Origin of the sequence: Aeromonas sp. R5-1 (assembly GCF_040908265.1) — a bacterium.
Taxonomy (GTDB): domain Bacteria; phylum Pseudomonadota; class Gammaproteobacteria; order Enterobacterales; family Aeromonadaceae; genus Aeromonas; species Aeromonas caviae.
The window spans coordinates 1-54,753 of sequence record NZ_JBFODJ010000048.1 but is presented as its reverse complement, the minus strand read 5'-3'; the positions used below and the strand labels follow the sequence as shown (position 1 = coordinate 54,753).

Below are 54,753 nucleotides of genomic sequence, written 5' to 3'. Positions count from 1 at the left end.
CTGCTGCCCCTGCGCCTTGCCGCCATGGGCTATGCCATGCCGGGGACCGTGCTGGCCATCGGCGTGCTGGTGCCGCTCACGGCCCTTGATTTTGGCATCAACGATCTGGCCGAGTGGCTCGGGATGCCGGGCCCCGGTCTGCTCCTGACCGGCACCCTCACCGCCATCGTGTTCGGCTATCTGGTGCGCTTCGTCGCCATCGCCATCGGGTCGGTGGAGAGCAGCATGAGCAAGATCTCCCCCAGCCTCGACATGGCGGCCCGCTCTCTGGGGCAGGGGGCGGGCGGCATGCTGCGTCGCATTCACCTGCCGCTGGTACGCCGCGGCCTCTTTGCCGGCGCCATGCTGGTGTTCATCGAATCCATGAAGGAGCTGCCCGCCGCCCTGCTGCTGCGGCCGTTCAACTTCGAAACCCTGGCGACCCACGTCTATCAGTTCGTCTCGGACGAGATGCTGGAGCGGGGGGCGCTCGGTGCCATCGTCATCGTGCTGGTGGGGCTGATTCCCCTGCTGTGGATAAACCGTACCCTGGATGGTCCAGGCCATTGAGCGGCCCCGTCCGGCATCACTACGCGAGAGGAAAAGAACCTTGTCCTGCCTGAATATCGAGAAGGTCAGCTGTCACTACAATGGCCGCCCCGTGCTGGAGCAGCTCTCCCTGCAGGTGGCCGACAACGAGATCGTCTGTCTGCTGGGGGCCAGCGGCTGTGGCAAGACCACGCTGCTCAAGGCGGTGGCCGGTCTGCTGCCCCTGGCCCAGGGGGAGATCCGGCTGGGAGAGACCCTGCTCGATGCCCCCGGCGTGAGTGTGCCGCCGGAGGCCCGCCATATCGGCATGATCTTCCAGGATTACGCTCTCTTTCCTCACCTGACGGTGGCCGAGAACGTCGGCTTCGGCCTGACCGGGCAGGATCGCGGCAGCCGCCTGCAGCAGGTGGAAGAGGCGCTGGCGCTGGTCAACCTGCAGGGATTGGGGGAGCGCTATCCCCATCAGCTCTCCGGCGGCCAGCAGCAGCGGGTGGCCATCGCCCGCGCCCTGGTGTGCAAGCCGCGCCTGATGCTGCTGGACGAGCCCTTCTCCAACATCGACACCCAGGTGCGGATGAAGCTGATCCTCGAGATCCGCACCCTGCTCAAACAGCAGGGCATTGGCGCCATCTTCGTCAGCCACAGCAAGGAAGAGGCCTTCGCCTTCGCCGATCGGCTGGCCCTGTTTCGCGCCGGTCGCATCGAGCAGGTGGGGGAGCCGGAGCAGCTCTATCGCCGCCCCGGGAACCGCTTCGTGGCGGAGTTTCTCGGCGGGGTCAACTATCTGGCGGCCGAGGTGGTGGACAGCCACTGCGTGCAGACCCTCCTTGGAACCATCTGCGGTCAGGAGCCCCATGGCCGCGCGGTGGGGGAGCGGCTGCAGCTCATGCTCAGACCCCAGCAGTTGGCGCTGACGGCGGCGGATGACGGTGAGCTCCGGGTGCGTGAGCAACAGTTCCTGGGCCATCACTGCCGGGTACTGGTGGAGTGTGGCGGCCAGCAACTGGAAGCCAGCATCGGTGAGCCCCTGGAAGGGGAGCGCGCGCGGCTGACCGTGGCGCCTCATGCCCTGGTGTTGTTTGACCCCTTGCCCTGAGTGCGTGGTATTGTCATGAAATCAATGAACTGGAAGCGCGCTGGTTTATAATCGCGCCACGCCCATAGCCAACGCACTTGGAGAGAGACATGAAAGCCCAAGCCGGGATCTGCGCAGAGCCGAATCTGCACGCCCTCTATCTGATGTTCAATCGCACCGGTGACGCCGCTGCCCTGACCTCCCGCCTTGCCAGCCTGCCAGCACTCTGGGAGGCGGTGAGCGCCGACTTCCCCGATGCTGCCTTCAGCGGTCTGGTCGCCGTCGGGGCCGACGCCTGGGATGATCTCTATCCTGCCGCCCGGCCGCCCCAGTTCCGCGGTTTCATGGCGCAATCCGCCAACGGTCAGGAGGCCCCCAATACCCCGTTCGATCTGTTCGTGCAGTTGCGTGCTGATCGGGTGGACGTGCTGCATCATGCCGGTCATCGCGTCATGGCCCTGCTGGCCGGGCTTGTTGAATTGGCCGAGGAAGTCCGCGGTTTTCGCAACCAGGATTGCCGGGATCTGACCGGTTTCGTCGACGGCACCGAGAACCCGCAGGATGAGCACCGCGCCGTGGTGGCGTTGCTGGACGGCGGCGAGTTCGCCGGTGGCTCCTACATCCACGTGCAGCGCTGGGTCCACGCCATGAGCGACTGGGAGAAGCTGGCCCTGAAGGAGCAGGAAGACATCATAGGCCGCACCAAAGTCGACAACATCGAATACGAGTCCGCCGACAAGCCGCTCACTTCCCACATCAAGCGGGTCAACCTCAAGACCCCGAAGGGGGAGTCCATGGAGATCCTGCGCCAGAGCATGCCCTGGGGCACCATGAGCGAGCAGGGGCTCTACTTCATCTCCTGCTGCCGCACACCGCTGCACTTCAACGCCATGCTGGCCAGCATGTACAAAGGGGAAGGCAGCCACTTCGATCACCTGCTGCGCTTCACCCGGGCGGTGACCGGCGCGGCCTTCTTCGCCCCTTCCGTCGATTTTCTGGTGGCCGAGGGCAAATAAGCCCGGCCTGCCGATCGCTCAAAACAAAAAATCCCGGCCAAGGCCGGGATTTTTGTGCGGATCGCCCAAGGCGACCGGATCAGGGCGTCTGCTCGAACAGCTCGAGGGCGGAGAGGTAGAGCTCCTCGATGTCGGTATCGCTGGTCGGGGTGATGAAGATGGTGTCATCACCGGCGATGGTGCCGAGGATCCCTTCGGCCTTGCCGAGGGAGTCAAGCAGGCGGGCGATCAGCTGGGCTGCGCCGGGGCTGGTGTGGATCACCACCAGAGCGCCGTTGTGGTCGACATCCAGCACTAGGTTCTTGAGGGGGCTGGAGGTGGTGGGCACGCCCAGCTCCACCGGCAGACAGTAGACCATCTCCATCTTGGCATTGCGGGTGCGAACGGCGCCGAAGCGGCTCAGCATGCGCGAGACCTTGGATTGGTTGATGTTCTCGAAGCCCATCTCTTGCAGGGCAGTCACTATCTCTGCCTGGGAGCCGAAACGCTCCTCTTTCAGCAAGGCTTTAAAGGCCTTGGCCAGTTTTTCTTGCTTGTCGTTATGTTTCATCTTGGACTCACGAATGAGGGGAGTGACCGCCTGTCACGCTCAGGCGGCAGATACGAACAGCGCTGCTATTTTGCATTCATATGCCTGTTTTGGCAAGGAAGCGGCGCTTGTTCTGCATATTGATTCAAATATAGCTTGCATCAACTTATGCTGGCGCTAGAATCAGGACGAAATTTTGAAAACTTATTCAATTGGGCTGTATGGGTATCGAATTAATCGGCATCGAAAAATCCTGGCACAAGGTGCCGGTACTGCAGCAGGTGAGCTTTCGGACTGCTCCCGGCGAGACCTTGGTATTGCTGGGCCCGAGCGGGGCAGGCAAGAGCTCTCTGCTGCGCATGATGAACTTGCTGGACACGCCGGATGCCGGTGTGTTGCGCATCGCAGACTGTGAATTTTCTTTCCCGTCCAGCCTCTCTACTGCCGAATTCAACCGTCAGGCACAGGCGCTGCGCCGCAAGGTGGGCATGGTGTTCCAGCAGTACAATCTGTGGCCGCACCTCACCGTGATGGAGAATCTGATTGAAGCGCCCGTCAAGGTGCTCGGCATGAGCCGCGACGCGGCCATCGAGAAAGGGGCCTATTTGCTGGCCCAGCTGCAACTGGCCGACAAACGGGACGCCTGGCCCGCACGGCTTTCCGGTGGCCAGCAGCAGCGGGTCGCCATTGCCCGGACCCTGATGATGGATCCCCAGGTGCTGCTGTTTGACGAACCGACGGCTGCCCTGGATCCCGAAATTACCAAAGAGGTGGCGGAGATCATCCGCACTCTGAGCCAGACCGGCATCACCCAGGTGGTGGTGACCCACGAGGTGGAGTTCGCCCGCAAGGTGGCCAGTCAGGTGATCTATCTGGAGAAGGGGCGGATCATCGAATCCGGCACCGCCGCCATCTTCCAGTCCCCGCAAACCAGCCGGTTTGCCGAATTCTTGATGCATTGATATTGAGTCGATAAGGAAGCTGTCATGAAAAAGAGTCTGTTGCTGATCGCCGCCATGGGTCTGCTGAGCACTTCTGTGCTGGCCAAAGAGATCAAGTTCGCCACCGAGGCAACCTATGCGCCGTTCGAATACCTGGATGACAAGAACGAGTTCCAGGGCTTTGACATCGATCTGGCCCGCGCTGTCTGCGAGCAGGCCAAGCTGGAGTGCAGCTTCCACAACCAGGCCTTCGACAGCCTGATCCCCAGCCTCAAGTTCCGTCGCTATGATGCCGTCATCGCCGCCATGGACGTGACGCCGGAGCGGGCCGCCCAGGTCGACTTCTCCGACATCTATTACGAGAACTCCGCGGTGTTCGTCGCCAAGAAAGAGACCTTCAAGGGGCCGGACGATCTGGTGGACAAGACAGTCGGCGTGCAGAACGGCACTTCTCACCAGTCCTATCTGGTGGACAACTGGGTGAGCAAGGGTCTGCTGACCGTGCCCTACGCCAGCTACCAGAGCGCCTTCCTGGACATGATGAATGGCCGTACTGACGGCGTGTTTGCCGATACGGCGGTGGCCGCCGACTGGCTCAAGCAGCACAAGGAATACGCCGTGGTCGGTACCCCGGTGACCGACGCCAAGTACTTCGGTACCGGTTTTGGCATCGCGGTGGCCAAGGGCAACCAGGAACTGCTGACCCAGCTGAACAAGGGGCTGGCCGAGATCAAGGCCAACGGCACCTATCAGAAGATCTATGACAAGTACTTCGCGCAGTAAGCCATGTTGAGCCTGTTGTTGGATGCAGCCTGGATGACCCTCGGGCTGGCCCTGGCATCCCTGGTCGGTGGCATGGTGCTGGCGCTGGCATTCAGTGCGGCTGAGTTGAGCAAGCAGCGTGCGTTGGTGTGGCCCGTGGCCACCCTGACCACCTTGATTCGTGGTCTGCCCGAGTTGCTGGTGGTGCTCTTCATCTACTTCGGCTCGACCCAGGTGCTGTTCCTCATCACCGGGGAGTATGTGGAGTTCAGCCCGTTCGCCTGCGGTGTGCTGGCGCTCTCCCTGCTGTTTGCGAGCTACGCCACCCAGACCCTGCGTGCCGCCCTCAATGCGGTGCCCCCTGGGCAGCGGCTGGCGGCGCAGGCGCTCGGCCTGGGCAAGGGGCACACCTTCTTTCGCATCGTGCTGCCCCAGGCCTGGCGTCACGCCCTGCCGGGGCTGGGCAACCAGTGGCTGGTGCTGCTCAAAGACACCGCTCTGGTCTCCCTCATCGGGGTAAACGAGATGATGCGTCAGGCACAGATGGCGTCGGCCAGCACCTATCAACCCTTCACCTGGTACGCCGCTGCCGCCCTCATCTATCTGGCCATCAGTCTGGTGAGTGAATTCGGCTTGAAGCAGGCGTCCCGCTATACCCGCCGTTACGGAGGCTGACCATGCAGGATTACCTGATGACCCTGCTGGGAGGGCTGGCGATCACCTTGCAGCTCACCGCGTTCAGCTTGCTCCTGGGCGTGCTGATGGCGGCCGGCATGACCTGGGTGCTGGAGCGTCGCATTCCGGTGGCGACCCAGCTGGTGCAGCTCTGGGTACTGGTCTTTACCGGTACGCCGTTGCTCATCCAGATCTTCCTCATCTACTACGGGCCTGGTCAGTTTGAATGGCTCAAGGCGGGGCCGCTCTGGCCGCTGCTCAAGCAACCCTGGTTCTGCGCCGTGCTGGCGCTCGGTTTCAATACCGCAGCCTACTCCACCCGGCTGTTTAAGGGGGCGCTCGACGCCATCCCCGCCGGTGAAGTGGAGGCCTGCCGTGCGCTCGGCTTCTCCGCCGGACAGACCCTGTGGATGAAGGCCCGCCATGCCGCCCGTCGGCTGGTCCCCGCCTATTCCAACGAGGTGATCCTGGTGCTCAAGGGGAGTTCGCTCGCCAGTACCATCACCATCATGGACATCATGGGGCTGGCCCAGCGTCTCAACGCCCAGACCTATGACACCCTGGCGGTGTTCACCGTGGCCGGAGCGCTCTATCTGACCATGAATGGATTGTTAACAATTGGTTTCCGCTGGTGTGAGCGTCGGGCACTGGCTTTCCAGTCCTGAAGCAGTCACATTTACCTCTTAATGGTGAGGGGGGCACAGGAAATCTGTGTCTTTCCTCCCATTTATCGCATATTCCTCTCCGCTTTCATCGCCGCTTGTTCCCTGGCTCACAGAACCCGTGATTACAACTGTTATCAGATTGTTTTTTAGGAGGGGATCCTTTAAGGTGAGGCGCACAATAAGAATCAGCATTAACCCAACTAGAAACAACCTTAAACCTACGCTTAGACATGGAGTTGATCATGAAAGTTGCCGTTCTGGGTGCCGCCGGTGGCATCGGCCAAGCCCTCGCTCTGCTGTTGAAAAACCGCCTGCCTGCCGGTTCCGAACTGAGCCTGTATGACATTGCCCCGGTCACTCCGGGCGTGGCGGCGGACCTGAGCCACATCCCGACTGACGTGAAAGTAAAAGGTTTCTGCGGTGAAGATCCGAGCCCGGCTCTGGTCGGCGCCGATGTCGTGCTGATCTCTGCCGGCGTGGCGCGCAAGCCCGGCATGGACCGTTCCGACCTGTTCAACATCAACGCCGGGATCGTCAAGAACCTGGTGGAAAAGTGTGCTGCTTCCTGCCCGAAAGCACTGATCGGCATCATCACCAACCCGGTCAACACCACGGTCGCCATCGCCGCCGAAGTGCTAAAGAAAGCCGGTGTCTATGACAAGCGTCGCCTGTTCGGCGTGACCACCCTGGATGTGATCCGTGGCGAGACCTTCGTGGCCGAAGCCAAGGGCCTGAACGTTGACAAGGTACGTGTCAACGTCATCGGCGGTCACAGTGGCGTGACCATTCTGCCGCTGCTCTCCCAGGTTGAAGGCGCCAGCTTCACCGCTGAGGAAGTGGCTGCCATGACCAAGCGCATTCAGAATGCCGGTACCGAGGTGGTGGAAGCCAAGGCCGGTGGCGGTTCCGCCACTCTCTCCATGGGTCAGGCAGCCTGCCGTTTCGGTCTGTCGCTCATCAAGGGTCTGCAAGGGGAAGCCAATGTCATCGAGTGTGCCTATGTGGAAGGCAACGGTGAGCACGCCACCTTCTTCGCGCAGCCGGTGCTGCTCGGCAAGAACGGTGTCGAAACCGTGCTGGGCTACGGCAAGCTGAGCGCCTTCGAGCAGGAAGCGATGGACAGCATGCTGGCCACCCTGAAGGCTGATATCCAGCTGGGCGTCGACTTCGTCAAGTAAGTCTCTACGTCGACCGCAAGGGGAGCCCAGGCTCCCCTTTGTCATTTTCGGGGCTGGGTGTAGCGGGCTAAGGAGATGGCCCTGGCTGCCGATAACAGAAGGCAGCAGGAGATCCCTATGATAAAACCAAGAACCCTCATCGCCATTATCGGTGTGTGCAGCTTCCCCTTGCAGGGGGCGGAGTCCACCTCGGCCGCCGCGCCCACCCAGGCGGTGGCGGTTGCAGCCGCGCCGCCATCCGCGGCGTCTGCACCCTTGTCACCGGCCTCATCATCGGCCCAGCCAGCCCTGACGCCAGCCTCTTCTGTCGCCACGCCATCCCTCCCTGTGTCAGCTGCGCCAGCCCAGGCGCCATCCGCATCCGCATCCGCACCTGTACCGTCCGCACCGGCAGCTGCGCCGCTGCCCAGGGCGACGACGCAGGCATCCGCTGCTGCGGGAGAGTTGCAGGCCGTGCCGCTCTATCGCCAGGACGAACTGCTCAACTGGATAGAGCAGGGGCGCCATCTGGCCCGGGTGAAGCAGGACAGGTGCCAGCTCACCCAGGATATCGAGGCGCGGGCCTCGGTGATGAAGATCCCTGCCTATCAGTTCCTCTGGGGAGACATGCTGGCCTGGGGAGTTTGCACCAAGCCGGACGCCCAGATCGGAGTGCAGTACATGTGGGAGGCCGCCAACCAGGGGCTGGCGCCGGCGCTGGAACAGCTTGGCCGCTATTACTGGAAGGGGATCCTGGTTCAGAAGGATCTGGTGCGGGCCGAGACCCTGATGCGGGAAGCCGCGAGCCTCGGCTTCTTACGGGCACAGATGGAGTGGGTGGAGATGTTGCTGCAGGGCATGGGGAGTCCGCTGGATTACGAGGAGGCGTATCACTGGCTGCACGGCGCCGTCATCGGTGACAAGGCCATGCACCAGAAGGCGGCGAGCCTGCTCAGCCGGCTCGGCAACCGGATGCCCGCCAATGCCATCGCCCGTGCCAAGGCGATGCGCTGAGTCCTGATAGTCCGCTTTGATATTACAAGGCCCACGAAGCTGTGCTTGTGGGCCTTGTGCATTCTCCCGGTCAGGGGAGGGATCAGAGAGCCTGATGGGGGCCGAAGACCTCGTAGTGCATCCGCTCGGCAGGCACGCCCACATTCTCCAACTGAGCTTTGACTGCCTTCATGAACGGGACAGGGCCGCAGAAATAGTAGTGGGCGTCGGCCGGAATGAGGTCGGTGACCTGCTCCAGCGCCAGAGTGCCGCTGAAGTCGTAATCCTCTCCTTTGACATCCTGCTCCCTCGGCTCCCGATACCAGATCCGGCTCTCCAGTTTCCCGTGTTGCCTGCTCTTTGCCCGGATCTCGTCCCTGAACGCGTGGTGGGCGCCGTGTTCGCAGGCGTGAAGCCAGCGAATATCCATATCCGGGCCCTCGGCCAGCAAGTGGTTGAGCATGCTCAGCATGGGGGTGAGGCCGACCCCGGCGGAGATCAGCACCACGGGCGTGTCTGTCACCTCTTGCAGGAAGAAGTCGCCGGCCGGCGGCATGATGTCGACCGTGTCACCGATGTGAAGATGATCATGCAACAGGTTGGAGGCCTGACCCCTGGGTTCGCGCTTGACGCTGATGCGGTAGTCGCGGCCATTGGGGGCGTCCGAGAGGGAGTACTGGCGGATCTCCTGATGCTCGAGGGCGGGATGAACCAGCTTGATACTGAGATATTGCCCCGGTTTGAAACGCAACACGGGGTTGCCATCGAGGGGGGCCAGGACGAAAGAGGTGATGAGTTCACTCTCCTGACGCTTCTCCTTGATGATGAAAGGGCGGGTTCCCTGCCAACCACCGTCCTGGCTTGCCTTTTCCCGATAGAGCTCGCTCTCCCGGCCGATAAAGATGTCGGCCAGCACACCGTACGCCTTGCCCCAGGCGGTAAGGACCTCCTCCGTGACAGCGTTGCCACCCATTTCTTTGAGCGTGGCCAAGAGATGACTACCCACAATGTGATATTGTTCCGGCTGGATCAGGAAACCCGTGTGTTTGTGGGCGATGCGTTCAACGGCTCCGGCCAGGGCCCCCAGATTGTCGATGTTCCTGGCATAGGCCGCCACCGCACTGAACAGTGCCAAGGGTTGTCCCCCGCTACGCTGGTGAGCCAGGTTGAAGAGATCCTTCAACTCGGGATTGTGGCTGAACATGCGCTGATAAAAGTGCCGTGTGAGGTCAGGGCCCGCCGATTCGAGCAAAGGAATGGTGCTCTTGATGACGGCGATGGTGGCTTGGTCTAACATAGGAGGTCCTTTCTAATTGAACATCTGGAATGTCACTTATTAAGTTGCATCCTAAATGTTTAATTGATCTGGATCAATCATCAATTCTTCGCGCTAGGCGCTACAGGCACTATGAGACTAACGAGCTATACCGATTTTGGATTGAGAGCCCTGCTCTATCTGGCCACCCTGCCGGAGGGGGAACTGTCGAGCGTGGCCAAGGTATCCGCCTTGTACGACGTATCCCGCAACCACATGGTGAAGGTGGTGAACCAGTTGGTAAAACTGGGCTATCTGCAGTCCCAGCGTGGCAAGAATGGTGGCATCCGCATGGCGCGCTCCCCCGACGAGATCAATATCGGGCAAGTGATCCGGGCATTGGAAGGCAATCTGGACGGGATCGACTGCAGCTCCCCGGTCTGCCATATCGTCTCCGTCTGTCTGCTCAAGAGTGCCTTGAAGGAGGCGATGAACGCCTTCCTCGCGGTGATGGATGGCTATACGCTGCAGGATTTGCTGGCAAACCGTGACGAGTTGCAGCAGGTGTTCGGTGAGCTCATCCCCACTCTGGTGCTGGAGCCGGATGACGAGAGCGAGTGAAACAAAAAGGCTGCCATCGGCAGCCTTTTTTCAATCCTCGTACCCTGAATCGTCCCGGTACAGGTGCGGCATGATCCTCGCCATCTTCACCATGTTGTTCTCCACTTCGAGAATCTCGATAGGGTAGCCCGCCAGCCTGACACTGATGTTGGGTTGGGGGATCTCCTCAAGGTACTCCAGGATGGCGCCATTGAGGGTCCGTGGGCCGTCCATGGGCAGGTGCCAGTCCATCTCCTTGTTCAGCTCGCGGATGCTGGCGGAGCCTTCGACCAGGAAGGAGCCGTCCGGCTGGGGATGGATCTCGTCACTCGGGGTCGGTGTCATGGAGGTGGTGAAGTCACCGACAATCTCTTCCAGGATGTCGTCCAGGGTGATCAGCCCCTGAATATCGCCATATTCGTCGACGATAAGGCCAATTCGCTCCTTGTTGCGCTGGAACTTGGCCAACTGCACGTTGAGGGGGGTCCCCTGGGGGATGAAATAGATGGGGTCGACTTCCCGCAGCAGGCTGGACTTGCTGAACTGATCCCGGGCGACCAGTCTCAGGGCGTCCCGTGAGTGCAGGAAGCCGACGACGTCATCGATGTTGTCGCGATAGAGCAGGATCTTGGTATGGGCGCAGTGGGCCAGCTGGCGCAGTATGATCTTCCAGTCGTCATTGATGTCGATGGCGGAGATCTCGCTGCGCGGGACCATGATGTTCTCCACCGTCATCTTGTCGAGATCCAGGATGCTTATCAGCATCTCCTGGTGGTGCTTGGGAATGAGATTGCCCGCCTCGTTGACGATGGTGCGCAGCTCTTCGGAATTGAGGGAGTCATCCTTGTTGTGCTCTAGACGCAAGAGTTTCAGCAGCAGGTTCGTGATGCTGTTGATGAGCCAGACAAGGGGAGCGAACGGCACCATCAGCCCCTTGAGGATCCAGGAGGCAGGGTAGGCTATCCGCTCGGGGAACATGGCCGCCAGTGTCTTGGGGGTGACTTCCCCGAATACCAGTACCACCAGGGTCAGCCCGAAGGTGGCAATGGCGACGCCGAGATCCCCGAACAGCCGGATGCAGACGATGGTCGCGATGGCGGAGGCCAGGATGTTGACCAGATTGTTGCCGATGAGAATGAGGCCAAGCAGGCGGTCCGGCCTGGCCAGCAGCTTCTCGACCCGGCGGGCAGCCTTGTGCTTGGTCTGGGCCAGATGCCGCAGCTTGTAGCGGTTGAGCGACATCAGACCTGTTTCGGAACTGGAGAAGAAGGCTGACAAAAGGATCAAGATAACGAGAACAATCAGCAATGTACTCGTTGAGATACTGTCCAAGAAGGGCTCCTGTAAGGATGGTTGGGGAATGTTCGTGTGTCAGCTAAGCAGCACTTCCTTGACGAAACGGCTGCCAAAATAGGCCAGTGTCAGGATGAAGCTGCCGATGAGGCTCAGCATGATGACCTTGCGGCCGCGCCAGCCACGGGTATGGTGACCCCAGAGCAGCAGAGCGTAGACGCACCAGGCCAGGATAGAGAGGATGGCCTTGTGGGACTTGCCCTGGGCAAACATGTCTTCCAGGAAGAACAGGCCGGATGCGATGGAGAGGGTCAGCAGCAGCAGACCTGCGGAAATGAGCTGAAACAGACGCTTCTCCACCGTCATCAGGGGTGGCATGGCTGGCAGGTGGCTGATCTTTCTTGATTTCAGTTGCCTGTCCAGGCAGGCAAGCTGGAGGGCAAACAAGCAGGCGATCATCAGTACCGAATAGGCCATCAGCGCGAGGCCTATGTGCAGCAGTAACTGGGGGTGTGCTTCCAGATGGGTGATGTAGCGCCCGGGAATGAGCGCGCTGGCTGCCAGCAGCAGGGCTGAAAAACTGTAGACGACGGGGAGCAGGATCCAGCCGTTGAAGCGTCGGGTGACGCAGGTCATGAAGCAACTGATGATAAGGCTGACCAGGGACGCCACGTTCAACATGCTGAGATTCTGGCCGGAATGGGTGGCCAGCACTTCGCTGCCCACCGCCATGCCATGGGCGGTCAGGGCCAGGCCGACACAGGCGAACAGCGATACTTGCCCGACGGGCTTGGCGCTGAGCAGCAGGTGCAGTGAGGCGATGATGGCCAGCAGGTAAAACGCCAGGGCCAGAACAGAGATCACGATCATAACCAGGTCGTTGTCAAACAAGCTTTATGGATAAGAGGGGCAGTATACCTTGCACAAGATATGCTCGCCAGTTGTGCCAGAGGCTAACTGCCCACATATAAGTAGGCGTTGATGGTCACCGTGCGGCGAATAATCGTCCTCCGGCGTTGACTGGGGTATACTGCCCTCCATTTGTTGACCTGCCCGTTCGATGGCAGGCCGCCGCGGCAAGCGGCGCGTAATCGTCCCTAGAGTGCTGACCGGGGTATAATGCCCCCATTGTCACGCCAAGAACCGGAAAGCGTCATGTTTGAGAATTTGACTGAACGACTCTCGCGCACCCTGCGCAACGTCAGCGGCCGCGGCCGTCTGACCGAAGAGAATATCAAGGATACCCTGCGCGAAGTCCGCATGGCGTTGCTCGAGGCGGACGTCGCCCTGCCGGTGGTGCGCGATTTTGTGGCGCGCGTCAAGGAACGAGCCGTGGGCCAGGAAGTGGCCAAATCCCTGAGCCCGGGCCAGGCCTTCATCAAGATCGTCCATGGCGAACTGGTCACCGTGATGGGGGAGGCCAACGAACAGCTCAACCTGGCTGCCCAGCCGCCGGCCATCATCCTGATGGCAGGTCTTCAGGGGGCCGGTAAGACCACTACGGTCGGCAAACTGGCCAAACTGCTCAAGGAGCGCAGCAAGAAGAAGGTGCTGGTGGTCAGTGCGGACGTCTACCGTCCGGCGGCGATCAAGCAGCTTGAGACCCTTGCGGGCGACATCGGTGTCGACTTCTTCCCGAGTGATGCCAGCCAGAAACCGATCGCCATTGCCACTGCCGCCATCGATCAGGCGCGCAAGAAGTTCTATGACGTGGTGATCGTCGATACTGCCGGTCGTCTGCACGTCGATGGCGAAATGATGGCGGAGATCCAGGATCTGCACGCCACCATCAAGCCGGTCGAAACCCTGTTCGTGGTGGATGCCATGACAGGCCAGGATGCCGCCAATACCGCCAAGGCCTTCAACGAGGCGCTGCCGCTCACCGGTGTGATCCTTACCAAGGCAGACGGTGATGCCCGCGGTGGTGCCGCACTGTCGGTGCGTCACATCACCGGCAAACCGGTCAAGTTCATCGGTATGGGCGAGAAGACCGACGCGCTGGAGCCGTTCCACCCGGATCGTCTCGCCTCCCGCATCCTCGGCATGGGGGATGTGCTCTCTCTCATCGAAGAGGTGGAGCGCAACGTCGATAAAGAGAAGGCGGCCAAGCTGGCCAGCAAGGTCAAGAGCGGCAAGGGCTTCGATCTGGAAGACTTCCGTGAGCAGCTGGCCCAGATGCGCAACATGGGTGGCATGATGGGGATGCTCGACAAGCTGCCTGGCATGTCTGGCCTGCCGGACAACATCAAGGATCAGATGGATGACAAGCTCACCGTGCGGATGGAGGCCATCATCAGCTCCATGACGCCGAAAGAGCGTGCCCATCCCGATCTCATCAAGGGCTCCCGCAAGCGTCGCATCGCTGCGGGCTCCGGCATGCAGGTCCAGGATGTGAACAAGCTGCTCAAGCAGTTCACCGAGATGCAGCGCATGATGAAGAAGATGTCCGGCAAGGGCGGCATGCGCAAGATGATGGGCCAGATGAAGAACATGCTGCCCCCCGGATTCGGTGGTGGCGGTCGCGGTCCGTTCTGATTTTCCTGCTGGTCAGGCAGAAAGGCTCACCCTGGTGAGCCTTTTTCATGCCAATCCCTGCGCAAAAAATAGCTGGCTTGGTTGCAATTATTACGAATCCAAGTAGAATTATGCGGCTTATTTTAAGCTAGGGTCTGCGTATTTGCAGGCCTTGTTCATTAGATGTTTATGAGGACGATATGGTAACCATTCGTTTACAACGTGGTGGCGCGAAAAAGCGTCCGTTCTACCAGGTAGTAGTTGCTGACAGCCGTAACGCCCGTGACGGTCGTTTCATCGAGCGCGTCGGTTTCTTCAACCCGGTTGCTGCTGGTAACGCTGAAAAGCTGAACCTGGACCTGGCTCGTATCGAGCATTGGGTTGCTACTGGTGCCGCTGTTTCTGACCGCGTTGCCAAGCTGATCAAAGACGCTGCCAAAGCTGCTTAATCAGCCAAACGGTAGGGAGTTAAGGTGGAAAAACCTGTAGTTCTGGGCACCCTGGGAACCGTTTACGGGATCAAGGGCTGGCTTAAAGTGAACTCCTTCACCGATGTTGCCGAAGCGATTTTCGATTACAACCCCTGGCTGATCAATCAGAACGGGGCGTGGCGTGAAATCCGGGTGTCATCCTGGAAGCGTCACAACAAGGGTCTGATCTGCAAACTCGATGGTATCGATGTGCGTGAGGATGCCCTGGCATTGACCAACGTCGAGATTGGCGTCCCCGCCGATCTGTTGCCTGCGTTGCCCGAAGGGGAGTTCTACTGGCGTGACCTCATTGGTTGCACCGTGGTAACCACCAAGGGATACGACCTGGGCAAGGTGACCGAATTGATGGAAACCGGCTCCAACGATGTGTTGGTGGTTGAGGCCAATGTAAAAGATGCCTTTGGTGCAAAGGAGCGGTTGATACCGTTCCTGGAAGAGCAGGTGATCAAGAATATTGATCTGACTGCTCGAACAATCGAAGTTGATTGGGATCCTGGTTTCTAGTTTCCCGCGCTAACACGGGTGCCGGAGGTTTCTTATGTGGATTGGGGTCATTAGCCTCTTCCCGGAAATGTTCCGAGCCATTACCGAGCACGGGGTAACGGGTCGGGCCGTCAAGAGTGGCCTGCTGCAGATTGAGTGCTGGAACCCTCGGGACTTCACCCACGACAAACACCGTACGGTCGATGATCGTCCTTATGGTGGTGGGCCCGGCATGTTGATGATGGTTCAGCCGCTGCGTGATGCCATTCATGCAGCCAAGCAAGCGGCGGGAGACGGGGCGAAAGTCATCTATCTCTCTCCTCAGGGACGCAAGCTGACTCAAGCGGGCGTGACCGAGTTGGCGACGAATCAGAAACTGATTCTGGTCGCCGGTCGATACGAAGGTATCGATGAGCGCGTGATACAAACCGAAGTCGACGAAGAGTGGTCTATCGGAGATTACGTGTTAAGTGGTGGCGAGTTGCCTGCCATGACCCTGATCGATGCGGTTTCGCGTCTGGTCCCGGGGGTCTTGGGCGATCAGGCCAGTGCCGAGCAGGACTCCTTCACGGATGGGCTGCTGGATCATCCCCACTATACTCGGCCGGAGGTGTTGGATGGGCTGACGGTGCCCGAGGCGCTGACAAGCGGCAATCACGAAGTGATTCGGCGCTGGCGACTCAAGCAATCGCTCGGACGAACCTGGCAGAGAAGGCCGGAACTTATTAACAACCTAGCTCTGACTGACGAGCAAGAATCACTTCTTGCCGAGTATGTCCGCGAAGTGCGTGACAGCGTTAAGTAGAGTTTTCAGTTTATCCTAGGTAAGGAAAGACAATGAGCAAGATTATTCAGCAGCTTGAACAAGAGCAACTGCGTACCGACATCCCGGCTTTTGCCCAGGGCGACACCGTACGTGTTCAAGTTCGTGTTAAAGAAGGTGGTAAAGAGCGTCTGCAGGCTTTCGAAGGCATCGTGATTGCCAAGCGTAACCGCGGTCTGCACTCTGCTTTCACCGTTCGCAAGATCTCCAACGGCGAAGGTGTTGAGCGTGTATTCCAGACTCACTCTCCGCTGATCCACAGTGTAGAACTGAAGCGTCGTGGTGATGTTCGCCGCGCCAAACTGTACTACCTGCGCAACCTGTCCGGCAAAGCTGCTCGTATCAAAGAGAAGCTCAACTAATTCGATTCGAATTGGTGTCGGTATGTCGGCGAAAAGCTCGACAGGTAGTGAAAAGGCTCGCCAATGGCGAGCCTTTTTTGTATCCGCTTTCGGGTGTTCCAGCTCAACCTGGCTGGCTGACCCGCACCACCGAGTTGTCACGCCCGAAGGGGCCAGGCACATAGTCGTCCGCCTCCCAGTCGTTGTCATAAAGGGTTTCACCATCGGGTTGCACTAGCTGATAGCAATACTCGAAATGGCTGGGGCCATCGGTCGGCAGGTTGAGTGTCGCCTTGAACTCCCCGTTTTTCATCCTCTTCAGTTCAATGGGCTGCCACTGGCTGAATTCACCCAGCAGCAAGACCTGCTCGGCATCACCGGCGGCCTCCTTTTCGACGGCAAAGGTCACCTTGACCTCGGGACGCGATTTGAGGAATTGCTTGTTGATCGGCATATGGACTCCTTGTCACTGGCTGCGAAGAAAGTAGCGCTGGTTATTTTTATATCACTTTATGACAAGGATGTTGATAAACAGGATCAAAGGGGGAGGGCAAAATGGCGCTGCAGGAGTTGATGGGTGAACTCGATCTTGAGGTAGAAGCCCCGTGGTAGCGTCATGATGGGTTGGCCATTGCGGCCGATGGCGCGGGTCAGCGCCTTGCTGTTGGCCGCCTTGGGGCGCAGCTGCAATACCTGGCCGTGGCGGGCGCTGATCTGCTCCACTTCCCCCAGCACTATCATGTCCATCAGCTCTTCCCAGTCCTGGCGCAGCAGTCTTTCTTCCTCTTCATTCGGGCTCCACAGCAGCGGCATGCCGACGCGACGGTCGCCGACAGGGATGTCGCGGCTGCCTTCCACTGGGATCCAGAGCACCCGCGACAGCTTGTTGCGCACGTTCGACTCCTCCCAGCGCTGGCCGCTGACCCCGATGAGGGGGGCCACGCAGACAAAGGTGGTTTCCAGCGGGCGCCCTTGAGGATCGATGGGGATCGTCTTGAGCTCGATACCGAGATCCGGAAAATCCTGCTCGGGACGGCTACCTGCACTGGCCCCCAGCTGCCACTCGATCAACTGCCCTGTCCAGCCCTTGTCACGCCTGAGATCCCGCGGTACGGGGATGCCCGCCGTTGCGGCAAGCTGGGCCAGAGTGAAGCCAGCCATGGCGTAGGCTCGACTGAGCAGCTCTTGTTCTGACTGGGGATTGGCGGGCATGAGGGCTCCTCTGGAGATAATAGACATCGCAATACGGATCCTTGCATGGTATCGCTGATTTTATAACCGATCCTCGCCCGACTATACACAGGGAGACATGGATGGCAAAATTCAACATATCCAAATGATTTTAAAGGGATTTACTTTCTTTATCCAGTATATCGGCACGCCGGATCCCCGCATAAACGAGTTGTCCAAGGGTTTGTGCGAGCTGTTGCACACAGTTATCCACAGAAATCTTGGATAACTGGCGTAAAGTGGTGAAAGGAAGCGTGGCACCAGAAATAAATGTGAGAGTACGCCGATTTTCAGCGCCATTTCGGTGCAGATAATGCGCCATAACTGTGGATAAATCCGTCTTGGTGGATCTTTGAGCAGTCGAACTTGTTCACAATTGACAGGCTGGATCCTCTTAGGCAAAAGACATGGATCTTGATCCAGCAATTAAACTATAACCTTATGTATTTAAATGTATATTTTGTTTTTAAGTGAATCGGGTATGATATGCTTCCGTGCAATGCCACAGTATAAAACTACTGTATATACCTGCTTGATCACAGGTTTATGCACAGTCTGGGTGGGCAACTTGCCTAGCATGAACCTTCAATTTGTTTATAACTTTGCTTGAAATGCCAAGTTATTCATGAATGGAAGATGACAGTCCCTGTTTGCCGCCACGGGGTGAATGTGGAACAATCTCGTTATAGATTCAGCCTTTATAAGGTGATCACGTGATAGATGGTGACGGATTTCGTCCCAATGTCGGCATCGTGATCTGTAACCGTGACGGACAAGTATTGTGGGCTAAGCGCTATGGGCAGCACTCCTGGCAGTTTCCGCAGGGGGGGGTTGATGATGGTGAATCGCCGGAACAGGCCATGTATCGTGAGCTGTATGAGGAGATAGGCCTCAAGCAGGACGATGTGACCATACTGGCGACCAGTCGCAACTGGCTGAAGTATCGCTTACCCAAACGACTCGTCCGCTGGGACAGTTCACCGGTCTGTATTGGCCAGAAGCAGAAATGGTTTTTGTTGCAGCTCGATCCTGGCAAAGAGTCCAGGATCCAGTTTGGCTGTCATGGTCACCCGGAATTTGATGATTGGCGTTGGGTCAGCTTCTGGTACCCGGTTCGTCAGGTCGTCTCCTTCAAGCGGGAGGTTTACCGCCGGGTGATGAAAGAGTTTGCCCCGCTGGCCATGCCAGTCCCCGTGGTGCAGGCTAACCGAAAAGATGGGCGGCGCAACCGCTCGCGTTAAGGAGCACAACTAGTTGCTGACGGAACTCAGACGCATCGTGGAAAGCATGGCCGAGGCCAACACCCTCGAACAGGCCTTGCAAGCATTGGTGAGCCAGACCCGGCTCGCCATGACGGTGGACTGCTGCTCCGTCTATGTGGCCGAGCCCGACATGCGCCGCTATCGACTGGCTGCGACCGATGGTCTGGCCGAATCGGCCGTGGGCAAGGCCACCCTGCCGTTCGAGCAGGGTATTGTCGGCCTGGTGGGTCAGCGTGAAGAGCTGATCAACCTGGCCGATGCCCCCTCTCACCCCAGTTTCAAGTTTCTGCCCGATGTGGCGGAAGAGGCGTTTCGCTCCTTCCTCGGCGCTCCCATCATGCATCAGCGTCAGGTGGTGGGGATTCTGGTCGTGCAGCAGAAGGAGAGCCGCCTCTTCGATGAGGGGGAGGAGTCCTTCATGGTCACCCTGGCGGCTCAGCTGGCTGCCCGCATCGCCCAGGCCCAGGCCAAGGGGTGGCTGCAGAAGACCGACTGGAGCAAGCCGCTGCGCGGTATTGCCGGGGCGAGTGGCATCGCCATCGCCAAGGCCTGGGTGTGGCGTCCGCGCAAGGCGCTAAATACCATCACGCCGCGCAAGGACGAGGATCATGCCAAGCAGCTTGCCCGTCTCGAGCTGGCGGTGGAGGAAGTGCGCCATGATCTGGAGAGCCTGGCACTGCGCTTTCGCGAGAGCTACAGCCAGGACTCGGTCGCCATCTTCGACATCTATCTGCACCTGTTGAACGATCCCGGCTACATCAAGCCCATCCGCAACAAGGTCAGCAAGGAACACTGGACGGCGATCTCGGCGGTCAAACTCATCAGCGATCGGCTGATAGAGCAGTTCAAGGGGATGAAGGATCCCTATCTGCGGGAGCGCTCCACCGATGTGAAAGACATCGCCCAGCGGCTCATCAGCCGGCTGGTGCAGGACGAACCCGAGCAGCTCACCATCGGCGAACCCGTGGTGCTGGTCGCCGATGAAGTGACGGCCACCATCCTTGCGGAGATCCCGAGGGAATTTCTGAGCGGTGTGGTGTCGCTCAAGGGCGGGACCAACTCCCATGCCGCCATCCTGGCCCGTGCCATGGGGGTGGCGGCCATCATGGGGGTGGATCTGCCCCTCGGTGACATAGGCGGGCGCACCCTGGTCATCGATGGCTACAGCGGCGATCTCTTCATCGAACCCAACCAGGTGATCCTGACTGAGTACCGGCAACTGCTGAGTGAGGAGCGGGCACTCGACACCCTGGTGCGTAGCGTCGACAACCAGCCCTCCGAGACTGCCGACGGCACCAAGGTCTCTCTGCTGCTCAACGCAGGGCTGAGTGCGGATACCGAGATCTCCCTCAATCATCTGGCGGACGGGGTCGGGCTCTATCGCACCGAGATCCCCTTCATGCTGCAGGACAGCTTCCCTTCGGAGTGGGAGCAGACTGCCCGCTATCGCGGGATCCTGGAAACCTATCGGGATCGCCCGGTTTGCATGCGGACTCTGGACGTGGGGGGGGACAAGCAACTGCCCTATTTCCCCATCGTGGAGGAAAATCCCTTCCTTGGTTGGCGGGGGATCCGGCTCACCCTGGATCACCCCGAACTCTTCCTGGTGCAGCTCAAGGCCATGTTGCGGGCCAGCGAAGGGCTGGACAATCTGGCCATCATGCTGCCGATGATCAGCAGCGTCAGTGAAATCAAGGCCTCCCGTCGTCTGCTGGATCAGGCGTGGCGCGAGGTGTCGGAAGAAGCGGCCAGCCGCGATGCGGTGATCCGCTACCCCAGTCTCGGGGTGATGATAGAAGTCCCCTCCGCGCTGTACATCCTGCCGGAGATGGCGCCGCTCATCGACTTCTGGTCGGTGGGCAGCAACGACCTGACCCAGTACCTGCTGGCGGTGGATCGCAACAATGCCCGTGTCGCCAGCATCTACGATGCCTTCCATCCCGCGGTGATCCGCGCTTTGCAACTGCTGGTCGATGCCTCTCAGCGCTATCACAAGCCGGTCTCTGTTTGTGGCGAGCTGGCTGGCGATCCGGTCGGGGTGCTGCTGCTGCTGGCCATGGGCTATCGTCGTTTCAGCATGAATACCCACAACATCTCCCGTATCAAATACGTGCTGCGGCAATCCGACCTTGGCGAGTTGAAGGCGCTGATGGCGGATGGTCTCAAGCATGACAATCCTCACGTGCTGCGCGGCCTGTTTGCCCGCTATCTGGAAGAGCACGGTCTGGGAGGCTTGCTGCGGGCTGGGCACAAGGTCAGGCTGTCCGATTGATATTCCGTCTTGTTACTGCGTAAGAATGATCGGAGAATGCGGCTTTTCTTATGATTGGGGCCGCCTATGCAGCACGACGGATATTGGGTTTTCTCACAGATTGATCCCGTAGCATTCAGTTTGGGACCATTATCGGTACGCTGGTATGGTCTCATGTACCTGTTCGGTTTTGCCTTCGCCATGTGGCTGGCTGGTCGCCGTGCCGATGCACCCAACAGCGGCTGGACCCGCAACGAGGTATCCGACCTGCTGTTTTATGGCTTCCTTGGGGTGATCCTGGGTGGCCGTATCGGCTATGTGCTGTTCTACAACTTCGATCTCTTCCTCGCCGACCCGACCTATCTGTTCAAGATATGGACCGGTGGCATGTCGTTCCACGGCGGCCTCATCGGGGTGATCACCGCCATGATCTGGTTTGCCCACAAAACCCAGCGCCACTTCTTCACCGTGGCGGATTTCGTAGCGCCGCTCATTCCGTTCGGCCTCGGTGTTGGCCGCATCGGCAACTTCATGAACGGCGAGTTGTGGGGTCGGGTCACCGATGTCCCCTGGGCCATCATCTTCCCCGAGGCTGGGCCCGAACCGCGTCACCCGTCCCAGCTTTACCAGTTCGCGCTGGAAGGGGTGGTGCTCTTCATCATCCTGAACCTGTTCTGGCGCAAGCACCCACCCCGTGGCGCCATTTCCGGGATGTTCCTGCTCTTCTATGGCCTGTTCCGCTTCCTGGTGGAGTTTGTTCGTCAACCAGACAGCCAGCTGGGTCTCTACTTCAATGAGATCAGCATGGGCCAGATCCTCTCTACCCCGATGATAGTGGCGGGTGCGCTCATGGTCTGGGCCGCCTACAAGCAGCCCCGTCTGTTCGGCAATGCACCCAAGGAGGCGAAGTAATGCGTGCCTATCTCGACCTGATGCAGAAAATTCTGGATGAAGGGACCGTCAAATCCGATCGCACCGGGACCGGGACCGTCTCCCTGTTCGGTCATCAGATGCGCTTCAACCTGGCCGAGGGATTCCCGCTGGTGACCACCAAGAAGTGCCACCTGCGCTCCATCATTCACGAGCTGCTCTGGTTCCTCAACGGCGATACCAACACCGCCTATCTGAAAGAGCACGGTGTCAGCATCTGGGACGAGTGGGCCGACGAGCACGGTGATCTGGGGCCTGTCTATGGTGCCCAGTGGCGCTCCTGGCCGGCGGCCGATGGGTCTGTCATCGACCAGATCCAGAAGGCGGTGGACGATATCAAGCACAACCCGGATTCCCGCCGCATCATCGTCTCCGCCTGGAACGTGGGCGAGCTGGACAAAATGGCGTTGGCACCCTGCCACGCCTTCTTCCAGTTCTATGTGGCGGATGGCAAGCTCTCCTGCCAGCTCTACCAGCGTAGTTGTGATGTTTTCCTTGGCCTGCCGTTCAACATTGCCAGCTATGCGCTGCTGACCCACATGATGGCGCAGCAGTGCGATCTGGAAGTGGGTGACTTTGTCTGGACCGGTGGCGATGTGCACCTCTATTCCAACCACATGGAGCAGACGGCACTGCAACTCACCCGCGAGCCGCGCCCCCTGCCGCAACTGGTGATCAAGCGCAAACCTGACTCCATCTTCGATTACAGATTCGAGGATTTCGAGATCCAGGGCTATGATCCCCATCCTGGGATCAAGGCGCCTGTCGCTATTTGAGTAGGTAATGAGCCTGGGGCGAGTATCGTCTCCCAGGTGACGATGAATCGACACTCAGCTGTTAGAGGCACCTTCGGGTGCCTTTTTGCATTTTCTGTGAATTAATATGCAACATTCCGGGTGGAGAGATGGCTCCTGAAAAGGGGAAATAACCTGCTTATAGCAGGCATTATTCGTTTTGCTTTCGGTTTTTTCGTTGTTATCAGCCGTAAGAAACGATTTTTCATTGAGCTACTCGAGCCCTAGACTGAAAAGATGCAATTTTATGGGTAGTTAGATATGAGCGATGTATTCAAGCGTTTTCTCAAACTGGAGTCCGCTTCCGGGATCATTCTGATCCTGGCCGCCCTGCTTGCCATCGGCCTGGCCAATTCGGCGCTGGCGCAACACTATCAGGGCTTCCTCAATACCGAGGTACAGGTTCGCATCGCGGCGCTCGACATCAACAAGCCGCTGCTGCTCTGGATCAACGATGGCTTCATGGCGATCTTCTTCCTGCTGGTGGGTCTCGAGGTGAAGCGAGAGATGCTGGAGGGGGCGCTTTCCTCCCGGGTGCAGGCAACCTTCCCGGCCATTGCTGCCGTGGGGGGGATGTTGGCACCGGCACTCATCTATAGCTTCTTCAACTACGGGGACGAGGCTACCCGTGCTGGCTGGGCGATTCCGGCCGCAACCGACATCGCCTTCGCTCTCGGGGTCATGGCGCTGCTGGGCAAGCGGGTACCGACCAGCCTCAAGGTCTTCTTGCTGGCGCTGGCTATCATGGACGATCTGGGGGTCATCATCATCATTGCCCTCTTCTACACCCAGCAACTGTCGCTGACTGCGCTGGCGATAGGTGTGGTGGCTACCCTGACCTTGCTCTGGATGAATCGCCGTGGTGAGGACAGGATTGGACTCTATATGCTGGTCGGCCTGGTGCTCTGGGTTGCCGTGCTCAAGTCCGGTGTCCATGCGACCCTGGCAGGGGTCATCGTGGGCTTCATGATCCCCCTCAACGGCAAGCGTTACGCATCGCCACTCAAGCATCTGGAGCATGGGCTGCACCCCTGGAGCGCCTTCCTGATCCTGCCACTGTTCGCTTTCGCCAACGCCGGGGTATCGCTGGAGGGGGTCTACTTCTCGGCTCTGCTCAATCCGCTCCCCATGGGGATCATCCTGGGGCTCTTCGTCGGCAAGCCGCTCGGGATTTTCACCATCAGCTGGCTGGCTGTGAAATCAGGCATTGCCCAATTGCCGCAAGGAGTGAACTTCAGACAGATCTTTGCCGTCAGCATCCTGTGTGGCATCGGCTTCACCATGTCGATGTTTATCGCATCGCTGGCATTCGAGCATGGCGGACTGGACTACGGCAGCTACTCGCGCCTCGGGATCCTGGCAGGTTCCACACTCGCGGCCGTGATCGGTTACATCGCACTGCGGATATCGCTGCCCAATCGGGAGGCGAATCAAAGTACGGAGGGGTTATGAGAAAACTAGGATGGTTAGTCATGCTGGCGAGTCCTGCAATCTGGGCAAATGGCCTGGTCGATTGTCAGCGGGATGCCACCTCGGCAAGTTGTTCTGCCTATCTCAACGGGGTGGTCGACAGCGCACTCATGCTGGGGGACTCACAGGTAAAAGCTCGGTTCGGAGAGACCTTCGCCGAACGGGCACTGAGCAGTCGTGCCGGCGAGCGAGTCAAGCTGTCCAACAAGCGCTATTGTACCGAGCGAATGCCGGATGCCGGTCGTCTCAAGGCCCATCTGCAGGCACAGTTCGACGCGAACAAGGTTGACTCGATCAGCGACATGTATGACATTCTGGCGGTTGAACTCAGCTGCTACCGGAGCCCGCCTGGCGCGGGAACCCCATCGGATGTCACACCTTAACTACAACCATCTCTACTATTTTTGGATGACTCAGAAGAAGGGCTCCGTCACGCAGGCGGCGGAAGCCCTCTTTTTGACCCCACAGACCGTGACCGGTCAGATCAAACTGCTTGAGCAGCGTCTTGGCGGCAAGTTGCTGATCAGAAAGGGGCGCTCCCTTGAGGCCACCGAGCTTGGCCAACTGGTATTTCGCTATGCGGACAAGATGTTCAGCCTCTCCTACGAGATGCTGGATATCGCCAACTACCGCAAGGAGAGCCAGATCCTGTTCGATGTGGGCATCGCCGATGCTCTCTCCAAGCGTCTCGCCAGCCGGGTACTGCTCTCCGTGATCCCCAATGACGGTTCCATTCACCTGCGCTGCTTCGAGTCGACCCATGAACTGCTCCTGGAGCAGTTGAGCGAGCACAAGCTCGACATGATCCTCTCTGATTGCCCGGTGGACTCCAGCCAGCATGCCGGGTTGCTGTCCAAGCGTCTGGGGGGATGTGGCGTCAGTTTCTTCTGCAAGGCGCCTCTGCCCTCCCAGCCTTTCCCTGCCTGCCTGGAAGAGCGCAAGCTGCTCATCCCGGGCCGCCGTACCGCCATGGGTCGTCAACTGACCCAGTGGTTCGAGCAGCAGGGAATTTCCCCCAGCATTCTGGGAGAATTCGACGATGCGGCGCTGATGAAGGCGTTCGGCTTCTTCAACCAGGGCATCTTCATGGCACCGACCATTTATCGGGAGGAGATCCTGGAGGGGGAGGAGGTGATGCTGCTGGGTGAAACCCAGGATCTGATGGAGGAGTATTACGTCATCTTTGCCGAGCGGATGATCCAGCATCCTGCGGTCAAGCGGGTATGCGAGAGTGATTTCTCCTTCCTCTTTGCGGGGCAGGAGGATTTCACGGCCATTCAGCCGGCAAGCCTCTCGTTTTAAATCGACGGTGACGGCGCTATGATGCCAGTCTTGGAAGAGGAGGGTGAGATGCAATTGGAAGAGATGGAAGCGAATGCCGGGCGTGCCGTCACCCTGCTCAAGGCATTGGCCAATGAGCGACGGCTGTTTATCTTGTGCCAGTTACTGGATAGGGAGCTGTCGGTCGGCGAGCTGAACGAGGTCTTGGGATTGAGCCAGTCAGCCATGTCGCAGCATCTGGCGGTGTTGCGCCGGGATGAGCTGGTGGCGACGAGGAAGGAAGCCCAGACGGTCTATTACTCCCTGCGCAGCCATGAGGTGCGCGAGATGATCGGATTGTTGCACAGACTGTACTGTAGCGACCCCAAATAAAAAACCGGCACTAGGCCGGTTTTTTCAGCTTTCATCAGCGGATGCTGATTAAGCCATGGCTTTGATCTGGGCAGACAGGCGGCTCTTGTGACGAGCAGCTTTGTTCTTGTGGATCAGGCCTTTGGTCGCCATACGATCCATGATCGGCTGAGCAACAGCGAAAGCGGCAGTGGCAGCAGCCTTGTCACCAGAGGCGATGGCAGCGATCACTTTCTTCAGGTAGGTACGGGTCATGGAACGACGGCTGGCGTTGTGCTGACGACGTTTCTCTGACTGAAGAGCACGCTTCTTAGCAGATTTGATGTTAGCCAAGGTAAAACTCCTAAAACTGTCTTAGCGAGTGTATTGAAAAGGCCCGGAAATATGCCTTCCCAACCACATATTGTCAAATGATTTGTGCAAATAAACACCGCCCCCCGGTGGTGTGTCAGATGGGAGACGGTTAAACTGTCGGCCGATTCTAACAGCATTCTTTTCTTTCCGACAGTTCCAGAGGCCTCGTCTTGAGTAAGAAATTGATCAAATCCGGCATGATTGTGTCCGGAATGACGCTGGCATCCCGTGTGATGGGCTTGGTGCGCGATGTGGTCATCGCCAATTTGCTCGGTGCCGGGGTGGCCGCAGACGTCTTCTTCTTCGCCAATCGCATTCCCAACTTCTTGCGCCGTCTCTTTGCCGAAGGGGCATTCAACCAGGCCTTCGTGCCCGTGATGACGGAGTACAAGAAAAACGGTGACGAGCAGGCGGTTCGCGAGTTGCTGGCGGCGGTGGCGGGCACCCTGGGTGGTATCGTCACCGTGGTCACCTTGCTCGGGGTGCTGGGTTCCGGTGTCCTGACGGCCCTCTTTGGCTGGGGCTGGTTCTGGGACTGGCTGCACGGCGGACCGGCGGCGGAGAAGTTCGAGTTGGCCAGTCTGATGCTCAAGATCACCTTCCCCTATCTCTGGTTCATCACCTTCACCGCCATGGCGGGGGCCATTCTCAATACCTTTGGCCGTTTTGCCGTGTCCTCCTTCACGCCGGTGTTCCTCAACATCACCATGATTGCAGCGGCCTGGTGGATCGCGCCCTTGATGGAGCGCCCCGAGATCTCCCTGGCGATCGGTGTCTTCCTCGGCGGTCTGGTCCAGTTTTTGTTCCAGTATCCTTTTCTGCGCCAGCTCAACATGCTGGTCTGGCCCAAGTGGGGTTGGCACCATCCCGGGGTGGTGAAGATCCGTACCCTGATGATCCCGGCCCTGTTCGGCGTGTCGGTCAGCCAGATCAACCTGCTGATCAACACCATGCTGGCCTCGTTTCTGGCTACCGGTGCCATCAGCTATCTCTATTACTCGGACAGGTTGCTGGAGTTTCCCCTCGGCCTCTTTGCGGTGGCCATCAGCACGGTGATCCTGCCTGCCCTGGCCAGAAAACACGTGGATGCGGATCCGGCTGATTTCTCTCGCACCATGGATTGGGGGGTGCGCATGGTGATGCTGCTCGGCTTGCCAGCCATGGTCGGCATCGCCGTACTGCGCGAGCCCATACTGCGGGTACTTTTCATGCGCGGTGAGTTCGGTCTGCACGAGGTGAGCATGTCCAGTGCGAGCCTGCTGGCCTCCACCACGGGGCTGCTCTCCTTGATGCTCATCAAGGTGCTGGCCCCCGGTTATTACGCCCGCCAGGACACCAGGACGCCGGTGCGTATCGGCATCATGGCCATGGTTGCCAACATGGTGTGCAACCTCATCTTCATCTATCCGCTCGGCTACGTGGGGCTGGCTCTCGCCACTGCCTGCTCCGGCACCCTTAACGCCGTACTGCTGTTCAAGGGGCTCTATCAGCAGGATGTTTATCGCCCTTCCCGCAACACCGGGCTGTTCTGCCTCAAGCTCTTGGCGGCAACGGTCTTGATGGGGGGGCTTCTGGCCTATCTGTCACCGGATCTCGCCCAATGGGGGGCCTGGAGCATGGGCAAGGCCAGCCTGGAGTTGACCCTGCTGCTCTGCCTGGGCGGAGCGCTGTATGGCATTGTCCTTTTGGCATTGGGGATCCGGCCACGGCACCTGAGAGCCGGTCAGCAATAAGGAGCCAGCTGCAAGGGAGGGGACAGTACAGGGTCGATGGGGGCGGTCTCAGGGGCTGTCGGGTTGGCCCGCCAACGAGGTGCGATGCTCCTGGCCAAGTCCGAGAAGCGAGCGGGATGGCTAAATCGGGTCAACGGCAGGGCTGACCCTGCCTGCTGCCTGATATATAATCCGCCGATTTCCATGGCAGCAACGCACAAGGCACTGATGGAGCTTATTCGCGGCATTCACAATATCAAGCCCCGTCACCGGGGCTGTGTATTGACCATAGGCAACTTCGATGGGGTTCATCAGGGGCACCACGCAGTGTTGGCCCGTTTGCAGGAGAAGGCCGCCCAACTTGGCCTGCCGGCCTGTGTCATGTTGTTCGAACCCCAGCCGCTGGAGCTGTTTGCGGGCAGTGCCGCGCCCGCCCGTCTCAGCCGTTGGCGGGAGAAGTACGAAGCCCTCAAGGGAATGCAGATCGATCGCATGCTCTGCGTGCGTTTCACCCATCGTTTTGCCGAGCAGGCGGCCAGCACCTTCATCGAGCAACTGCTGGTGGAGAAACTCGGCGTGCACTATCTGGTGGTCGGCGACGATTTTCGCTTCGGCAAGGGGCGGGAAGGGGACTTCCACCTGCTGGAGGAGGCCGGTCGGCGCTTCGGGTTCGAGGTGATCAGCACCCAGAGTTTCCAGCTTTCCCGCCAGCGGGTCAGCAGCACCCTGGTGCGTGAGGCCCTCAAAGCGGGCCGCATGGCGGAGGTGGAGCTGATGCTCGGTCGCCCCTATGCCATCAGCGGCCGGGTGGCCCACGGCGATAAGCTGGGGCGCACCATAGGTTTTCCCACCGCGAATCTGGCCCTCAAACGCCAGGTTGTCCCGGTCGGTGGCGTGTTTGCGGTGGAAGTGATATGTTCCGGCAAGACTTTCCCCGGCGTCGCCAATGTGGGTGTACGTCCGACTTTGAGCGGTACACAAGCCAGATTGGAAGTACATCTATTTGATTTTTCTGGTGATCTATATGGTCAGCAGGTCAAGGTGCTGCTTCGCCACAAGCTGCGCGAAGAGCAGAAATTTGACTCTTTCACCGCCTTGAAAGAGCAGATCGAACGAGATGCCCTGACGGCCCGAGCCTGGTTCGGGCTGCCACAATTTCATTTACCCAGCACTCTTTTAGAAAAGAAGGGAACCCAGGACTGATGAGCGACTATAAACACACCCTGAATCTACCGGAAACCGAGTTTCCGATGCGTGGCGATCTGGCCAAACGCGAACCCAACATGTTGAAACGTTGGTACGATCAGGATCTTTACGGCGCCATTCGCCGCGCCAAAGCGGGCAAGCCTTCTTTCATTCTGCACGATGGCCCCCCCTATGCGAACGGCAGCATTCACATCGGTCACTCGGTCAACAAGATCCTCAAAGACATCATCATCAAGTCCAAAGGCCTTTCTGGCTTCGATTCCCCCTATGTACCGGGCTGGGATTGCCACGGTCTGCCCATCGAGCTGAAAGTGGAAGGCATGGTCGGCAAGCCGGGCGAGAAGGTTTCCGCCGCCGAGTTCCGCGCCGAGTGCCGCAAATACGCCAAAACCCAGATCGAAGCGCAGAAGACCGACTTCATCCGTCTGGGCGTGCTGGGTGACTGGGAACACCCCTACCTGACCATGGATTTTGGGACCGAAGCCAACATCATCCGCTCCATGGCCAAGATCGTTGAAAACGGCCACCTGCACAAAGGCTCCAAGCCGGTGCACTGGTGTACCGATTGCGGCTCCGCGCTGGCTGAAGCGGAAGTGGAGTACTACGACAAGAACTCCCCCTCCATCGACGTGCGCTTCAAGGCCGTCGACGAGGCTGCTGTTGCCGCCAAGTTTGATTGCGCCGAAGGCCACACCGGCAAGGGCGCGCTCTCTGCCGTGATCTGGACGACCACCCCGTGGACCTTGCCGGCCAACCGCGCCATCGCCATGCATGCCGATCTCGACTACGCACTGGTGCAGGTTGAGGGCGACAATCCCGAGCGTCTGATCCTGGCCGCCGAGCTGGTGAAGGATGTGATGGATCGCGCCGGCATCGAGCACTTCCACAACCTGGGCTACGCCAAGGGTGCCGCACTCGAGCTGCTGCGCTTCAACCACCCCTTCTACAGCTTCGACGTGCCTGTGGTGCTGGGTGACCACGTCACTCTGGACGCCGGTACCGGCGCGGTGCACACCGCCCCTGGCCACGGTCAGGAAGACTTCGTGGTCGGTCAGAAGTACGGTCTGGAAGTCGCCAACCCGGTTGGCAGCAACGGCGTCTATCTGCCGGATACCGAACTGTTTGCCGGCCAGCACGTGTTCAAGGCCAATGCGGCCGTGGTCGAGGTGCTGACCGAGCGCGGCGCCCTGCTGCATCACAAGGTGTTCAACCACTCCTACCCGCATTGCTGGCGTCACAAGACCCCGATCATCTTCCGTGCCACCCCCCAGTGGTTCATCAGCATGGAGCAGAAGGGTCTGCGCAAGCGTGCCCTCGAAGAGATCGAGCGTATCGAGAAAGAGGGCATTGCCCAGCACGGCCAGAGCGGCTGGGTGCCGGCCTGGGGCAAGAACCGCATTCAGGCCATGGTCGAGAATCGTCCCGACTGGTGCATCTCCCGTCAGCGTACCTGGGGCGTGCCCATCTCCCTGTTCGTTCACAAGGATACCCAGGAGCTGCACCCGGATTCCGTCCGCCTGATGGAAGAGGTGGCCAAGCGGGTCGAGCAGTCCGGCATCCAGGCCTGGTGGGATCTGGACAAGGCCGAGCTGCTGGGCGCGGACGCCGACAACTACGAGAAGGTGCCCGACACCCTGGACGTCTGGTTCGACTCCGGCTCTACCCATGCCTCCGTGGTCGATGCCCGTCCCGAGTTCAACGGCAAGCCGGCCGACATGTATCTGGAAGGTTCTGACCAGCACCGTGGCTGGTTCATGTCCTCCTTGATGATCGGCGTCGCCATGAAAGACAAGGCTCCCTACAACCAGGTGCTGACTCACGGCTTCACCGTGGATGGTCAGGGCCGCAAGATGTCCAAGTCCATCGGCAACGTGGTCAGCCCGCAGGACGTGATGAACAAGCTGGGGGCCGACATCCTGCGTCTGTGGGTCGCCAGCACCGACTACACCGGCGAGATGACCGTCTCCGACGAGATCCTCAAGCGCTCGGCCGACGCCTATCGTCGTATTCGCAACACCGCCCGCTTCCTGCTGGCCAACCTCAACGGCTTCAATCCAGCGACCGACATGGTGGCACCTGCCGACATGGTGGTGGTGGATCGTTGGGCCGTGGGCCGTGCCAAGGCGGTACAGGCCGAGATTGTGGCAGCGTTCGACGAGTACAACTTCCACGGCGTGACCCAGAAGCTGATGCAGTTCTGCTCCATCGAGATGGGTTCCTTCTATCTGGACGTCATCAAGGACCGTCAGTACACCGCCAAGGCTGACAGCCTGGCCCGTCGCTCCTGCCAGACTGCCCTCTATCATATCGCCGAGGCCATGGTGCGCTGGATGGCGCCCATCATGAGCTTCACCGCCGACGAGATCTGGGCTCTGCTGCCAGGTGAGCGTGGCGAATTCGTTTTCACCGAGGAGTGGTACGACGGCCTGTTCGGGCTGGAAGCGGGCGAAGTGCTGAACGACGAGTTCTGGGCCGAGATCCTCGCCGTGCGCGGTGAAGTGAACAAGGCGCTGGAAGTGGCTCGTGGGGAGAAGCGCATCGGTGGCTCCCTGCAGGCCGAACTGACCCTGTTCGCCAAGCCGGAACTGGCTGCCCGCCTGAACGCCCTGGCCGATGAGCTGCGCTTCGTGCTGCTCACCTCCAAGGCCAGGGTGGTCAGCGTCGATGCCGCACCGGCAGAGGCCGTGGCGACCGAGCGCGACGACCTGTGGCTCTGCGTGGCGCAGTCTGCCGCCGCCAAGTGCGACCGCTGCTGGCACCATGTGGAAGACGTGGGCACCATCGCGGGTCACGAAGAGATCTGTGGCCGCTGTGTCACCAACGTCGAGGGTGACGGCGAAACGCGTCAATTTGCCTGATGAACATGACTCAGAACGAGATGAACAACAAAACCGGCCTGCGTTGGCTGTGGCTGGCGGTGCTGGCCTTCGTACTGGACCAGGCGAGCAAGCTCGCCGTGGTCAAGCTGCTGCCGTTTGGCTATCCGGGGGTGGAGATCACCCCCTTCTTCAACCTGGTCCACGTCTACAACAAGGGGGCGGCCTTCAGCTTCCTGGCCGATCAGGGGGGCTGGCAGCGCTGGTTCTTCGCCCTGCTGGCGTTTGCCATCTGCGGTCTGCTGATCCATTGGTTGCGCAAGCAGTCGGTGACCCAGCGCTGGAGCGGTATCGCCTACAGCCTGATCATCGGCGGGGCGCTCGGCAACGTGTTTGACCGGCTGGTGCTGGGCCATGTGGTCGACTTCCTCGACTTTTACTGGCAGCGTGCCCACTGGCCGGCGTTCAACCTGGCGGACAGCTTCATCTTCATCGGTGCCGCCATGATCGTGCTGGATGGCTTCCGTGGCGAGAAAAAACAGGACGCGACCTCATGAGCCAGTCGATTGCTGCGGACAGCAGCGTGCTGTTCCACTTCTCTATCAAACTGGAAGACGGCTCGGTGGCCGACAGCACGGCGCTGCACGGCAAGCCGGCCCGTCTGCGGATGGGAGACGGCAGTCTGACGCCGAGCTTCGAGCAATGCCTGCTGGGGTTGCGAGCAGGGGAGAGCAAGAGCTTCACCCTGGTGCCGGAAGAGGCCTTTGGCCTCTCCAACCCCGATAACATCTACCATCTCGACCGCGCCAAGTTCGGTGCCGAGGTGGAGCCCAAGGTCGGTACCATCATACTGTTCGACCAGCCCAACGGCAGCGAGCTGCCGGGCATCATCCGGGCGGTGGAAGGGATGTCGGTCACGGTCGATTTCAACCACCCCCTGGCCGGTCATACGGTCACCTTCGAGGTGGAGATCCTGGGGGTTGATGACGAGGAGAAGGTGCACTGATGGATATCCTGCTCGCAAATCCCCGCGGCTTCTGTGCCGGTGTCGACCGCGCCATCAGCATCGTCGAGAGCGCGCTGGAGAAGTTCGGTGCCCCCATCTATGTCCGCCATGAAGTGGTGCACAACCGCTACGTGGTGAACAAGCTCAAGGAGGCGGGCGCCGTCTTCGTCGAGGAGCTCGATGAGGTGCCGGACGACAGCATCGTCATCTTCTCCGCTCACGGTGTCGCCAAGGTCGTGCGCGAGATGGCCAAGTCCCGCGCGCTCAAGGTGTTCGATGCCACCTGTCCGCTGGTGAGCAAGGTGCACATGGAGGTCCATCGCGCCAGCCGCAAGGGCTCCGAGGCCGTGCTCATCGGCCACGCCGGCCACCCTGAGGTGATCGGTACCATGGGGCAGTACGAGAATCGCGAGGGCGGCATGTATCTGGTGGAGACGCCGGCAGATGTGGCCAAACTCAAGGTGAAGAACCCGGACGATCTCTGCTTCGTGACCCAGACCACCCTCAGCGTGGACGAGACCTCGGACGTGATCGATGCATTGCGGGCTCACTTCCCCAAGATCCAGGGGCCGCGCAAGGATGACATCTGCTACGCCACCCAGAACCGCCAGGATGCGGTGCGGGAGATGGCCGGGCTGGTGGACGCCATGCTGGTGGTGGGGTCGCGCAACTCCTCCAACTCCAACCGCCTGCGGGAGCTGGCCGAGAAGGTGGGCGCCAAGGCCTACCTCATCGACGACGCCTCCATGATCGAGGCCGGTTGGCTGGCGGGAGTCAAGGCGATCGGTGTCACCGCCGGTGCCTCCGCCCCCGAGGTGCTGGTGCAGTCCGTCATCACCCGTCTGCGCGAGCTGGGGGGCAAGATAGTGACGGAGCATCCGGGCCGCGAGGAAAACGTGGTATTCGAAGTCCCCCCCGAACTTCGTATCCTCTGATGAAAATGCCGGCCAAGAGCCGGCATTTTTGTAGGCAGAGCGAGCAACTCCAGCATCGAGGCCAAAGGCGCTTCCGGGGAAAGGGTCATGATTGGTACAGGCTTCACTTTCTTCTTATTCCTGTGTTTTCCCTATCCATGACCTATGCATGAGAGGTATTCCTCTCAGGTATCTTCAACCGTGTACTGATGGTTATGAAGGCTCACTTCCAGCAGTCGGCAGGCTCCTTCACATCGGCCTTGGTGATGGTGAGCAGGGTACAACCGGTATCATTGCTCTGAGCTCCGCTGGCCTGCGCTTGCAGCTTGTAGGTGGCGGCACTGGTCGAGGCCGCAACCACGGAAAAACCGTAATAGTTGCTGCTTGGGTTGCCAAGATCCGCCAGGTTCGTGCTGTAAGCGCTGCTGGTGATCCGATACTCCTCCTGTTTGAGTTGCATGGTTATCAGAGTCTTGAATGCATCGGCGCGTCGGGAGTGTAACAATCCATTCTGGAAAGAGGGATAGGCAATGGCGGCAATGATGGCCACGATGGCGACCACGACCATCAATTCAATCAGCGTTATTCCTCTTGCGAAGCGTAGCGGCATCGGCATGGTTCCATAAGTGAGTTGGGACTATCATAGGATAGTACTCGCCAGCCCGAGAACGGGCTATAGACAGGAGTCTAGGCAAACATGGAAATGCGGATCAGGCCGGAGTCCGGCTTTACCTTGATAGAGCTGATACTCGCCTTGACATTGGTGGCGATCCTGGTCGCTGTCGCGCTCCCCAGCTATCGTTCGCTGCGCCAGGAACAGATGGTCAGGGCCGCCACCCAGGCCATCTACACCGATGTTATGTTGCTCAAGTCCGAGGCGGTCAAACGTAACAGCAATCTCACCCTCATCATTTTCAACAGCGGACTGAGCGGCTGGTGCTATCGGGTGGCGGTAGATGGGGCGGGTACCTGTAACAGCTGCGCCGACAGTTGCTCCAGCGTGGAAGGGAGAAAAGGTGGCGATGCCAGTGAATATCCGGGTCTCACCCTGACCGCCAGCTATACCGGAGGCAAACTCACCTTTTCACCACGCAGGGGGACTTTAGCTGCGGGTAATATTGAGCTGAGCTCTGATACCTATAACCTGCGGGTTGTCTCCAACAATGTGGGGCGGGTATCTACCTGTGCGCCTACAGGCAGCAAAGTGGGAGGCGTTCCCTCATGCTCTTGAGATACAATCGGGGCTTCAATCTGGTAGAGCTGATGGTGGCCATGGTGGCGGGTTTGCTACTGGTCGCCGCCGCTTCGGCGCTATTTGCTAGCATACTCAAGGCCAACAAGACTGCCATGCAGGTCAGTCGCCTCAATCAGGAGCTTCAGTCTATTACGGACATGATGGCCCGTGATATCCAGCGTGCAGGCTACGACGCCAGTGCGGCAGAACATACCCTGGATTCTGGGGTTTCTGGTACTCCATCGCTCTTCTATTTCGATTCGACCCAGCATTTGCTAAATAAGTATTCATCTTCGCCAGATAAATTTCGCTGTATCGCCGTGAAATACGATGAGCGTGATGCCAATGCTCCAAGCCCTGGCTTGCCAGGGGTTAAGGAGGCTGTTGTATACAGTTATCGTTCTACGAGCACAGATAGCTCCATATGGCTGGATGATCTATCCGCTTCAGCAAGTTTGGCGACACTGAGTGCTGCCTGTGGCACTGGGGGAGAGCGAATTAGTACGGATGATACTATCAAAATCACCGACCTGACCTTTACCCTGCTGCCTAGCTCTGTCTCTTCTGGAGCCAGAACCATCAGGCTAACAATTTCGGGCAACGACATTAAATCCCCGGCTCTGGGGCTCACCCTGCAGCGGGATATCAAGCTGCGCAACGACGGATTTTGATGCCATGAAACGTCACGCCGGTTTCACCACCTTTACGGTCACCCTGCTGCTGATCCTTATCTTGGTTGGCATTTCCCTCTTGGTGGGGAAACTGATGGTGGCCGACCGCAAGATCAGCGTCAACGAGGTGCAATATCGCCAGGCCCTGGCGCTGGCAGAACTGGGCATCGCCGACGGGATGGGGCGAGTAAGCATTGACCCTGCTTGGCGAAGCAGTTCCGGTATCTCGGTCAGTACAGCGCAGGGCACATATCTCCTGTCGGTGAAAGACGTACCCGATGAACTCGTCGAAGTAGGCACTTCACCCAATACACTGGAGGTGACACCGGTTGAGTTGGTATCCACAGCCACCTTGCCCAGCAATCTGGGAACCGCCACCGTGCGGGTGCTGGTGGCAGGCTACAGCTTGATGGCTGATTCCAAGGCCGTGCCGCTGATGGGGCTCGGGATCGCAATTGGTGGGGCCTTCAATGTTGTGGCCAACCCGAACGGCGGCGGACCCGGGGTCCCTCTGTCGGTCTGGTCGAAAGAGCCTGTGACTGGCAATGGCGCTTGGAAGACCTGTCATCTTGGGGACTTTAACGGTGGTTGTGGCACTGCTCTCAGCGATAGCGATAATATCGGGCCCGATATCAAGGCAAATGACTCTACGTTTCCCCCCGATCTTCTCTGGTACCTGTTCGGGGAGCCGGATACGGCTGAGGGCTGGGCCAATATGAATGACAAGGCGGTGGCGGCCCCTCCCGACTCCAGCTGTGGCTCCCTGGGACCGACTTCTGCGGGAATCTATATCGTTGAGGGCAACTGCGATTTGCCCGATGTCACGGGGAGTGCGAACTCTCCTGTGGTGCTGATAGTGAAGGATGGGAATCTGACTCTGAACGGAGGTAAGGATTTTAACGGTATTATCTTTGTCTATTCATCCACGAAGCCTTCCCCTTACGATGTCATGGCCACGGGTAATGCAACCATCAATGGTGCCCTGATCCTCAATACCCCTCCCAAGAACCTTAATGGTACCTTTGACCTGATATATGATCAGACGGTGATGAGCAGCATTCAGAGTGGGGCCATGTTCCAGTCCACCAAGATGGTGCCGGGCAGCTGGCGGGATTGGGATTAGTAGGGCGAGGAAAGCATATGGAAAAGCAGAAAGGATTTGGCCTGCTGGAGATCCTGATTACCCTGGTGCTGCTAGGGGTGGGGGTGGCAGGGCTCGTTTCTCTGGCGAAGGGGATGCTGGGCACGGCACGGGAAGGCGGGCGCTACGAGATCGCCATGCGGCTCGCCGAGTCTAGGCTAGACGAGTTTCGCAACTTCAACGCAGTGCGCACCGCGACCCCGCCACTAACCGCCTTTAAAAGTATTACCGCCGGGAGCGGCAGCAGCCAGTCACTCTCGAATGACAGCTATGGGGTGAGCTGGACGGTCAGCGACCAGTATCTGGATGGAGGAGCCTGGACAACCACCAAGCCTGCCGCCTATCTCTACGACTATCCGCAGCGCAAACTGATAGTGGTCACTGTTACCTGGAATGATAACGGTGGCGACTCACGTTTTCTGCAACTGGCCGGCGCTATTTCCCCCACCGGCTCCTTTACCAAAGAAGAAACCGGCGACGGTCTGGTCAAACCGCGGGATGGGCCCAAGGTCGATTACACCAAGGGGAGCGTGCCCGATGTGGTCGCGATTGAACTGGGTGATGGCAATAACAAGGAGACCAGCAAGCCGCTACCCAAGATCTCAACAGGTTCGGGCTCCAGTCGCACCATCCAATTTGATACGGCCACCTACTTGACCACGAATGGCATCAGTACGAGGAAGGCGATGCAAGATACCGCCACCGTCTACTGCAGTTGCACCTTCTCCGGCAACTCGGGCAGCGCCTACCTGCCAGCAAGCCCAACCTATATCGAATCGAGCAAGGTGCAATACTGGCAGGTCGGCAGCCAGCTGAATAAATCCATCGGTGTGTTGGACGGAAAGGCCAATCAACAAGGGACGCTTTGTTCAACCTGTTGCAGAGAACATTATGATGTGAATAGCCAGGGGTTTGCAGGTTATTTCTCTCCCCTGAACACAAGCAGGAGCAGGTACAGGGACAGCGGTGGCACTTTGGTGGCGGCGAGTAGTGGGGATTACCTCGATGCCTGCCGGTTTATCCGCATCGATGGTTTCTATCGTCCCGCTCCGGATTGGCGTCTCGCGAGCTTGACCAGTTTCTCGGCCAGTTTTCTCAATGATGCGACCAACCTTGCCAACTATCAAGCCTATGTCGCCTATGTGGTGACGACCCACGCTAAATGGCAGAAAACGGCCTTCTCCGGGAATACCGACAGCAGTTGGTCAGCACCCAGTTCTGCCCCCGCCATTCAATCCTTCAATATTTGGCTAGCGGCGAATAAGCCTTCGGGCAATACGACGGCACTGACAACGCCCATTGGCACGGTGCAGTTGATAAGCCGAGGTATCTATGTGGATATAATGCCGCCCAGCTATCTGGACGATGAGGTTTTTAAGGACGGAGTAAGCGAGCCGATTCTGGCCAAAATCCCGTTCCAAGATGTGAACATGACGCTGTTGAGTTCGTGGAGCAGCAGTAATGCATCCAAAGGGAGCGTGACGAGCCAACCGATAGCGACCGTGGTGAATACGGCTAATAACTACTATGGCACCTATAGCCGGGGACGGTTGACGGCTAATAGCACCACCTACAGTGGTACGCCGGTGGCCAATACCCCTATCACGATCACCGCCACAAGTTATCAGGGGAATTCAGGGGTTGTCGGGGCTGCTGTGCTGCCAGAGGATGCTAGCTCCAGTGCTATTATGACCTCTACCCTGCAGGTGACGATCCCGATCCCATCGACGGTACCGACAACCAGTATCACTGGGGTGATCAAATGCCTAGACCTTCATACGGAAAAAGGTAAGGGTCAGAACCCGGATGTTAATACCGCAGTGGCCTGTACAGAAACCTCTAAAAATCTGAATGCAACCATCAGTAATAGCAATGTGACGTGTACGGTACAGGATATCGGTTCACCAGCTGAGGCCAGTTATTCCTGTTCCGGTCCGGCGGGCAGCTTCTTCACCCTGACGCCGAGTAAGAACAAGTTTAGTTTTACGCCTAGCCTACTGTCATTTACGTTGCCGAGCAGCGGAACCAGTGCTGGCGACTGTGTGTTGATGGTGTCGGATGATTTGAAAAATGCGAACCCAGCCCCCAGTGACCCCCTCCCGACTAGCTGCAGTATTCCACCTTGATATGCTGATACTCGGGTGATTTATTATCCATTGCCTTCGGGCGCTGGCACAGCCAGCGCCTTTTCTTTATCATTCCCCATCATTTTCGAATTCAAGATGCATCGCCATGGCAAAAGCCCTCTCTCTGATGCTTGCCCAGTTGAATCTGACGGTAGGCGCCATCGAAGATAACTGTGACAAGGTACTGGCGGCAGCAGCCCTGGCCGATCAGCAAGGGGCCGATCTGCTGGTTTGCTCCGAGCTGGCCCTGACAGGATACCCGCCTGAGGATCTGCTGTTGCGCGCCGACCTGATGATCCGGGTCGAGGCTGCGCTGTCCCGCATCGCGGCATGGCAGGGACAATGTGCCATTCTGGTGGGCCATCCCTGGCGCGAAGAGGGGGCGCTTTACAATACGGCGTCTCTCTACGAGCGCGGTCAACTGCGGGCACGTTATTTCAAACAGGACTTGCCCAACTACGGGGTGTTCGACGAGAAGCGCTACTTCACTGCGGCGGCCGATACCTGTGTGGTGCCGTTCCGTGGCCATCAGCTGGGTTTGCTCATCTGCGAAGATCTCTGGCAGCCGGGTCCGGCGCTGGCCGCCAAGGCGGCGGGGGCCGAGCTGCTGCTCACCATCAATGCCTCTCCTTATGATCAGGAAAAACCCTGGATCCGCCGCGAGCTGATGGCGGAACGCTGCGATCAGACCGGCCTGCCGCTCATCTACCTCAACCAGGTATGCGGCCAGGACGAGCTGATCTTCGACGGCTGCTCCAAGGTGTTCAACAGCCAGGGCGAGCTGACCCACAAGCTTGCTCCATTTGCCGAAGAGCTGGCGCTGGTGCGCTTTGCCGATGGTCAGCCGGTGAAGGAGCGGGAACCCGCCGCACCGCTGGAGCCGTTGGCCGAGACCTATCAGGCCCTGGTGCTGGCGGTGCGCGACTATGTCACCAAGAACGGTTTTCAGGGCGCCGTGCTGGGCCTCTCCGGTGGTATCGACTCGGCGCTGACCCTGGCCATTGCGGCCGACGCCATCGGGGCGGACAAGGTGCAGGCGGTGATGATGCCGTTCCGATACACCGCCCAGATGAGCGTGGAGGATGCCAAGGAGCAGGCCGAGCGGATGGGGGTGGAGTTCAACATCATCTCCATCGAACCCATGTTCGAAGGCTTCATGACGCAGCTGGCACCTCTGTTTGAAGGGACCGCCCGCGACACCACCGAAGAGAACCTGCAGGCCCGCTGCCGCGGTGTACTCTTGATGGCGCTGTCCAACAAGCGCCGCCGTATCGTGCTGACCACTGGCAACAAGAGCGAGATGGCCGTGGGATATGCCACGCTGTATGGCGACATGGCGGGTGGCTTTGATGTGCTCAAGGACGTCCCCAAGACCTTGGTCTTCAAGCTGTGCGAATATCGCAACAGCGTGGAGTACGTGATCCCGCAGCGGGTCATCGATCGTCCCCCGTCGGCCGAACTGGCACCTGATCAGGTGGACCAGGACAGCCTGCCCCCCTATGACATTCTGGATGCCATCCTCAAGCGCTACGTGGAAGAGGATGCGTCTGTCGCCGACATGGTGGCGGAAGGTTTCGAAGAGGCGGTGGTACGCAAGGTGATCCGTCTGGTGGATCTCAACGAATACAAGCGCCGTCAGGCCGCCGTCGGCCCCCGCATCACGGCTCGCAACTTTGGTAAGGACCGCCGCTATCCCATCACGTCCGGGTTCGGCAAACAGAACTGGTAAGGAGTCACCATGAAGAAGATTGAAGCCATCATCAAACCGTTCAAGCTGGACGATGTGCGCGAGGCCCTGGCCGAGATCGGCATCAACGGCATGACAGTGTCCGAGGTCAAGGGGTTCGGCCGCCAGAAGGGCCATACCGAGCTCTATCGCGGTGCCGAGTACATGGTCGACTTCCTGCCCAAGGTCAAGGTGGAGCTGGTGGTGCAGGACGAGGATCTCGATGCCTGCCTGGAAGCCATCCAGAACACAGCGCGTACCGGCAAGATCGGTGATGGCAAGATCTTCGTCTGCGAGGTGGAGCGCGTCATTCGTATTCGTACTGGTGAAGAGAACGAAGACGCGATCTGATGTGGTGGATGTGCCCTGTGATGAACAGCAAGAGTCTGTCGTTCTGATGTCGTTGTACCGTATCGGGGTCGTGGCGGCGTGCTTGATGGCACTCACCGCGTGCAGTACCCGGCCGCCGGCCCAGCCGGAAAACCTGTGCCAGATCTTTCGGGAGAAACCCGAATGGCACGAGGCGGCGCTCAAGATGAACGAGAAGTGGGGGACACCTGTCCAGGTAGTGATGGCCATGATGTACCAGGAGTCCTCCTTCGTGCACGATGCCCAGCCGCCGATGCAGTATTTCCTCTTCATCCCCACCGGGCGGGCCAGTTCAGCCTACGGCTATGCCCAGGTGAAAGACGAAACCTGGGCCGACTACCAGCGGGAAACCGGCAACGGCTGGAGCGATCGCGACGACTTTGCCGACGCCATCGATTTCATGGGCTGGTACACTCACAAGGCACAGCGGCTCAACGGCACGTCCAAGTGGGATGCCTATGGCCAGTATCTCAATTATCACGAAGGCTGGGGGGGCTACCGACGTGGCAGCTACCGCAGCAAGGGATGGCTGATGAAGGTCTCCCGCAAGGTGGAGGCCCGTGCCCAGCGCTACGGTGCCCAGTATCGACAATGCAAGGATCAGCTCTCCAGCGGGGGCTGGTTCTGGTAACCAAATCAGGAGTCAGAAATGCCGTTATTGGACAGTTTTACCGTCGATCATACCCGCATGGCCGCCCCGGCAGTGCGGGTGGCGAAGACCATGCAGACCCCGAACAAGGACACCATCACCGTGTTCGACCTGCGTTTCTGCGTGCCGAACGAGGAGATCCTCTCCGAGCGCGGCATCCATACTCTGGAGCATCTGTTTGCCGGCTTCATGCGTGACCACCTCAATGGGAATGGGGTGGAGATCATCGACATCTCTCCCATGGGTTGCCGCACCGGCTTCTACATGAGTCTGATCGGTGCGCCGGATGAAGCCCGTGTTGGCGCTGCCTGGCAGGCCGCCATGAGCGACGTGCTGACCGTGCAGGATCAGGGCAAGATCCCCGAGCTGAACGAATACCAGTGCGGTACTTACAGCATGCACTCGCTGGAAGAGGCCCATGCCATCGCCCGCCATGTGCTGGAGCGCGGTATCGGTGTCAACCACAATGACGAGCTGGCCCTGCCGGAAGAGAAGCTGAAAAGCCTCTGATCCCGAGAAGGGAAGCATGAAAAAGGCCGGTCAATGACCGGCCTTTTTGCATCTGGTGGGATCAGGAGGGCAGTGGCATCACCCGATTGCGTCCCAGCTCCTTGGCCTTGTAGAGCAGCTTGTCGGTACGCTCGATCAGGGTGTCTGCCGTCTCCTGGGGGATGTATTCCCCCACACCGAACGAGGCGGTGATGTGATCGATGCGTCGCCCGGATTTGCGATCCAGAATCGACATCCGCTCGATGACGCGACGCAGGCTCTCGGCCATCTGGCGGGTCAGCGCCAGGGCGCGGTTTGGCACCAAGAGGGCAAACTCCTCACCCCCCAGGCGATAGGCGGTTATGCCCTCCTTGCTGGCCTCTCGCAGCCGCTTGCCGACGATGCGCAGCACCTGGTCCCCCAGCAGATGTCCGTATTCGTCGTTGAAGTTCTTGAAGCGATCGATATCGGTCAGGATCAGGGAGAAGGGCTGCTTGCTACGGATGAGGCTGTCCATCTCGAGATCGAAGGCGCGTCGATTGAGCAGAGACGTGAGCGGGTCCTCGGTGGCGAGCTTCCTCGTCTCGTTCAGGGCCTGTTTCAGCTCCTTTATCTCTTTCTCGGCGCTGCTGAGCTGGTTGCGAAAGTGGAGGGTGGACATGCGTACGTCACGTGACTCGCGCACGAGATCCCGCAGGATCCCCATGGTGTCTTCCAGGCTGAGCCCCTCGTCATCAATCTTGCTCAGCTTGTCGAAACTCTTGTCGAGCATCTCCTGAAACAGCCCGGTATCGGAGATGGCATCCTGCATCGAGTGACTCAGCTCGCTGGCCATGGCCGCCAGATTAAGTTTCATCGCCTCCATCTGCTGCTCGTCCTGAGCCGCAAGGTGCTGGTGGTAGAGACGCTCACAGGTGGTCAGGGAGAAGGTCCCCTGTTGTTTTATCGCCTGATCGACGGCATGGTTGAGTTCGGGCATGTCGCCGGAGACATAGCTGTACCAAAGGTGATAGTTGTTCGGCGTGGTGGGAATTTGATACTTGATCATCAGGGGAACCGCCTGTTTCAAATAGGCGGCAGATTGGGCGAACGAGTCCTTGCTCATGAGTTCCGAGTCTCACATACCTGCAAACTGTGTCCAGTATGACAGAGAGAATGGCCAAAAGGCAGTCGATGGATGCCATTAGCTCCCCCCTCCGATATAATGTCTGCGTTATTACCTACCCTAAGGCCTGCTTATGTCTCAAAAAGATCCTTTCCTCCAACGCGAGGCCGAAAAATACGAAAACCCCATCGCCAGTCGCGAGATGCTGCTGGAGCTCATCAAGGGCCATGAGAAACCCATGTCCCGGGAAGAGCTGGCCAAGGTCCTCAAGCTGACCGATGAAGAGCCGTTGGAAGCCTTGCGACGTCGTCTGCGTGCCATGGAGCGCGACGGGCAGCTCGTGTTCACCCGCAACCAATGTTACGCCCTGCCGGATCGCCTGAATCTGGTCAAAGGCTATGTGCTTGGCCACAAAGATGGATTCGGTTTTCTGCGCCCCGAGGGTGGTGGAGCGGATCTCTTCCTGAACAACCGCGAGATGCAGCGCCTGATGCATGGCGACTATGCCCTGGTGCAGCCGACTGAGATCGATCGCAAGGGTCGTCAGGAAGCGCGTCTGGTGCGCCTGCTCAAATCCCGCGAGGCGGACATCGTCGGTCGTTACTTCGTCGAGAACGGCGTCGGTTTCGTGGTACCCGATGACAGCCGCATCGGCCAGGACATCATCATCCCGGAAGGGGAGAACAAGGGAGCTCGCCAGAGCCAGGTCGTGGTCGTGCGCATCAACCAGCGCGCCACTGCCCGCTTCAATGCGGTCGGCACCGTCTTGGAAGTCCTGGGTGAGAACATGGCGCCCGGCATGGAGATCGAGATCGCCCTGCGTACCCACGGCATTCCGCACACCTGGCCGGAAGAGGTGACCAAGGAGGTCGCCGGTCTCGGCGAGCAGGTGCCGGAGAAGGCCAAAGAGGGTCGCATCGATCTGCGCGCCCTGCCGTTGGTGACCATCGACGGGGAAGACGCCCGCGACTTTGATGACGCCGTCTTCTGTGAAGCCAAGCGCGGTGGTGGCTGGCGCCTGTGGGTCGCCATCGCGGACGTTTCGGCTTATGTGAAATCGGGCACGGCCCTCGACACCGAAGCCTATCAGCGCGGCAACTCGGTCTACTTCCCCGAGTTCGTGGTGCCCATGCTGCCGGAGGTGCTCTCCAACGGTCTGTGTTCCCTGAACCCGCAGGTCGACCGGCTCTGCATGGTGTGCGAGATGACCATCTCCGCCGCCGGCCGCATGTCCGGCTACAAGTTCTACGAAGCGGTAATGAACTCCCACGCTCGCCTGACCTACACCAAGGTAGCGGCGATCCTGGACGGGGATCCCAAGCTGCGTCAGCAGTATGATCCGCTGGTGGGCCACATCGAGGAGCTGAGCAACCTCTACAAGGCGCTCAAGCATGCCCGTCATCAACGCGGTGCGGTGGAGTTCGAGAGCGAGGAGACCCGCTTCATCTTCAACGCCCAGCGCAAGATCGACCGTATCGTACCGCTGGTGCGCAATGACGCCCACAAGATCATCGAAGAGTGCATGATCCAGGCGAACGTGGCAGCCGCCCGCTACATCGAGAAGAACGAGGCCGCCGCCCTGTTCCGGGTGCACGACCGCCCGGGCGAGGAGCGTCTGACCGGCTTCCGTGACTTCCTGGCCGAACTGGGTCTGGAGCTCAAGGGGGGCCTGGAGCCCGAGCCGAAGGACTTTGCCGACCTGGCCGCCAAATTCGAAGGGCGCCCGGATGCGGAACTGCTCTCCACCATGCTGCTGCGCTCCATGCGTCAGGCCATCTATCAGGCCGACAACATCGGTCACTTCGGCTTGGCCCTGAAGTCCTACGCTCACTTCACCTCGCCAATCCGTCGTTACCCGGATCTCATCCTGCACCGGGCGATCAAGTACCAGACCGCCAAGGAGCAGCAGGGCAACCTGCGCCACAAGTGGACGCCGAGCGGTGGCTACCACTACCAGCTGGAAGAAGTGGACCCGATGGGCGAGCACTGCTCCATGACGGAGCGCCGTGCCGATGATGCCACCCGCGACGTGGCAGACTGGCTCAAGTGCGAGTACATGCTGGATCACGTGGGTGACGAGTTTGACGGCGTCATCGCCAGCGTCACCGGTTTTGGCTTCTTCGTGCGTCTGGCGGAGATCCACATCGACGGTCTGGTGCACGTCAGCACCCTCACCAACGACTACTACCAGTTCGACCCGCTGCACCAGCAGCTGATCGGCGAGAACTTCCGCCGCCGCTACCGTCTGGGTGACAAGGTGCGGGTCAAGGTGATGGGCGTGAACCTGGACGATCGCAAGATCGACTTCGTGATGGTGGAAGAGCCCCTCAAGGCCACCGGCAAGAACGCCAAGGAGATGGCGCGCAAGCAGGCCGAGATCAAGAAAGAGAAGGCCAAGAGCGCCCAGCGCCACGAGAAACGCAAAGAGGGCAAGGAGAGCGGTAAATCCGACAAGGGTGGCCGTGCCAAGCCCAGCAACAGACGACCGAGCAAAAAGGCTCGCGACAAGGCCAAGAGCACTAAATGAGTACTGAACTGATCTACGGCATTCACGCCGTCTCCGCGCTGCTGGAGCGCACCCCCGAGCGCTTCATCGAGGTGTGGGCTCTCAAGGGCCGCGATGACGAGCGGCTGCATCCCCTGCTGGCCGAGCTGGAATCCCTCGGTATCAGGGTGCAGAGCGTGAACCGCAAGACGCTGGATGACAAGGCGGAAGGCAACAATCACCAGGGCATCATGGCCAAGGTGATTGAAGCGCCCAAGCTGGCCGAGCACGACCTGGCCAGCCTGCTGGACGGTCTGGCGGCGCAAGAGACAGCGCCCTTCCTGCTGGTACTGGATGGGGTGACCGACCCGCACAATCTCGGCGCCTGTCTGCGCAGTGCCGATGCGGCCGGGGTACATGCGGTGATCGTGCCGCGGGACAAGGCCACAGGCCTCACGTCCGTGGTGCGCAAGGTCGCCTGTGGCGCCGCCGAAGTGGTGCCGCTCATCCAGGTCACCAACCTGGCCCGCAGCCTGCGCGAGCTGCAGGAGCGCGGCGTCTGGATCGTGGGTACCGCCGGCGAGGCGGATCACGATCTCTATCAGGCCAAACTCACCGGCCCCATGGCGCTGGTGATGGGGGCCGAAGGCAAGGGGATGCGCCGCCTGACCCGCGAACATTGCGACGAGCTGGTGAGCATCCCGATGGCGGGGGCAGTATCCAGCCTCAACGTCTCGGTGGCGAGCGGTGTCTGCCTGTTCGAAGCCGTGCGCCAGCGCCGCGTCTGACAAGACGATGACCGACAGACCCCCCTTTGTCTGGGAACGGGTTGCAGATGAGCAGGAGGCCGAGCGCCTCCTCTCTTTTGCCCGTCCGCTGACCCTGAGCCCCCGTGCCTGCCTCTGGCATGCTGGGGATCGACCTGATCTGCTGGTGATGGTGGAGCAGGGACTGCTGCGGGCCAAGGTGGTGCTGGCGGATGGCCGTGAGTACATCAAGGAGTTCTACTGGGAGGGTGACGAGTTCCTCGACTTCCACCACCTGCTCAGTGGTGAGCCCGCCCGCTACAGCGTGGAGGCGCTGGAGCCTTGCCGGCTGCAGCTTCTTCCGCTGGCGGATCTGCGCCGACTCCCTTGCTGGCCCGCCTGGTATCACCATCTCCTTGAAGTGCAACTGCGCATCAAGGAGGAGAAAGAGCTGTTGCTGCTGACCGGGGGTCCAGAGGCGCGCTATCAGCATTTTCTGCGAAGCTTCCCCGCGCTGGATGCCAGGGTCCCGGATCACCAGATTGCCGCCTATCTGGGGATCACCCCCATCAGCCTGAGCCGCATCCGCAGGCGGCTGAAAACGCGCGATCAGGGTTGAGCCAGGGGGGGGGGCCGATGAACCTGGGCAGAGATCGGCTCTTTGCCGGCCATGTCCGCATTGGATGAAAAGGGGGGCAACTTAACCAAGGTTAATGCCCCTCGTCGGGGGCAAGATTATGCTGTCAGACCCCATTAAACAGGAGTCATTCATGAACTGGAGTATGAAATCCTGGTCCGAGCTGACCACGGATGAATTGTATGAGCTGCTTGCCCTGCGCGCCGAGGTGTTCGTGGTGGAGCAGACCTGCCCTTTCCAGGATCTGGACGGGCTGGATCGCCGTGACGGCGTGCTGCATCTGCTCGGTCGTGAGGGGGATCACCTGGCGGCCTATGCCCGCATCATGGCACCCGGCATTGGTGATGACAGCGGCGCCGCCATCGGCCGCGTGGTCACCTCTCCCACGTTGCGGGGGGGCGGACTGGGTCACCGCCTGCTGGCGCAAGCGGTCAGAGAGTGCGAGACACGCTGGCCTGCACACAGCATCTGGCTCGGTGCACAGGCCCACCTGCAAGGTTTTTACGGCCAGCATGGTTTCGTGGCCGAAGGGGAAGGGTATCTGGAAGATGACATCCCTCACATGGGGATGCGAAGGGAGCCTGCCTGACGCCGTCAGGCGCCAGGAAAGGGGCAAGTGGCCCCTCACCCGTGGTGCATCGCATGGTTTTTTGCTACCCCGTGGCCATGTGGTCGTCAGCCCGGGGTGAGATACCGCCGCGCTGATCTGCCTGCGGTCTCTCTGTCGGGACACCGCCCCGGTCAGGGCGGTGCGGCATCAGGAGGGCTGGGGTGGTTCAGGGGGTGACCCGGGTGGTGAGGGTAAATCCCTCTTCACTGGAGGCCAGCGTCACCTGAACCTGGCCCAACTCGGTCAGAGTGCCCACATGGGTGCCGCCACAGGGAATGGTGATCTCCCGACCGTCCACCATGCCATGCCAGTAGCGGGAATCGATGATGGCATCACCGGCCCGGCTGCGGCGGATCTCGCCTCCTTCTTTGAGCCAGCGCATCAGCTGCTCGTTGACCTGGATCGCTATCCTGTCGAGGTCGGCCAGCAGTGCCTCGCTGTTAATTCCCTTTTTTCGAAGGCTCTTGCCGATCCGGTACTGCTCCTTTGATCCTCTGGGCTCGACCCGGGAGTGCTGGGTGGCGAGGCGGTCGAAATCCGGCTGCCCGAGAGCGTCCAGCTCGCTTGTCTCCTTTCGCCAATAGGGCGTGAGCGCCCGATTGAGGGCCAGTGCCACCAGGTGGCAGGCGCTGTGGCCCAGGCTCAGGGCATGGCGTGCCTCGGCATCCACTGTCAGTTCCACAGGCGAGCCAATGGCAAGGTGATGGGAACCGGCGAGGGGATGCACCACCACGAAAGCCCACCCATCCACCCCTCGCTTGACCGGAATCTCCGTATCCACGAACAGCTCGCCCTCGGGACTGATGGCGCCCATGCGGCAGGGGCCCACGGCCGCTTCCCCCCCTTCCCAGCGCACAGTGCCCACGTCACCGGGTTGATCGGGCCAGAGGTGGCTCTGGGGATGAAAGGGGGTGAGGTCGGTGACCAGCAGGGTCGGATCCCCCTGTTTGCAACAGACGACGCTGGCCTGTTCCTGATGGTGGCCCAGTACGAAGCTGGCTCGGGTATGTTCCATGGCAGGGCTCCCGCAACGAGATGATGAGAAGGGAAAGGGGCAGCATACGCGAAAGTGCGAAGAGGCTCATCAACCCGGGTCAATGAGCCTCAAGATGGCGTTAGAGGGTGGTGACCAGCAGATAGGCATTGAGGCCGATCACCAGGGCGACGATGAGGCGCCCCACGGCCTGGGTGACGGGGTGATTGCGATGTGCCCCCATCAGGGCGCGATCACCGGTCAGGATCAGCAGCGGAATGAGAGCGAGGGCGATGCCGAAGCTCAGCACTACCTGGCTCAACACCAGGATTTCAGTGGTGTTGAGGCCCATGGCGATCACCACGAAGGCGGGAGCCATGGTGATGGCTCGGCGCAGCCAGAGCGGGATGGTGAAGCGCACGAAGCCCTGCATCACCACTTGGCCGGCCAGCGTGCCCACCACGGTAGAGCTGATGCCGGAGGCGACCAGGGAGAGGCCGAACAGAGTCGCGGCCGCCTGGCCCAGCAGCGGGGTGAGGGTCTGGTAGGCCGACTCCAGCTCGGCTACTTGCTGGTTGCCGGAGCTGTGGAAGGCGGCTGCCGCCATGGCCATCATGGCCAGGTTGACGAAGCCGGCGATGGTCATGGCGATGGCCACGTCGATCCGGGTGCTGTGCAGTCGCTGGGTCACCGTGCCTTGCTCCTGGGTGTGCTGGGTCAGGGCCGAGTGGAGGTAGATGACATGGGGCATCACGGTGGCACCTAGCACGCCGGCAGCAAGATAGACAGCATCACCATTGGGGAGGCCGGGGAAGAGTGCCCCTTCCAGCAGACTCGGCAGATAGGGGCGCGAGAAGATCAGCTCGACGATGTAGGCGGCGGCCACGAACAGCAGCAGGCCTCCCACCACGAACTCCAACGGCTTCTGGCCGCGGGATTGCAACATCAGGATCCCCCAGGTGACCACCGCGGTGATGCAGGCACCTTCCAGCAGGGTGATGCCGAGCAGCAGCTTGAAGCCGACCGCAGCGCCGATGAACTCGGCGAGATCGGTGGCCATGGCGATGATCTCCGCCTGTACCCAGTAGGCCCAGACCGCCGGCTTGGGCAGCCGGTCGCGAATGTGCTCCGCCAGGTTCTTGCCGGTGACGATGCCGAGCTTGGCCGAGAGGGTCTGCACCAGCATGGCCATCAGATTGGCCCACACCACTACCCACAGCAGTTGATAGCCGAAGGTGGAGCCGGCTTGGATATTGGTCGCAAAATTGCCCGGGTCGATATAACCGATGGCGGCGATGAAGGCGGGGCCGAGCAGGGTCAGCTTGAATTTGCGGGCCGGGATGGCCGTGGTGAGCGCAGGTTGCATACTGTCATCCTCCGTGGGGATATGAGGAGAGTATGGATCTAAATGATAATTGTTATCAATTAAAGTTTTGTATCGGGCTCATCGAGAAAAACATCTTGCTTCGCCAGTTGCAGTGGGAGAGGTGATTTCGTACAATACGCCGCCCTAGAAAGCAGCGTCTAAACATCACTATGTTCCTTGCCTCCGAGGTCTGGCTGCACCTGGGCGGAGGCTGAATTAATCCGTAAGGAGCTAAAATGCGTCATTACGAAATCGTCTTCATGGTTCATCCGGACCAGAGCGAGCAAGTACCTGGCATGATCGAGCGTTACACCGGCGCTATCACCACCGCTGGTGGTACCATTCATCGCCTGGAAGATTGGGGCCGTCGTCAACTGGCTTACCCGATCGACAAGCTGCACAAGGCTCACTACGTTCTGATGAACGTAGAAGCTGAACAGGCCGTTATCGATGAGCTGGAAACCAACTTCCGCTTCAACGATGCCGTTATCCGCAACATGATCATGCGCACCAAGCACGCCGTGACTGAAGTTTCTCCGATGGCCAAGGCCAAGGAAGAGCGCTTCACCCGTCGTGACGACGAGCGTCGCGAAGATGCTGTTGAAGCGTCTTCCGAAGAGTAATTCTTAGATCACCGCATTAGAGGATAAAGGCCATGGCACGTTATTTCCGTCGTCGTAAGTTCTGCCGCTTCACCGCCGAGAACGTTACCGAGATCGACTACAAAGATATCGTTACTCTGAAAAACTACGTCACTGAATCTGGCAAGATCGTACCGAGCCGTATCACCGGTACCCGCGCCAAGTATCAGCGTCAGCTGGCACGCGCCATCAAGCGTGCTCGTTACCTGGCTCTGCTGCCGTACACCGATCTGCACAACAAGTAAGAATCGGCCCGGCGCTTACGCCTAACTCAACGAAATTTATAGAGGAAAGGTAATGCAAGTTATCCTGCTCGATAAGATCGCCAAACTGGGCGGTCTGGGTGACCAAGTTTCCGTAAAAGCTGGTTATGCCCGTAACTACCTGATCCCGCAAGGCAAAGCTGTTATGGCCACCAAGGCCAACATCGAAGCCTTCGGTGCTCGTCGCGCTGAGCTGGAAGCCAAACTGGCTGCCAACAAGGCTGCTGCCGAAGAGCGCGCTGCCAAGCTGGGTGAGCTGGCTGCCGTTGTCATCGCCTCCAAGTCTGGCGACGAAGGCAAGCTGTTCGGTTCCATCGGTACCCGTGACGTGGCTGAAGCCATCACTGCTGCCGGCGTAGCCGTTGCCAAGAGCGAAGTCCGCATGGGCAATGTTCTGCGTAACACCGGTGAGTACGAAGTTGTTGTTCAGCTGCACGCTGACGTCAAAGCAACCGTACAAATCCAGGTCGTTGCTCTGTAATAGCGTTCCGCTCTTGCAGAAAAACCCGCGCACATGCGCGGGTTTTTTATTTTCAGATCAAGGGGTAAAGTGAAGGTCTGTTCCTCTGGAGGAGAACCTTTATGGCTGCCTGGGTTGAAGGTCGGGTCATCGAGCGCATCGAGTGGACACCCACCCTGCTCTCCCTGCGTGTGGAGGCGGAACTTGCCCCCTACAAGGCGGGTCAATTCACCAAGCTGGCCCTGGAGCAGGGCGAGCGTCGCGTCCAGCGTGCCTACTCCTTCGTCAATCCTCCCGGCACGCCCTATCACGAATTCTATCTGGTGGAGATCCCCGGCGGTGAACTGAGCCCCTCTCTCGGTTCCCTGCAGGTGGGCGACAGCCTGCTGGTGCAGTCCCAGGCCACCGGTTTTCTGACCCTGGATGAGATTCCCCCGGGACGGGACCTGTGGCTGCTCTCAACCGGCACCGCCATCGGCCCCTTCCTCGCCATGCTGGCCGAGGGACAGGTCTTCGACCGCTTCGAGCATCTGGTGCTGGTACACGGGGTGAGAAAAGGGGAAGAGCTCAGCTATCAGCCGCTTATCGCCAGTTTTGCCGAGCAGCATGGCGAGCGTTTTCGCTATGTTCCCTTCGTCAGTCGTGAGACCTGGCCGGGGGCGATGGCAGGGCGTATCCCGGCAGCCATCGTCGATGGCAGCTTGCAGGCAAGGGTGGGGCTGAACTTCTCCCCCGAGTTGAGCCAGGTGATGATCTGCGGCAACCCCGCCATGGTGAAAGAGACTCAGCAGACCCTGCTCGGGCTGGGGCTTGCCAAGAACCTGCGTCGCGCCCCCGGCAATATCAGCATGGAAAACTACTGGTAGGGGACATGACTCCAGGGGCCACAGGCCCCTCAACCATGTCCATGGGCATGCTGGTCAGTGTTTTTGGTGGCCGTTGCCGCCGTGCTTGTTCCTGGGCTTGTCATGGCCCTGACCCGGGTTGTTGCCACTGTGAATGCTGCGGTTGTAATGGTCGCGGTATTTGCCATCCATGTTGTCGCAGTTGAGCTGGATGCGGCTGGTCCGGGTGCTGACATCCAGGCAGTTGTGCTGCCACCACTCGTACTCCTTGTCGTCCCAATCCAGGCTTACCCGGCCCCGGTCGGTGGAGATCCGGATGTCGTCATCGTGTTTGGAAGGGGGGGCAGCAAAGGCCATTCCCTGAACCAGAAGCAGGGAGAGCAGCAGTGCGCCGCGGGAAGTCATGGTCATGTGGGTCATCGCATCAAGGCTCCTGTCAGGGGGATCATTGATCCGGTTGCGTGCTGATCTGGTTGGTGCTGGGGGGCTGGTTGCGCTGCGTCTCGTCCTCCAGATTGAGGTTGGTCCTCTTGCAGTCGGCGGCGGCCGCGTCACCGCTCCCGAGATCGAAGCAGTTGCTCTGGGACCAGTCAAACTGCGTGTCATTCCAGTCCAGATTGAAGGTCAGCGCATCCACGGAGAAGGTCTGGCTCCCTTCGTCCTGTGCCAGGGCGCTACCGGTGATCAGAAAAAGAGAGAGCAACAAAGCCGTCGTTCTGTTCATGATGTCCTCGAGTCGTGTTCGGTGGAAATGAGTGTAATGCGGCGGGCTTAACCCGAGCATAACCGCAGATGTCCTTCAGGTACGGGGTCGATTGTAGTGTTTTTCTGCTGCCGATTTGCACGTTTTGGTCGCACTCTGGGCAGCTGATCGTCCATGGGCGGGAATTCGGGGATTTGCCCTTCTCTCCGGGGGAGTGGCGACTATAATCGGCAGCCAACTTTTCCTGCAGACGTTTCCCGTTTCATCATGACTACTCAGGCTTGCGCCGCATTGCGCTACCCCAAGGGATGGTTCGCCCTCACGACTGTCTACAGTTTTACCGGGCTGGCCATTCTGGCTTCCATCGTCTTCTCCCTGCTGCTGTTTCTCTCCATCGACGAAAACCCCCTGATGAAGTGGCTGTTCGGCGGGCTGGCCATCATCTTCGAGCTGGGCAAGTTCTATGTCTGGTACGAGTACGGCGAGTGCAAGGCGAGGCGGGATCTGGGCGGCGCCTTCTGGTCGCTGCTGTTCTACAGCGTGCTGGCCGCCATCTCCATCGGGGGCAGTATCGGCGGCATCAACAGCGCCACCAACACCATCCTGAGCCAGCAGGCGCGTCACGAGCGGGAGATAGCCCGTTTCGACGAGCAGATAGCCAGCATAGAGCGGCAGATCCAGCTCAACGAAGAGGCGGCCCGCAAATACATCGAGATGGCGCGTATCTCGAGCGGCGTCAGCGGTCTGCAGCAGGCCAACACCAAGCTCAGGCTGCGTCAGGACGAGCTGCGCCAGGAGCGGGACGCCAAGCCGCTGGGGGAGCAGTCCTCCATGCTGGGGCTGATGAGCAGTCTGGCGGACGGGGTGGGCATGAGCATCGGCCAGGTGCAGTTCCTGCTGGTCTGCTTCCTGTCTATCCTGCTCGATGCGTTTGGTGCCTTTTTCGTCAGCCTGATCGGTGAGGAGAACCGCTTCCGCCGTCAATGGATGTGGCAACGGGAGAAGGCGCAAGCCGAGGCCCGGGTCGCAGTGCCGACCCCGGAGCCGCCAGCCATCAGCAGACCCATGCCCGAGCCAGCCGTGGTCGCCCAGGTGCGCGGCGCGCTGGAGAGCGGCGAGCTCAAATGCAGCAAACGCAAGGTGGCAGAGGCATTGTCACTGTCTCTGGAGGAGGTGGACCGGGTGTTCCAGCATCTGCTGGCGCAGGGCGTGCTGGGGCAGGGCAGCAATCGTCACTACCATCTTCGTGCCGAGCAGGGGTGAATCCGGCTCCGTCGAACCAGATAAGACCCTCATAGGGTTGCTGTCTGAGGGAGGCGAGGCGGCTATCCAGGTTGCCTGCATGGATTTCCAACTGGTGCCCGTCGGGATCCAGCAGATAGAGTGAATCCCCTTCGCTGCTGTTCTTCTTCCACTCCACGACGCCCGCCGCGCGCAGACGGGTGCAGAAGGCAGGAAACTGTTCAGGCGAGATGCCAAACGCGACATGGCTGTAATCTCTGGCCGGTTGGGGAGGATCGCAGGAGAGACAGAGCCAGAGATCGCCGAGGGTGAGATAGGCTCCCCGTGCCCATCTCACCCTGGGGCGACATCCCAGCAAGTCGACATAAAAGGCAACGCTGCTGTCGAGATCGCCGGTTGCCAGCGTGAGATGGTTCAGTCCATGCAGCATCTTTTCTTCTTCCCCCTTGTCCCTGAACCCTAAATAGCTGTTCCGAATAGTAGATCACCGGAGGAAGGGAACTCAGTCCAGTTTGTGCGATCTGATTAGTCGCTAAGGAAGGTGCGAACAAGTC

59 protein-coding genes and 1 pseudogene (1 of these 60 only partly in view) are annotated in these 54,753 nt (G+C 59.6%); 46 read left to right on the top strand and 14 right to left on the bottom strand.

What is annotated here, in order from left to right:
• The 3 genes from AB5Y64_RS06640 to AB5Y64_RS06630 form a co-directional block, all read left to right on the top strand.
• Positions 1 to 549, top strand: partial view of an iron ABC transporter permease gene (locus tag AB5Y64_RS06640; RefSeq protein ID WP_103857974.1) — the 3' portion only. 1,077 nt of this gene lie to the left of the window's left edge; the window shows 549 of its 1,626 coding nt (coding positions 1,078–1,626); its start codon lies beyond the left edge, outside the window; the stop codon is at positions 547 to 549.
• Between the two features lie 40 nt (positions 550 to 589).
• Positions 590 to 1,624, top strand: a complete 1,035-nt coding sequence (locus AB5Y64_RS06635) for an ABC transporter ATP-binding protein (protein WP_319863839.1) — start codon at positions 590 to 592, stop codon at positions 1,622 to 1,624.
• Between the two features lie 89 nt (positions 1,625 to 1,713).
• Positions 1,714 to 2,619 carry a Dyp-type peroxidase gene (locus AB5Y64_RS06630; RefSeq protein ID WP_039039974.1) on the top strand — a complete coding sequence of 302 codons (906 nt, stop codon included), beginning with the start codon at positions 1,714 to 1,716 and terminating at the stop codon, positions 2,617 to 2,619.
• Between the two features lie 79 nt (positions 2,620 to 2,698).
• Here AB5Y64_RS06630 and argR read toward each other — a convergent pair whose 3' ends face one another.
• Entirely contained in the window at positions 2,699 to 3,169 is a 471-nt protein-coding gene (gene argR, locus AB5Y64_RS06625) for a transcriptional regulator ArgR (protein WP_005308670.1), read from the bottom strand.
• Positions 3,170 to 3,369: 200 nt separating this feature from the next.
• On the opposite strand from argR, the gene AB5Y64_RS06620 reads away from it, so the two are divergent.
• From AB5Y64_RS06620 to AB5Y64_RS06595, 6 genes are all read left to right on the top strand, one after another.
• Positions 3,370 to 4,110, top strand: a complete 741-nt coding sequence (locus AB5Y64_RS06620) for an ATP-binding cassette domain-containing protein (RefSeq protein WP_041210949.1) — start codon at positions 3,370 to 3,372, stop codon at positions 4,108 to 4,110.
• A gap of 24 nt (positions 4,111 to 4,134) precedes the next feature.
• Positions 4,135 to 4,872 (top strand): arginine ABC transporter substrate-binding protein, encoded by a 738-nt coding sequence (locus tag AB5Y64_RS06615; protein ID WP_010673073.1) that lies wholly within the window; start codon positions 4,135 to 4,137, stop codon positions 4,870 to 4,872.
• A 3-nt stretch (positions 4,873 to 4,875) separates the two neighbouring features.
• The gene (artQ, locus tag AB5Y64_RS06610) at positions 4,876 to 5,526 is read left to right on the top strand and encodes an arginine ABC transporter permease ArtQ (protein WP_042014905.1); all 651 of its coding nucleotides are present in this window, start codon (positions 4,876 to 4,878) and stop codon (positions 5,524 to 5,526) included.
• A gap of 2 nt (positions 5,527 to 5,528) precedes the next feature.
• Positions 5,529 to 6,191, top strand: a complete 663-nt coding sequence (gene artM, locus AB5Y64_RS06605; RefSeq protein ID WP_048209073.1) for an arginine ABC transporter permease ArtM — start codon at positions 5,529 to 5,531, stop codon at positions 6,189 to 6,191.
• Between the two features lie 242 nt (positions 6,192 to 6,433).
• Entirely contained in the window at positions 6,434 to 7,369 is a 936-nt protein-coding gene (gene mdh / locus AB5Y64_RS06600) for a malate dehydrogenase (protein ID WP_323957650.1), read from the top strand.
• 402 nt (positions 7,370 to 7,771) lie between these two features.
• Positions 7,772 to 8,362, top strand: coding sequence for a tetratricopeptide repeat protein (locus AB5Y64_RS06595; RefSeq protein WP_103857969.1), 591 nt, complete (start codon positions 7,772 to 7,774; stop codon positions 8,360 to 8,362).
• A gap of 82 nt (positions 8,363 to 8,444) precedes the next feature.
• Here the strand turns inward: AB5Y64_RS06595 and hmpA are convergent, their stop codons facing one another.
• Complete coding sequence (gene hmpA, locus AB5Y64_RS06590; RefSeq protein ID WP_368203526.1) at positions 8,445 to 9,638, bottom strand: NO-inducible flavohemoprotein; 1,194 nt, start codon at positions 9,636 to 9,638, stop codon at positions 8,445 to 8,447.
• A gap of 111 nt (positions 9,639 to 9,749) precedes the next feature.
• Here hmpA and AB5Y64_RS06585 point away from each other — a divergent pair, with 111 nt between their 5' ends.
• Positions 9,750 to 10,217 carry an Rrf2 family transcriptional regulator gene (locus AB5Y64_RS06585; RefSeq protein WP_039039978.1) on the top strand — a complete coding sequence of 156 codons (468 nt, stop codon included), beginning with the start codon at positions 9,750 to 9,752 and terminating at the stop codon, positions 10,215 to 10,217.
• 30 nt (positions 10,218 to 10,247) lie between these two features.
• Here AB5Y64_RS06585 and AB5Y64_RS06580 read toward each other — a convergent pair whose 3' ends face one another.
• Positions 10,248 to 11,528, bottom strand: a complete 1,281-nt coding sequence (locus tag AB5Y64_RS06580) for an HlyC/CorC family transporter (RefSeq protein ID WP_010673081.1) — start codon at positions 11,526 to 11,528, stop codon at positions 10,248 to 10,250.
• A 39-nt stretch (positions 11,529 to 11,567) separates the two neighbouring features.
• Positions 11,568 to 12,359, bottom strand: a complete 792-nt coding sequence (ccsA, locus tag AB5Y64_RS06575; protein ID WP_039040017.1) for an inner membrane protein YpjD — start codon at positions 12,357 to 12,359, stop codon at positions 11,568 to 11,570.
• 285 nt (positions 12,360 to 12,644) lie between these two features.
• Between ccsA and ffh the strand changes: the two genes are divergently transcribed.
• The 5 genes from ffh to rplS all read left to right on the top strand — a co-directional run bounded on the left by ffh (position 12,645) and on the right by rplS (position 16,162).
• The gene (gene ffh, locus AB5Y64_RS06570) at positions 12,645 to 14,024 is read left to right on the top strand and encodes a signal recognition particle protein (protein ID WP_010673083.1); all 1,380 of its coding nucleotides are present in this window, start codon (positions 12,645 to 12,647) and stop codon (positions 14,022 to 14,024) included.
• 179 nt (positions 14,025 to 14,203) lie between these two features.
• Positions 14,204 to 14,452, top strand: a complete 249-nt coding sequence (gene rpsP, locus AB5Y64_RS06565) for a 30S ribosomal protein S16 (RefSeq protein ID WP_010673084.1) — start codon at positions 14,204 to 14,206, stop codon at positions 14,450 to 14,452.
• 24 nt (positions 14,453 to 14,476) lie between these two features.
• A complete protein-coding gene (gene rimM / locus AB5Y64_RS06560) occupies positions 14,477 to 14,998 on the top strand; it encodes a ribosome maturation factor RimM (protein WP_039039979.1) in 522 nt (173 codons plus the stop codon).
• A gap of 34 nt (positions 14,999 to 15,032) precedes the next feature.
• Positions 15,033 to 15,782 (top strand): tRNA (guanosine(37)-N1)-methyltransferase TrmD, encoded by a 750-nt coding sequence (gene trmD / locus AB5Y64_RS06555; RefSeq protein ID WP_010673086.1) that lies wholly within the window; start codon positions 15,033 to 15,035, stop codon positions 15,780 to 15,782.
• 32 nt (positions 15,783 to 15,814) lie between these two features.
• On the top strand, positions 15,815 to 16,162 hold the full coding sequence (rplS, locus tag AB5Y64_RS06550) for a 50S ribosomal protein L19 (protein ID WP_005313505.1): 348 nt from the start codon (positions 15,815 to 15,817) through the stop codon (positions 16,160 to 16,162).
• Positions 16,163 to 16,265: 103 nt separating this feature from the next.
• Here rplS and AB5Y64_RS06545 read toward each other — a convergent pair whose 3' ends face one another.
• Together AB5Y64_RS06545 and mutH are read right to left on the bottom strand one after the other, a co-directional pair.
• Positions 16,266 to 16,595: an isoamylase early set domain-containing protein gene (locus AB5Y64_RS06545; protein ID WP_010673087.1), complete on the bottom strand. Its 330-nt coding sequence runs from the start codon at positions 16,593 to 16,595 to the stop codon at positions 16,266 to 16,268.
• A gap of 83 nt (positions 16,596 to 16,678) precedes the next feature.
• Positions 16,679 to 17,353 (bottom strand): DNA mismatch repair endonuclease MutH, encoded by a 675-nt coding sequence (gene mutH / locus AB5Y64_RS06540; protein WP_201955415.1) that lies wholly within the window; start codon positions 17,351 to 17,353, stop codon positions 16,679 to 16,681.
• A 731-nt stretch (positions 17,354 to 18,084) separates the two neighbouring features.
• On the opposite strand from mutH, the gene rppH reads away from it, so the two are divergent.
• From rppH to AB5Y64_RS06500, 8 genes are all read left to right on the top strand, one after another.
• Positions 18,085 to 18,612: an RNA pyrophosphohydrolase gene (gene rppH, locus AB5Y64_RS06535; RefSeq protein WP_010673089.1), complete on the top strand. Its 528-nt coding sequence runs from the start codon at positions 18,085 to 18,087 to the stop codon at positions 18,610 to 18,612.
• A gap of 13 nt (positions 18,613 to 18,625) precedes the next feature.
• Complete coding sequence (gene ptsP / locus AB5Y64_RS06530; protein WP_213319913.1) at positions 18,626 to 20,905, top strand: phosphoenolpyruvate--protein phosphotransferase; 2,280 nt, start codon at positions 18,626 to 18,628, stop codon at positions 20,903 to 20,905.
• Between the two features lie 66 nt (positions 20,906 to 20,971).
• Positions 20,972 to 21,796, top strand: a complete 825-nt coding sequence (gene lgt, locus AB5Y64_RS06525) for a prolipoprotein diacylglyceryl transferase (RefSeq protein ID WP_039039982.1) — start codon at positions 20,972 to 20,974, stop codon at positions 21,794 to 21,796.
• A complete protein-coding gene (gene thyA / locus AB5Y64_RS06520; protein ID WP_039039983.1) occupies positions 21,796 to 22,590 on the top strand; it encodes a thymidylate synthase in 795 nt (264 codons plus the stop codon). The genes lgt and thyA overlap by 1 nt, the downstream gene beginning before the upstream one ends.
• Before the next feature lie 279 nt (positions 22,591 to 22,869).
• Positions 22,870 to 24,060, top strand: coding sequence for a Na+/H+ antiporter NhaA (nhaA, locus tag AB5Y64_RS06515; RefSeq protein ID WP_368203524.1), 1,191 nt, complete (start codon positions 22,870 to 22,872; stop codon positions 24,058 to 24,060).
• Positions 24,057 to 24,461 carry a hypothetical protein gene (locus AB5Y64_RS06510; protein ID WP_041201435.1) on the top strand — a complete coding sequence of 135 codons (405 nt, stop codon included), beginning with the start codon at positions 24,057 to 24,059 and terminating at the stop codon, positions 24,459 to 24,461. The genes nhaA and AB5Y64_RS06510 overlap by 4 nt, the downstream gene beginning before the upstream one ends.
• The gene (nhaR, locus tag AB5Y64_RS06505) at positions 24,448 to 25,380 is read left to right on the top strand and encodes a transcriptional activator NhaR (RefSeq protein WP_368203523.1); all 933 of its coding nucleotides are present in this window, start codon (positions 24,448 to 24,450) and stop codon (positions 25,378 to 25,380) included. The genes AB5Y64_RS06510 and nhaR overlap by 14 nt, the downstream gene beginning before the upstream one ends.
• A gap of 48 nt (positions 25,381 to 25,428) precedes the next feature.
• Positions 25,429 to 25,731, top strand: a complete 303-nt coding sequence (locus AB5Y64_RS06500; protein ID WP_029313781.1) for a metalloregulator ArsR/SmtB family transcription factor — start codon at positions 25,429 to 25,431, stop codon at positions 25,729 to 25,731.
• Positions 25,732 to 25,779: 48 nt separating this feature from the next.
• Here the strand turns inward: AB5Y64_RS06500 and rpsT are convergent, their stop codons facing one another.
• On the bottom strand, positions 25,780 to 26,043 hold the full coding sequence (rpsT, locus tag AB5Y64_RS06495) for a 30S ribosomal protein S20 (protein WP_005308808.1): 264 nt from the start codon (positions 26,041 to 26,043) through the stop codon (positions 25,780 to 25,782).
• 191 nt (positions 26,044 to 26,234) lie between these two features.
• On the opposite strand from rpsT, the gene murJ reads away from it, so the two are divergent.
• The 6 genes from murJ (at position 26,235) to ispH (ending at position 33,739) form a co-directional block, all read left to right on the top strand.
• Positions 26,235 to 27,797: a murein biosynthesis integral membrane protein MurJ gene (gene murJ / locus AB5Y64_RS06490; protein ID WP_029313784.1), complete on the top strand. Its 1,563-nt coding sequence runs from the start codon at positions 26,235 to 26,237 to the stop codon at positions 27,795 to 27,797.
• Positions 27,798 to 28,004: 207 nt separating this feature from the next.
• The gene (ribF, locus tag AB5Y64_RS06485; RefSeq protein ID WP_368203541.1) at positions 28,005 to 28,979 is read left to right on the top strand and encodes a bifunctional riboflavin kinase/FAD synthetase; all 975 of its coding nucleotides are present in this window, start codon (positions 28,005 to 28,007) and stop codon (positions 28,977 to 28,979) included.
• Entirely contained in the window at positions 28,979 to 31,840 is a 2,862-nt protein-coding gene (ileS, locus tag AB5Y64_RS06480) for an isoleucine--tRNA ligase (protein ID WP_368203522.1), read from the top strand. Before ribF ends, ileS begins: the two co-directional genes overlap by 1 nt.
• Positions 31,840 to 32,355 carry a signal peptidase II gene (gene lspA, locus AB5Y64_RS06475; RefSeq protein WP_042079282.1) on the top strand — a complete coding sequence of 172 codons (516 nt, stop codon included), beginning with the start codon at positions 31,840 to 31,842 and terminating at the stop codon, positions 32,353 to 32,355. The genes ileS and lspA overlap by 1 nt, the downstream gene beginning before the upstream one ends.
• Positions 32,352 to 32,804: an FKBP-type peptidyl-prolyl cis-trans isomerase gene (fkpB, locus tag AB5Y64_RS06470; RefSeq protein WP_368203520.1), complete on the top strand. Its 453-nt coding sequence runs from the start codon at positions 32,352 to 32,354 to the stop codon at positions 32,802 to 32,804. The genes lspA and fkpB overlap by 4 nt, the downstream gene beginning before the upstream one ends.
• Entirely contained in the window at positions 32,804 to 33,739 is a 936-nt protein-coding gene (ispH, locus tag AB5Y64_RS06465; protein WP_368203519.1) for a 4-hydroxy-3-methylbut-2-enyl diphosphate reductase, read from the top strand. Before fkpB ends, ispH begins: the two co-directional genes overlap by 1 nt.
• A gap of 202 nt (positions 33,740 to 33,941) precedes the next feature.
• Here ispH and AB5Y64_RS06460 read toward each other — a convergent pair whose 3' ends face one another.
• Positions 33,942 to 34,328, bottom strand: coding sequence for a type IV pilin protein (locus tag AB5Y64_RS06460; protein WP_247631552.1), 387 nt, complete (start codon positions 34,326 to 34,328; stop codon positions 33,942 to 33,944).
• 87 nt (positions 34,329 to 34,415) lie between these two features.
• Between AB5Y64_RS06460 and AB5Y64_RS06455 the strand changes: the two genes are divergently transcribed.
• From AB5Y64_RS06455 to luxS, 8 genes are all read left to right on the top strand, one after another.
• On the top strand, positions 34,416 to 34,949 hold the full coding sequence (locus AB5Y64_RS06455) for a GspH/FimT family pseudopilin (RefSeq protein ID WP_216983454.1): 534 nt from the start codon (positions 34,416 to 34,418) through the stop codon (positions 34,947 to 34,949).
• On the top strand, positions 34,940 to 35,623 hold the full coding sequence (locus AB5Y64_RS06450; protein ID WP_368203515.1) for a prepilin-type N-terminal cleavage/methylation domain-containing protein: 684 nt from the start codon (positions 34,940 to 34,942) through the stop codon (positions 35,621 to 35,623). The genes AB5Y64_RS06455 and AB5Y64_RS06450 overlap by 10 nt, the downstream gene beginning before the upstream one ends.
• A 4-nt stretch (positions 35,624 to 35,627) precedes the next feature.
• A complete protein-coding gene (locus AB5Y64_RS06445; protein ID WP_247631554.1) occupies positions 35,628 to 36,746 on the top strand; it encodes a PilX N-terminal domain-containing pilus assembly protein in 1,119 nt (372 codons plus the stop codon).
• 17 nt (positions 36,747 to 36,763) lie between these two features.
• Positions 36,764 to 38,890, top strand: a complete 2,127-nt coding sequence (locus tag AB5Y64_RS06440) for a prepilin-type N-terminal cleavage/methylation domain-containing protein (RefSeq protein WP_279976206.1) — start codon at positions 36,764 to 36,766, stop codon at positions 38,888 to 38,890.
• A gap of 106 nt (positions 38,891 to 38,996) precedes the next feature.
• Positions 38,997 to 40,619 (top strand): NAD+ synthase, encoded by a 1,623-nt coding sequence (locus tag AB5Y64_RS06435; RefSeq protein WP_124243877.1) that lies wholly within the window; start codon positions 38,997 to 38,999, stop codon positions 40,617 to 40,619.
• Positions 40,620 to 40,628: 9 nt separating this feature from the next.
• Positions 40,629 to 40,967 (top strand): nitrogen regulatory protein P-II, encoded by a 339-nt coding sequence (gene glnB / locus AB5Y64_RS06430; RefSeq protein WP_005308848.1) that lies wholly within the window; start codon positions 40,629 to 40,631, stop codon positions 40,965 to 40,967.
• Positions 40,968 to 41,013: 46 nt separating this feature from the next.
• Positions 41,014 to 41,616: a transglycosylase SLT domain-containing protein gene (locus tag AB5Y64_RS06425; protein ID WP_041214486.1), complete on the top strand. Its 603-nt coding sequence runs from the start codon at positions 41,014 to 41,016 to the stop codon at positions 41,614 to 41,616.
• 18 nt (positions 41,617 to 41,634) lie between these two features.
• Positions 41,635 to 42,144, top strand: coding sequence for an S-ribosylhomocysteine lyase (gene luxS / locus AB5Y64_RS06420; protein WP_010673112.1), 510 nt, complete (start codon positions 41,635 to 41,637; stop codon positions 42,142 to 42,144).
• Between the two features lie 61 nt (positions 42,145 to 42,205).
• On the opposite strand, the gene AB5Y64_RS06415 is transcribed toward luxS, so the two are convergent.
• Positions 42,206 to 43,228, bottom strand: a complete 1,023-nt coding sequence (locus AB5Y64_RS06415; RefSeq protein WP_041214487.1) for a GGDEF domain-containing protein — start codon at positions 43,226 to 43,228, stop codon at positions 42,206 to 42,208.
• 133 nt (positions 43,229 to 43,361) lie between these two features.
• Here AB5Y64_RS06415 and rnr point away from each other — a divergent pair, with 133 nt between their 5' ends.
• The 4 genes from rnr to AB5Y64_RS06395 all read left to right on the top strand — a co-directional run bounded on the left by rnr (position 43,362) and on the right by AB5Y64_RS06395 (position 47,685).
• Complete coding sequence (rnr, locus tag AB5Y64_RS06410; protein WP_113978536.1) at positions 43,362 to 45,755, top strand: ribonuclease R; 2,394 nt, start codon at positions 43,362 to 43,364, stop codon at positions 45,753 to 45,755.
• Positions 45,752 to 46,501 carry a 23S rRNA (guanosine(2251)-2'-O)-methyltransferase RlmB gene (rlmB, locus tag AB5Y64_RS06405; protein WP_041214488.1) on the top strand — a complete coding sequence of 250 codons (750 nt, stop codon included), beginning with the start codon at positions 45,752 to 45,754 and terminating at the stop codon, positions 46,499 to 46,501. The genes rnr and rlmB overlap by 4 nt, the downstream gene beginning before the upstream one ends.
• Positions 46,502 to 46,508: 7 nt before the next feature.
• On the top strand, positions 46,509 to 47,078 hold the full coding sequence (locus AB5Y64_RS06400) for a Crp/Fnr family transcriptional regulator (RefSeq protein WP_113978535.1): 570 nt from the start codon (positions 46,509 to 46,511) through the stop codon (positions 47,076 to 47,078).
• 151 nt (positions 47,079 to 47,229) lie between these two features.
• The gene (locus tag AB5Y64_RS06395) at positions 47,230 to 47,685 is read left to right on the top strand and encodes a GNAT family N-acetyltransferase (protein WP_124243879.1); all 456 of its coding nucleotides are present in this window, start codon (positions 47,230 to 47,232) and stop codon (positions 47,683 to 47,685) included.
• A 187-nt stretch (positions 47,686 to 47,872) separates the two neighbouring features.
• On the opposite strand, the gene AB5Y64_RS06390 is transcribed toward AB5Y64_RS06395, so the two are convergent.
• Positions 47,873 to 48,721: a hypothetical protein gene (locus AB5Y64_RS06390; protein WP_113978532.1), complete on the bottom strand. Its 849-nt coding sequence runs from the start codon at positions 48,719 to 48,721 to the stop codon at positions 47,873 to 47,875.
• 100 nt (positions 48,722 to 48,821) lie between these two features.
• Positions 48,822 to 50,045: an Nramp family divalent metal transporter gene (locus AB5Y64_RS06385; protein WP_368203509.1), complete on the bottom strand. Its 1,224-nt coding sequence runs from the start codon at positions 50,043 to 50,045 to the stop codon at positions 48,822 to 48,824.
• A gap of 236 nt (positions 50,046 to 50,281) precedes the next feature.
• Between AB5Y64_RS06385 and rpsF the strand changes: the two genes are divergently transcribed.
• The 4 genes from rpsF (at position 50,282) to AB5Y64_RS06365 (ending at position 52,275) form a co-directional block, all read left to right on the top strand.
• Positions 50,282 to 50,668, top strand: a complete 387-nt coding sequence (gene rpsF, locus AB5Y64_RS06380) for a 30S ribosomal protein S6 (protein ID WP_005331771.1) — start codon at positions 50,282 to 50,284, stop codon at positions 50,666 to 50,668.
• 32 nt (positions 50,669 to 50,700) lie between these two features.
• Entirely contained in the window at positions 50,701 to 50,931 is a 231-nt protein-coding gene (rpsR, locus tag AB5Y64_RS06375) for a 30S ribosomal protein S18 (RefSeq protein ID WP_005313392.1), read from the top strand.
• 52 nt (positions 50,932 to 50,983) lie between these two features.
• Entirely contained in the window at positions 50,984 to 51,430 is a 447-nt protein-coding gene (gene rplI / locus AB5Y64_RS06370) for a 50S ribosomal protein L9 (RefSeq protein WP_010673120.1), read from the top strand.
• A gap of 101 nt (positions 51,431 to 51,531) precedes the next feature.
• Positions 51,532 to 52,275 (top strand): ferredoxin--NADP reductase, encoded by a 744-nt coding sequence (locus AB5Y64_RS06365; RefSeq protein ID WP_039040002.1) that lies wholly within the window; start codon positions 51,532 to 51,534, stop codon positions 52,273 to 52,275.
• A gap of 54 nt (positions 52,276 to 52,329) precedes the next feature.
• On the opposite strand, the gene AB5Y64_RS06360 is transcribed toward AB5Y64_RS06365, so the two are convergent.
• Positions 52,330 to 52,674 carry a hypothetical protein gene (locus AB5Y64_RS06360; RefSeq protein WP_266110124.1) on the bottom strand — a complete coding sequence of 115 codons (345 nt, stop codon included), beginning with the start codon at positions 52,672 to 52,674 and terminating at the stop codon, positions 52,330 to 52,332.
• A 25-nt stretch (positions 52,675 to 52,699) separates the two neighbouring features.
• The gene (locus tag AB5Y64_RS06355; protein ID WP_053059839.1) at positions 52,700 to 52,978 is read right to left on the bottom strand and encodes a hypothetical protein; all 279 of its coding nucleotides are present in this window, start codon (positions 52,976 to 52,978) and stop codon (positions 52,700 to 52,702) included.
• Between the two features lie 246 nt (positions 52,979 to 53,224).
• Between AB5Y64_RS06355 and AB5Y64_RS06350 the strand changes: the two genes are divergently transcribed.
• On the top strand, positions 53,225 to 54,220 hold the full coding sequence (locus tag AB5Y64_RS06350; protein WP_049636447.1) for a hypothetical protein: 996 nt from the start codon (positions 53,225 to 53,227) through the stop codon (positions 54,218 to 54,220).
• Between the two features lie 16 nt (positions 54,221 to 54,236).
• On the opposite strand, the pseudogene fos reads toward AB5Y64_RS06350, so the two are convergent.
• A pseudogene (gene fos / locus AB5Y64_RS06345) lies at positions 54,237 to 54,629 on the bottom strand (fosfomycin resistance glutathione transferase); the annotation flags it as partial.
• Between the last annotated feature and the right edge of the window lie 124 nt (positions 54,630 to 54,753).

Excerpts from the sequence above, each read along its gene's own strand:
- AB5Y64_RS06630 (WP_039039974.1), top strand. The coding sequence starts at position 1,714 with ATGAAAGCCCAAGCCGGGATCTGCGCAGAGCCGAATCTGCACGCCCTC.
- argR (WP_005308670.1), bottom strand. The coding sequence starts at position 3,169 with ATGAAACATAACGACAAGCAAGAAAAACTGGCCAAGGCCTTTAAAGCC.
- AB5Y64_RS06620 (WP_041210949.1), top strand. The coding sequence starts at position 3,370 with ATGGGTATCGAATTAATCGGCATCGAAAAATCCTGGCACAAGGTGCCG.
- AB5Y64_RS06615 (WP_010673073.1), top strand. The coding sequence starts at position 4,135 with ATGAAAAAGAGTCTGTTGCTGATCGCCGCCATGGGTCTGCTGAGCACT.
- artQ (WP_042014905.1), top strand. The coding sequence starts at position 4,876 with ATGTTGAGCCTGTTGTTGGATGCAGCCTGGATGACCCTCGGGCTGGCC.
- artM (WP_048209073.1), top strand. The coding sequence starts at position 5,529 with ATGCAGGATTACCTGATGACCCTGCTGGGAGGGCTGGCGATCACCTTG.
- mdh (WP_323957650.1), top strand. The coding sequence starts at position 6,434 with ATGAAAGTTGCCGTTCTGGGTGCCGCCGGTGGCATCGGCCAAGCCCTC.
- hmpA (WP_368203526.1), bottom strand. The coding sequence starts at position 9,638 with ATGTTAGACCAAGCCACCATCGCCGTCATCAAGAGCACCATTCCTTTG.
- AB5Y64_RS06585 (WP_039039978.1), top strand. The coding sequence starts at position 9,750 with ATGAGACTAACGAGCTATACCGATTTTGGATTGAGAGCCCTGCTCTAT.
- ccsA (WP_039040017.1), bottom strand. The coding sequence starts at position 12,359 with ATGATCGTGATCTCTGTTCTGGCCCTGGCGTTTTACCTGCTGGCCATC.
- ffh (WP_010673083.1), top strand. The coding sequence starts at position 12,645 with ATGTTTGAGAATTTGACTGAACGACTCTCGCGCACCCTGCGCAACGTC.
- rpsP (WP_010673084.1), top strand. The coding sequence starts at position 14,204 with ATGGTAACCATTCGTTTACAACGTGGTGGCGCGAAAAAGCGTCCGTTC.
- trmD (WP_010673086.1), top strand. The coding sequence starts at position 15,033 with ATGTGGATTGGGGTCATTAGCCTCTTCCCGGAAATGTTCCGAGCCATT.
- rplS (WP_005313505.1), top strand. The coding sequence starts at position 15,815 with ATGAGCAAGATTATTCAGCAGCTTGAACAAGAGCAACTGCGTACCGAC.
- AB5Y64_RS06545 (WP_010673087.1), bottom strand. The coding sequence starts at position 16,595 with ATGCCGATCAACAAGCAATTCCTCAAATCGCGTCCCGAGGTCAAGGTG.
- mutH (WP_201955415.1), bottom strand. The coding sequence starts at position 17,353 with ATGCCCGCCAATCCCCAGTCAGAACAAGAGCTGCTCAGTCGAGCCTAC.
- lgt (WP_039039982.1), top strand. The coding sequence starts at position 20,972 with ATGCAGCACGACGGATATTGGGTTTTCTCACAGATTGATCCCGTAGCA.
- thyA (WP_039039983.1), top strand. The coding sequence starts at position 21,796 with ATGCGTGCCTATCTCGACCTGATGCAGAAAATTCTGGATGAAGGGACC.
- nhaA (WP_368203524.1), top strand. The coding sequence starts at position 22,870 with ATGAGCGATGTATTCAAGCGTTTTCTCAAACTGGAGTCCGCTTCCGGG.
- AB5Y64_RS06510 (WP_041201435.1), top strand. The coding sequence starts at position 24,057 with ATGAGAAAACTAGGATGGTTAGTCATGCTGGCGAGTCCTGCAATCTGG.
- nhaR (WP_368203523.1), top strand. The coding sequence starts at position 24,448 with ATGTCACACCTTAACTACAACCATCTCTACTATTTTTGGATGACTCAG.
- AB5Y64_RS06500 (WP_029313781.1), top strand. The coding sequence starts at position 25,429 with ATGCAATTGGAAGAGATGGAAGCGAATGCCGGGCGTGCCGTCACCCTG.
- ribF (WP_368203541.1), top strand. The coding sequence starts at position 28,005 with ATGGAGCTTATTCGCGGCATTCACAATATCAAGCCCCGTCACCGGGGC.
- ileS (WP_368203522.1), top strand. The coding sequence starts at position 28,979 with ATGAGCGACTATAAACACACCCTGAATCTACCGGAAACCGAGTTTCCG.
- lspA (WP_042079282.1), top strand. The coding sequence starts at position 31,840 with ATGAACATGACTCAGAACGAGATGAACAACAAAACCGGCCTGCGTTGG.
- fkpB (WP_368203520.1), top strand. The coding sequence starts at position 32,352 with ATGAGCCAGTCGATTGCTGCGGACAGCAGCGTGCTGTTCCACTTCTCT.
- ispH (WP_368203519.1), top strand. The coding sequence starts at position 32,804 with ATGGATATCCTGCTCGCAAATCCCCGCGGCTTCTGTGCCGGTGTCGAC.
- AB5Y64_RS06460 (WP_247631552.1), bottom strand. The coding sequence starts at position 34,328 with ATGCCGCTACGCTTCGCAAGAGGAATAACGCTGATTGAATTGATGGTC.
- AB5Y64_RS06455 (WP_216983454.1), top strand. The coding sequence starts at position 34,416 with ATGGAAATGCGGATCAGGCCGGAGTCCGGCTTTACCTTGATAGAGCTG.
- AB5Y64_RS06450 (WP_368203515.1), top strand. The coding sequence starts at position 34,940 with ATGCTCTTGAGATACAATCGGGGCTTCAATCTGGTAGAGCTGATGGTG.
- AB5Y64_RS06445 (WP_247631554.1), top strand. The coding sequence starts at position 35,628 with ATGAAACGTCACGCCGGTTTCACCACCTTTACGGTCACCCTGCTGCTG.
- AB5Y64_RS06440 (WP_279976206.1), top strand. The coding sequence starts at position 36,764 with ATGGAAAAGCAGAAAGGATTTGGCCTGCTGGAGATCCTGATTACCCTG.
- AB5Y64_RS06435 (WP_124243877.1), top strand. The coding sequence starts at position 38,997 with ATGGCAAAAGCCCTCTCTCTGATGCTTGCCCAGTTGAATCTGACGGTA.
- glnB (WP_005308848.1), top strand. The coding sequence starts at position 40,629 with ATGAAGAAGATTGAAGCCATCATCAAACCGTTCAAGCTGGACGATGTG.
- AB5Y64_RS06425 (WP_041214486.1), top strand. The coding sequence starts at position 41,014 with ATGTCGTTGTACCGTATCGGGGTCGTGGCGGCGTGCTTGATGGCACTC.
- luxS (WP_010673112.1), top strand. The coding sequence starts at position 41,635 with ATGCCGTTATTGGACAGTTTTACCGTCGATCATACCCGCATGGCCGCC.
- AB5Y64_RS06415 (WP_041214487.1), bottom strand. The coding sequence starts at position 43,228 with ATGAGCAAGGACTCGTTCGCCCAATCTGCCGCCTATTTGAAACAGGCG.
- rnr (WP_113978536.1), top strand. The coding sequence starts at position 43,362 with ATGTCTCAAAAAGATCCTTTCCTCCAACGCGAGGCCGAAAAATACGAA.
- rlmB (WP_041214488.1), top strand. The coding sequence starts at position 45,752 with ATGAGTACTGAACTGATCTACGGCATTCACGCCGTCTCCGCGCTGCTG.
- AB5Y64_RS06400 (WP_113978535.1), top strand. The coding sequence starts at position 46,509 with ATGACCGACAGACCCCCCTTTGTCTGGGAACGGGTTGCAGATGAGCAG.
- AB5Y64_RS06395 (WP_124243879.1), top strand. The coding sequence starts at position 47,230 with ATGAACTGGAGTATGAAATCCTGGTCCGAGCTGACCACGGATGAATTG.
- AB5Y64_RS06390 (WP_113978532.1), bottom strand. The coding sequence starts at position 48,721 with ATGGAACATACCCGAGCCAGCTTCGTACTGGGCCACCATCAGGAACAG.
- AB5Y64_RS06385 (WP_368203509.1), bottom strand. The coding sequence starts at position 50,045 with ATGCAACCTGCGCTCACCACGGCCATCCCGGCCCGCAAATTCAAGCTG.
- rpsF (WP_005331771.1), top strand. The coding sequence starts at position 50,282 with ATGCGTCATTACGAAATCGTCTTCATGGTTCATCCGGACCAGAGCGAG.
- rpsR (WP_005313392.1), top strand. The coding sequence starts at position 50,701 with ATGGCACGTTATTTCCGTCGTCGTAAGTTCTGCCGCTTCACCGCCGAG.
- rplI (WP_010673120.1), top strand. The coding sequence starts at position 50,984 with ATGCAAGTTATCCTGCTCGATAAGATCGCCAAACTGGGCGGTCTGGGT.
- AB5Y64_RS06365 (WP_039040002.1), top strand. The coding sequence starts at position 51,532 with ATGGCTGCCTGGGTTGAAGGTCGGGTCATCGAGCGCATCGAGTGGACA.
- AB5Y64_RS06360 (WP_266110124.1), bottom strand. The coding sequence starts at position 52,674 with ATGACCCACATGACCATGACTTCCCGCGGCGCACTGCTGCTCTCCCTG.
- AB5Y64_RS06355 (WP_053059839.1), bottom strand. The coding sequence starts at position 52,978 with ATGAACAGAACGACGGCTTTGTTGCTCTCTCTTTTTCTGATCACCGGT.
- AB5Y64_RS06350 (WP_049636447.1), top strand. The coding sequence starts at position 53,225 with ATGACTACTCAGGCTTGCGCCGCATTGCGCTACCCCAAGGGATGGTTC.